Origin of the sequence: Kitasatospora purpeofusca (assembly GCF_000718025.1) — a bacterium.
Classification (GTDB): Bacteria; Actinomycetota; Actinomycetes; order Streptomycetales; family Streptomycetaceae; genus Kitasatospora; species Kitasatospora purpeofusca.
On record NZ_JODS01000004.1, the window covers coordinates 284,974 to 342,644 of the forward strand.

Here is a 57,671-nt window from a genome sequence, read left to right on the forward strand (position 1 = left end):
TCGTGCACGCCGCCGCCGAGCCCCACCTGCCGCAGGCCGGCGCCCTGCGCGAGACCGTCCGCCGCCGCCGCGCCGCCGGCGGGCCCGCCGAGCAGACCTTCGCCACCCTGGTCGGCCTCGAACTGCGCCCCCGCCGGCTGCGCGACGCCGCCCGCCTCTGGGCGCTGCTCGCCGACGCCCGCGGCACCGAGGGCCGGGACGACCTCTGGCAGCACCCCGACATGCTCCCCACCGCCGCCGACCTCGACGACCCGGACGCCTTCGTGCACCGCGGCAGCGCCGACGACCTGGAGGGCGGCATCGACTTCGACGCCCTCGACAAGCTGCTCGGCGAGGCCGCCGCGGGCGGGGCCGCCGGGTCCGCCAAGCCCGACCTGACGAAGAACGACGGCGGCGACGGCAGCAACGGCAGCGACGGCAGCGACGGCGACCAGGGAAAGGGCGAGCCCACCGCATGACGGCTACCGAGACGGACCTCGCCGACGCCCGGCAGGACGACGCCCCCAGGGGTGGCGCCCTGCACGCCGACGCGGTCCGCGCCCTGACCGACTGGCGGCCCGCCGAGCCCGAACAGGACCGGCTCCGCCTCGACTACCTGCGCCACCTCGCCGAGCAGCCCGGGGGCATGTACCGCTCCTGCCTGCCCGCCCACATCACCGCCAGCGCCGCCGTCGTCGACCCCGCCGCCGGGCGCGTCCTGCTCACCCTGCACCCCAAGGTGGGCCGCTGGCTGCAGATGGGCGGCCACTGCGAGCCCGGCGACGGCGACCTCGCCGCGGCCGCCCTGCGCGAGGCCACCGAGGAGTCCGGCATCCCCGACCTCGCGCTGCTCACCCGCGACGGCGCGCCCGTCCCGGTCAAGCTCGACCGCCACCAGGTCCGCTGCACCGGCAAGGACCGGCCGGAGAACACCCACCTCGACGTCCAGTACATCGCGGTGGCACCGCCCGGCGCCCAGGCGCTGATCAGCGAGGAGTCGCTCGACCTGCGCTGGTTCGACTACGACCGCCTGCCGGAGCTCACCGACCACTCGGTGCGCGACCTCGTCGCCCGCGCGCGCGAACTCACCGGCTGAGGCGTTCGGGGGCGCGAGTACGACGAGAGGGGCGCGGGCCGCATTGGCCCGCGCCCCTCCGTCCGTCCTCCTCCGCCTGTCTTCCTCCGTCTGTCCTCCTCCACCGGATCCACCGGGACCCGGTGGCAGGGCCGGCGAAGGGACCGAGCCGCAGGACTCAGCCGCAGGACTCGGCCGGACCGGGCTCCGCCGGATCCTCGTGCCGGGCCCCCGGGATGTGCGGCAGCCGGGCCGCCGACACCACGCCCTCCAGATAGCCCCGCGCCCGCTCCGTCCGCGGATACGCCTCCAGCAGCGCCCAGAAGTCCGGACCGTGGTCCGGCACCAGCAGGTGCGCCAGCTCGTGCAGCAGCACGTAGTCGACCACGTACTCCGGCATCCCCTGCAGGCGGTGCGAGAGCCGGATCGTCCGCTCACTGGGGGTGCACGAACCCCAGCGCGAGTTCTGATTGGTCACCCATCGGACCTGGGCGGGCTGCGCCCGACCGCCCAGATACGCCGCCGAGAGCTCCCGCGCCCGGGCCACCAGCGCATCGTCGCCGAGCACCCGGCGGCTCTCCTGCGCCGCCAGCTTCTCCAGCATCTGCGCGACCCAGCGCTGCTCCTCCGCGTGCGACATCCGGGCCGGAATCAGCACGATGGTGCGATCGCCCTCGCGGTACGCGGACACCGTCCGGCTGCGGCGGGCACTGCGCCGCACCTCCACCCGGGAGCGGTCGAAGGGCTCCCGCGCGGGCGACGGCTGCTGCTCCGGACACTGCTGCTCCGGACGCCCACGCGTACTCGGCGCCGCCACTTGCGACCCGGACGCTGCACGGGCACGCCGAGGCGACGCCGGGGGATGGGAGTCCCGTTCGGCTGCCATGGCACACGACGTTACCCGTTACCCCTGACAGAAGTCCGCTGCCGTGGCCGAAATCTTTCGTGGAGCGATCGGGAACGAAAGGCCGACGGAAGGTGTCCGGAATCCGACATCAGTCCGCACGACAAGTTATCCACAGGGCATGCGAACGGATCATCCGATCATCGATCCGTGCCTGTGGACAACCCGCCGCACCCGACCGCCCCGATCGGGCATGCTGCCGTCGGCCGTCCGGAAACGATCGGGAGGAAGACCACCGTGCGCCTCGCCCTCAAGCCCGCCCTCTCCCGCAGCTGGCGGGACTCGGACACCCTGCAGTTCGGCACCGTCCCCCAGCACGCGGGCGTGCTCGCCCACGCCTCCGGCAAGGTGCTGCGCGAGTTCCTCGACCTGGTCGACGGGACTCGCGACCGGCCCGCCCTGCTGGCCGAGAGCGAGCGGATCGGCTTCGGGCGCGACCCGGCCGACTCCCTCCTCGACCTCCTGGAGGAGGCCGGGGTGCTCGACGACGCCGAGGCCGCGGCCGGCGCCCTCGCGCTCTTCCCGCAGCCGCACCGCGAGCTGCTCGGCCCGGACCTCGCCTCGCTGTCGCTGATCCACCCGGGCCCCGGCGCCGCGCCCGCCGTCCTGGCCCGGCGGCCCGGGCACGCCGTCGAGGTCCGCGGCGCCGGCCGGATCGGGGCGGCCGTGGGCGCCGTCCTCTCGGCGGGCGGCATCGGCAGGGTCACCGTGGTCGACTCCGGCCGGGTCGCGCCGGGCGACTGCTCCCCCGCCGGGCTCCCGCCGACCGACGTCGGCCGGATCCGTGCCACCGCCGCCCGCGAGGCCGTCGACCGGGCCGCGGCCCGGAGCCCGGCCCGGCGCAACCGGCGCCCCAGACCCGGGCCGCCCGACCTGGTGGTGCTCGCGCCCCGCGACGGCAGCGCGGCCTTCGCCGGCGGCACACCCCTGGCCCGGGAGCTGCTGCGGGCCGGCGTCCCGCACCTGTACGTCGGCGTGGTCGAGGAGTACGGGGTGGTCGGCCCCCTGGTCGCGCCGGGGGTCTCGGCCTGCGGCCACTGCCTGGTCCTGGCCCGGGAGGACCAGGACGCCGCCTGGCCGAGGATCCTGGCCCAACTCGCCGACGGCGGCCCGGGGCGGGCCCCGACACCGGCCTGCGACACCGCCCTCGCCACCGCGGTCGCCGGGCTGGCCGCACTGCACGTCCAGGTGTTCCTGGACGGGGGCCGCCCGCCCAGCCTGGACGGCTGGTGCGAACTCTCGGCCGTCGACGGGACGTCCCGCCGGCTGCGCCTCAAGGGCCACCCGGAGTGCGGCTGCCTCTGGCAGCCGACCGCACCGCACTGAGACCCGGGGCACTCTCTTCAGGATCACCAACCGGACTGGAGGGGAAGAGTCTTGATCATTCGTCAGTCGCGCGGGAAAAGGGGGCACCGCAGGGCCCTGGAGCTACTACTGTGGCGTCGGCCGCCCGGCCGATGCCGAGGGTGGCACGCGCAACGATCGCAACGCTCGTGCACGACCTCACCGAGAGGTATCGACATGATCACTCGCAGATCGCTCATCGGCGCCGGGGCCCTGGCCGTCCCGCTGGCCGCCGTCCCGGCCCTGCCCGCCGTCGCCACCGCGACCGAGGCCGGGCGACGACGATGGTCCCGGCTCTCCGACCGTCTGCACGGCACGCTCGTCCTCCCCGGCGACCCGACCTACGACGTCGCCAAGCAGATCGGCCAGGCCCGCTTCGACTCGGTCGAACCGGCCGCCGTCGCCTACTGCGTCGACGAGGCGGACGTCTCGCTCTGCCTCCGCTACGCCCAGGACCACGACCTGCCGATCGCCGTCCGCGCCGGCGGCCACAGCGGCGGCGGCTGGTCCACCGGCACCGGTCTGGTGGTCGACGTCTCCCGGCTGAACAGCGCCGCGGTGACACCCGGGTCCGCCACCTTCGGCGGCGGCACCCAGCTCGTCGACGTGACCAACGCCGTCGCCCCGCACGGCCTGGCCGTCTCCGGCGGCTTCTGCCCCACCGTGTCCCTCGGCGGCTTCCTCCAGGGCGGCGGCATCGGCCTGCTGACCCGCCATGTCGGCATCTCCAGCGACAAGGTGACCTCGGCCCGGGTGGTGCTGGCGAACGGCCGGACCGTCACCGCCTCGGCCCAGGAGCACGACGACCTGTACTGGGCGCTGCGCGGCGGCGGTGGCGGCAACTTCGGTGTCGTCACCTCCTACACGGTGACCCCGGTGCCGGTGACGACCCTGAGCATGGCCAGCCTCACCTGGTCCTTCGACCGCGCGGTGGATGTGCTGGACGCCTGGGCGCACTGGCTCCCCGACGCCCCGCGGACCCTGGGCGGCGGCGCGGTGGTCGGTCTGCGGGACGCCGCGCCCGGCGCCACCCCGTTCGTCTCGGTACTGGTCGGTTCGGTCGGCACCGAGGCCGAACTCAACACCCAGATAGGCCGGTTGGTCGACCTGGTGGGCGCGGTGCCGGCCTCCCGGAGCGGCTACACCGCCCCGTACCTGTCCGTCATGATGGGCTTCTACGGCTGCGGCGCCTACACCCAGGACCAGTGCCACCGGACGGGTACCGGGCCGGCGGCCCTGCTGCCCCGGCCGACCGCCGCGGTGGACCGGGGCCGCCTGTTCGACGCCCCGCCGCCGCGCGCGGTCTGGGACGCCGCGGTCGGCCTGCTGGACCGGGACCGGCTGGCCGGGCAGCAGCGGATGGTGCAGTTGAGCGCGCTCGGCGGCGCCGCCAACGATCCGGCGCGCACGGCCACCGCCTACGTCCACCGGAACGCGCTGTTCAACGCGAGCCTCGGCGCGGTGATCGCCTCCGGGCCGGTGGACCCGACGGCGATCGCGGCGGCCCGGAGCTGGGCGGACGCCGGTTTCGCGGTACTCGACCCGCACTCCTCCGGCGAGACGTACCAGAACTTCGTCGATCCCGGACTGCCGGACTGGCGGGGCGCCTACTACGGGGAGAACTATCCCCGGCTGGTCGCGGTGAAGCGCCGGTACGACCCGCACCGGCTGTTCTCCTTCGCCCAGGCCGTCGGGGGCTGACCCGGCCCGGCCTCCGGGCCCGACCGTCGGGCCCGGAGGTCCGAACCCGGAGCTCCGGGCCCGACGGCGACCGGCACCACCCCGGCGGGGCGGCCGATTCCGGCCGGGGCCGCACCGTCGAGCGGGCACAATGGCGTATGACGGTCGGCCCCCGCCGCGGGGGCCTGGGGCATGTCGACTTGGAGGCCCGGGTGAGCGATCTTCCGCGCAAGGCAATGACCCGCACGGCAAGACTCGCCGCCCTGCCGCTGGGGATAGCCGGCCGGGCCACCCTGGGGTTGGGGAAGCGGATCGGCGGCCGGTCGGCCGAGGTGGTGACCGCCGAGCTGCAACAGGCGACCGCCGACCAGCTGTTCAAGGTCCTGGGCGAGCTCAAGGGCGGGGCGATGAAGTTCGGACAGGTGCTGTCCGTCTTCGAGGCCGCGCTGCCCGAGGAGGTGGCCGGACCCTACCGGGCGGCGTTGACCAAGCTGCAGGACGCCGCGCCGCCGATGCCGGCCGCGAAGGTGCACGCGGCTCTGGCGGAGCGGCTGGGCGCGGACTGGCGGAGCCTGTTCCTGGAGTTCGAGGACCGGCCGTCGGCGGCCGCGTCGATCGGCCAGGTGCACCGGGCGGTGTGGCACGACGGCCGCACCGTCGCGGTCAAGGTCCAGTACCCGGGAGCCGGTGACGCGCTGCTGGCGGACCTGACGCAGCTGAGCCGGGTGGCGTGGCTGCTGGGTCCGCTGATTCCGGGCCTGGACATCAAGCCCTTGATCACGGAGCTGCGGGAGCGGGTCGCCGAGGAGCTCGACTACGAGCTGGAGGCCCAGGCCCAGCGCCGTCATGCCGAGGAGTTCGCGGACGATCCGGAGATCGCGGTGCCCGGGGTGGTCGCCCAGGCGGACCAGGTCCTGGTGTCGGAGTGGATGGACGGCACACCCCTGGCCGAGGTGATCGCCTCGGGGACGCAGGAGGAGCGGGACCGGGCGGGGAAGCTGCTGGCGCGGTTCCTGTTCGCCGGTCCGTCGCGGACGGGGCTGCTGCACGCGGATCCGCACCCGGGCAACTTCCGGCTGCTGAAGGACGACGGCCCGGTGGAGGGCTGGCGGCTGGGGGTGCTGGACTTCGGGACGGTGGACCGGCTGCCGGGCGGGCTGCCGGCGCCGATCGGGGCGTCCCTGCGGATGGCGCTGGCCGGGGACGCGGCGGGCGTGCTGGCGATGCTGCGCGAGGAGGGCTTCGTGAAGCCCTCGATCGAGCTGGACCCGGACGCGGTGCTGGACTACCTGGTGCCGATCATCGAGCCGGCGGCGGTGGAGTCGTTCCACTTCACCCGGGCGTGGATGCGGGCCCAGGCGGCGCGGATCGCGGATCCGCGCTCCCCCGCGTACAACCTCGGCAAGCAGTTGAACCTGCCGCCGTCGTACCTGCTGATCCACCGGGTGACGCTGAGCACCATCGGGGTGCTGTGCCAGTTGGGTGCGAAGGCGCCGTTCCGGGTCGAGATGCTGGAGTGGCTGCCGGAGTTCGCGGGGCCGGGCTCGGCGGGCAGCCGCCCGACGGCGCGGACGGCGGCTCCCGAGGGCACGACCGAGCAGGACACGACGGAGCAGGACACGACGGAACAGGGCACGACCGGGAAGGCCGCCGCCCGGAAGACCGCGTCGCAGAAGGCCGCGGCTCCGAAGGCCACGACCCAGAAGGGCGCGGCCACGAAGCGGTCGGCGCCCGCGCGGCGCCGGGGCCCGTCGACCGGGGACTGACCGCCCAACCGTCCACCGTTGCCCGCCGCCCGCCGCGGCGGGCAACGGCCGCAGGCCGCCCCCCGGAGTCGGGGGGCGGCCTGCGGCGCGACGGGGGTCCGGCGGGGCCGGGCGGGTGCCGGCGTCCCGGTCACCCGGCGGCACTGCCCGGGCATGGCGATGTCGCCTCGGGTCGGCGCCACCTCTCGGTGGTCCGACCTCGGGGCGACATCACATCAGGGCGACGGCGATGGCCTTGCGGGCCCGCAGCGAGGCACGCTCGGCCTTCTGCTTGAGCCGGTGGGCCCGGGCGACCCGGCCGACGAGCCGTTGGTGCTCGGCCTCCTGGAGGCGCTCTTGCATATGGGCCCGGGCCAGGGATTCGTGGAGGAGTTGCATTTCGAGGGTCCTGTTCTGGATCTGAAGTTCGGTGGTCTGCTCAGCGCGGACGGTCGGATCGATGGCGGCGGCGGTCATGTGGTGGTCCTGCTCGGAGTGCGTCGTCGGAAAGGGGTGGATGCGGGCGGCGTCGGCCTTGGCGGCCGCGAGGCGTACGGATCGGCGGAGGGAGTCGTCCGGCAGGGGCTGCTCTCCCCGGCGGACGGCCTCGGCCCTGGACGCGGGGTTCACGCCGCGACCTCGGTCTTGCGCGGGCGGCCGCGCGGCCGCTTGCGGGCCACGACGACACCCTGGACGAAGAGCTCGCCACCCCAGACGCCCCACGGCTCGCGGCGCTCGACCGCACCGGTGAGACAGGCGTCCTTGACCGGGCAGGTGCCGCAGAGGGACTTCGCGTACTCGACGTCGGCGGGCGTCTCGGCGAAGAAGACCTCGGGGTCGAAGGCGCGGCACGGGATGGGGAGACCGAGCTGCTCGGCCTGGTCGATCGAGGTGAACTGCATGGGGAGAACCTCCGGGGGGTCGGCCTGGTCGGCCTTGATCTGGCTTGTCGGCGGTACGGACGGGGTGGGCGGTGTGATGACCGTGGACACTGTGTGCGTCTTCCTCGTCTTCTCAGTGGGTCCGGCTCAGCTGACTGGTGGGGCTGGGCCGGAGGCCCCGGAGGGCCTGGGTGGTCTTGCGTACCGGACAAAACAGAAGGGCCGCGGATCCCGGTGTGACGGGGTTCCGCGGCCCTGGAGGCGCCGACCTGAGGTTGCTCAGGTTCGTTCTCTCCAGGGTTCAGGCCCGCGGAAGGCCCGCATCCGGACGGCCGTGGCGTCCGCGAGGACGACCATGGCCAGGTCGATCTGCTGCTGGTTCTGCTTCTGGGCGTTTCCGGCACCGATGAGCTGCGCATAGCCGCCATGCATGGCGACGGCTACGGCCGTCTTCGGTGCCTGGGTCGGTCGCTCGTCACGCGGGGAGCGGGACTCGTCGACCGACGCCCAGTCGCCGGACAGACCAATCTCGACACGGGTGGCACCAAAGTTGCCGCCCTCATCGCCATTGCTGCCGAAGCCAGTGTGTCCAAGACCACTGACAACGGAGGCGGCGAACGCGGGAGCAACCGAGACACCGGTGGTGTCGAAACCCAGACCGGTTCCGCACAGCTCGGCGGTGATCCGCAGGCTGGCGGCGGCACGCACGGAGGCAGCGTCGACGGTCTGGCCAGTCATTTTCGTGATCATGGTTCCCACTGTCTTCGCCTCCTCTCGGCGTCTCGCGGAGCCTGGTTTCCCGGGCTCCGAACTGTTCGGATGTCTGTCTCGGTGAAGCTGGTGGGGCAGGGGGGCACAGCGACAGGTTTCACCCCGTGCGTTCGCGTCCCCTTGACCGCTCCGGCAGGCTATTGCGCTCCCGGTACGGCGCGCAAACTATTTTTCCGGCGAGTTTCCCGACGGTCTCCTCGGCGCTCTCCGGCGCCGGCTGTGATCGCCCCGGACCGGCTCAGGCCGGTTCGTCCGACTGACCGTCCATGACGTCCGCCGGATCCCCCTCGGGCTTCTCCCCCGCACACAACGAGAGCACGGCCGCCCCGTATTTGTCCAGCTTCATGGCCCCGACCCCGGAGATCGCGGCCAGCTCCTGGCGGTTGGCGGGGACGTCCTCGGCGATGGCCATCAGGGTGGCGTCGGTGAAGACCACGTAGGCGGGCGCGCCCTGCTCCCGGGCCTGGGCCGCGCGCCATTCCCGCAGCCGCTCGTAGAGCGCCTCGTCCATGGTGGAGGGGCAGGTCTCGCAGCGACGGAGCTTGCGCTCGACGGCCTCGGTGAGGACGCGCTCGCAGACCCGGCAGGTGACCGGGCCGCGGACCCGGCGCCCGGCGGAGCGCTCGCCGCCCTCGACCCCGCCGCGTCCGCCGCGCCCGGCGGGGCGGCTGCCGGGGGCGCTGGAGCCGGGCCGCAGCCCGTCCAGGAAGCGGGTGGGCTTGCGGGAGGCCCGGCCGCCCGGGGAGCGGGAGAGCGCCCAGGAGAGGGTGAGGTGCTTGCGGGCACGGGTGACGCCCACATAGAGGAGACGGCGCTCCTCCTCGACCTGCTCGTCCGTCTTGGCGTAGATGATCGGCAGGGTGCCCTCGGTCAGGCCGACGAGGAACACGGCGTCCCACTCGAGGCCCTTGGCGGCGTGCAGGGAGGCCAGGGTGACGCCCTCGACGGCGGGGGCGTGCTGGGCGGCGGCGCGGGCGTCGAGTTCGGCGACGTAGGCGGCGAGGTCGGTGGTCAGCCCCTCGGCGGCGCGGCCGCGCTCGAACTCCTCGGCCAGCCGGACCAGGGCGGCGAGGGACTCCCAGCGGTCCCGGACCGCGCCGGAGCCGGCGGGGGGCTCGGGGGTGAAACCGCGGGCGGCGAGGACGGCGCGGACCTGTCCCGCGAGGTCGGGGGCGCCGTCGGTGACGGGGTCGGAGCCGGCCCGGGCCGCGCCGCGGAGCAGCACCCCGGCGTCCCGGACCTCGGGGCGCTCGAAGAACCGCTCGGCGCCCTTGAGCTGGTAGGGGACGGCGAGGTCGGAGAGGGCCTGCTCGTAGACCTCGGACTGGCCGTTGGTGCGGAAGAGGACGGCGATCTCGCTGGCGCGCACACCGGCGGCGATGAGGCCCTTGATCCGCCGGGCGGTGGTCTCGGCCTCGGTGGGCTCGTCCTCGTACTCGGTGTAGAGGGGCTCGGGGCCGGCCTCGCGCTGGGAGACGAGTTCGAGGCGGTGGCGGGCGGCCTCGCCCCGGGCCTGCGCGAGCAGCCCGTTGGCGAGGTGGACCACCTGGGGGGTGGAGCGGTAGTCGCGGACCAGCTTGACCACGGTGGCCTCGGAGTGGCGGGTCCGGAAGCCGAGCAGGTAGTCCGGGGTGGCGCCGGTGAAGGAGTAGATGGTCTGGCTGGCGTCGCCGACGACGCAGAGGCTGGCGCCGCCGCCGGGGCCGGTCCACTGGTCGAGGAGGCGCTGCTGGAGCGGGGAGACGTCCTGGTACTCGTCGACGGTGAAGTGCCGGTACTGGGCGCGGACCTGGTCGGCGATGTCCGGGCGGTCCTCCAGGATGGCCGCGGTGAGCAGCAGGACGTCCTCGAAGTCGATGTTCCCGCGGCGGCTCTTGGTCTCCTCGTAGACGCGGTAGACCTGGGCGGTCTCGGCCGGGTCGCGGGGGGCCTCGCGGCCGGACTTGGCGACGGCCGCGGGGTAGTCGTCGGGGCCGGTCTGGGTGACCTTGGCCCACTCGATCTCGGCGGTGAGGTCGCGCAGCTCGGTGCGCTGGACGCGCAGGCCGCAGCGGCCGGCGGCCTCGGCGACGAGCTGGACCTTGCGCTCGAGCAGCTGCGGGACGGGGCCGCCGATGGCGCGGGGCCAGAAGTAGTGGAGCTGGCGCAGCGCCGCGGCGTGGAAGGTGCGGGCCTGGACGCCCTCGGCGCCGAGCTGGCGCAGGCGGCCGCGCATCTCGCCGGCGGCGCGGGCGGTGAAGGTGACGGCGAGGACCTGCTGCGGCTGGTAGACACCGCTGCGCACGCCGTAGGCGATGCGGTGGGTGATGGCCCGGGTCTTGCCGGTCCCGGCGCCGGCGAGGACGCAGACGGGGCCGTGCAGGGCGGTGGCGACGGCCCGCTGCTCGGGGTCGAGTCCGGCGAGGACGGCGTCGGGGCCGCCGGCGGCGGAGTGGCCGGTCCGGTGCGCGTCCTGGTGTCCGTCGAACGGGCTGCCGCTCAAGAGGTCTTCCTGCATGCGTTCCATCCTCTCAGCCCGGGCGGACATCCCGGGCAGGGTTGTCCACAAGCCCGGTGCGATCGCCGGATGATCGCGGCGCGGACGGCGGGTGGTGGCACACCCGGGGCGCGTGCCTCGGGATGCGCGCCGGTACGCCGGGACCGCCGTGGACCGACGCGGTGGAATGACCGCCGGGCGGTGGACGTTCTCCCCCCGGAGCCGTGAACGCACGCGGTACCGGTACGCGCGCGCATTCGCGTCCGCACGCCCCTCTCCACCCGATTCGCCATCCGAAGGAGTCCCCTCGATGTCCGGCAGCGTGACGATGTACAGCACGACCTGGTGCGGCTACTGCAACCGGCTCAAGAGCCAGCTGGAGCGCGAGGGCATCGGCTACACCGAGATCAACATCGAGGAGGACCCGGCGTCGGCGTCCTTCGTCGAGTCGGTGAACAACGGCAACCAGACCGTGCCGACCGTGCTGGTGACGCCGACCGCCGGCGGCGAGCGGGTCGTGATGACCAACCCGAGCCTGCTCCAGGTGAAGAAGGCCCTGGCGTCCTGACGCCCGGCGGTCCGACGCCCGTCGGTCCGACCCCCGGCACCCCTGTGCCCGGCCGTCCCGGCCGGCGCGCGCCCGCCCCGCGGGTCACTGCGCGTCGGCCCGGGCCGGGTCGACGGGGGCGGCGGGCGCGGGCAGCGTGGTCCGGGCGGCGAGGTCGCCGACCCCGTACACCAGCCGGCTGCGGTCGGCCGAGTAGCGGGTCTCGATGACCCGGACCGGCCCGCGCCGGTCGTAGGTGACCCGGGTCTGGACCACCAGCGGCACCCCGGGGCCGCCCTGGAACCACTGGGCCTCCTCGGGCCCCGGCATCCGGGCGACCAGGTGGTCGACGGCGCCCACCTCGGTGCGGCCGAGGACGGCGAGCACGGCCTCGTCGCCGCCGTCGATCTGGTCGGGTTCCATCAGCGGGGTGCCGGCGGCGAGGCCGGCCCGGTAGTGGCTCTCCTCGATGGAGTACGGCTCGCGGTCGAGCAGGCGCAGCTGGCGGCGGACCACGATGGCCTCGCCGGGGCGCAGTCCGAGGCGCTCGGCGATGTCGACGCGGGCCCGGACGATCATCATCTCGAAGTCGACGGTGAGTTCGCGTCCGCTGTCGTCGGCCTCGCCCCGGTAGACGGCGCTGGGGGTGGCCAGGCAGTCCAGCGGGGCGGGGCCCTGCGGTTCGAGCCGGGGGGCGGGCCCGTAGGCGCGGTGGTCGAGCACGGGGTGCTCGCGCAGATAGGTGCCCTTGCCCTGGAGCCGGACGAGCCGGCCCTCGTTGACGAGGACGTCGACGGCGAGGCGGACGGTGTTGCGGGCGACGCCGTACTGGCGCTCCAGCTCGCTCTCGACCGGGAGCGCGGCCGCGGTGGTGAACTCGCCCTCGGCGATGCGGCGGCGCAGGTCCGCGGCGAGGCGCTGGTATTTGGGGGATTGGGCGGTGCCCCGGGGGATTGTCACCCGAGTGAATGTAGCGAGACGGGTGAGCGGCTTTCAGGCGTTTGCGGCAAAGTCGCCCGGGATCGGTGACAGTGTCCGACCGGTGCCCCGGGGCCCTTCCGGGCAGGGCCGCTCCGGTTACGAACATCCTGGGGAGACGGGTTCGGAATGGAAATTGGGGGCGCGCGAATCAACTCCGCGCGCCCCCAATCCGTGGAACGCTCCGACCCCCGAGTTCCGACCCGAGTTCCTACCCGAGACCCGGCCCGAGACCCGGCCCGAGTTCCGACCCGAGTTCCGGCCCCCGGCGCCGGACCCCCGGCCCCGCGGGGCCGCCGCCGGAACTACCAGCGGGCCGCCGTCGGCAGCGGCTCGCCGTACCAGAGCTCGACCAGGTGCCGGGCGATCGAGATCCCGGACGGCGGCAGGATCTCCCCCGCCTCCATGCCGGCCCGCAGCTCCTCCCGGGAGAACCAGCGCGCCTCCGCCAGCTCCTCCCCGTCCACGGTGATCGCGGTGCCGTCCGGGTGCGCCTTGCCCAGGAAGCCCAGCATCAGGCTGGACGGGAACGGCCACGGCTGGCTGGCCACGTAGGAGACCTCGGCGACCTTCACCCCGGCCTCCTCGAACACCTCGCGCACGACCGCCTGCTCGATCGACTCCCCCGGCTCGACGAAGCCGGCCAGCGTCGACCAGCGGCCCTCGGGCCAGAGCGCCTGCCGGCCGAGCAGGCAGCGGTCCTGCTCGTCGGTGATCATCATGATCACGGCCGGGTCGGTGCGCGGGTAGTGCTCGGCCGCGCAGGAGGTGCAGCGCCGCACGTGCCCGGCGCCGGCCTTCTCGGTCGGGTGGCCGCAGCGCGAGCAGAAGCTGTGCAGCCGGTGCCAGTGCTCCAGGGCGACGGCGTGCACCAGCAGCCCGGCGTCCCGGTCGGAGAGCAGCGCGCCGACCTCGCGCAGCCCGGCCGGACGGGCGTCGCCGTCCAGCCGGCCCGGCAGGCTCTCGCCCGCCAGCGCGAAGTAGGAGACGCCCTCCTCGTCGGTGCCGAGGAAGTACCGGTCGCCGGTCTGCGGCGCCTCGAAGGAGGGCAGCAGGACCAGCTCGGTCCCCTGCCCGCTGTCCACCACGAACGCCTCGCCGCCGGCGATCGGCAGCACCTTGGTGGACGGGTGGCTCCACGCGGCCGCCAGCCAGGGCTCGTCGACCCGGTGCTGGGCCGCCCGGTCCACCCCGGCCCGGGCCAGCGCCAGGTGCAACGGGTGTTCGGTCTCAGGCACGGTGCTCAACTGTTCTATCCCCACGTGATGAGTCTTCCGGACGGGTCGGGTGCGCGGCGCGGGCGGGACGGCGGGCGTCTGCCGCCGCCCCGGCCGCGCGCTGCCGATTCACTCCTGCCCGCCGCCGGGCCGCCAGTTCTCGGCGAGGTCGGCCCACAGGTAGGCGGCGGTCTCGACGCCCTTGGCCAGCAGGTCCAGCTCCACCTTCTCGTCCACCGAGTGCCAGCCGTCCGAGGGCACCGAGATGCCGAGGAACAGCACCGGCGCGCCGAGCACGTCCTGCAGGTCCGCGGCGGGGCCGGAACCGCCCTCGCGGGTGAACAGGATCCGCTGCTCGAAGGCCCGGCCCATCGCCCGGACGGTGGACTGCAGGGCCGGGTGGTCGAGCGGGGTCAGGCAGGGCCTGGTCGCGCCCGGGAAGACCAGCTCGTACCTGATGCCCTCGGGCACCCGGTCGGCCACCCAGGTGCGGACGGCCTCGCGGACCTTCTCCACCTCCTGCCCGGCGACCAGCCGGAAGGACAGCTTCAGATGGGCCGAGGCGGGCACGATGGTCTTGCCGCCGGGGCCGGTGTAGCCGCCCCAGATGCCGTTGACCTCGGCGGTCGGGCGGGCCCAGATCCGCTCCAGGGTGGAGTAGCCGGCCTCGCCGCGGGTGCCGTAGGACTTGGCGACCTTCAGCCAGGCGGCCTCGTCGAAGGGCAGCTCGGCGAACAGCTCGCGCTCGCGGTCGGTCAGCTCGACCACGCCGTCGTAGAAGCCGGGGACGGCGACCCGGTGGTCGGCGTCGTGCAGGCCGGCGGCCAGCTCGGCGGCGACGGCGGCCGGGTTGGGCACGGCGCCGCCGAAGGAGCCGGAGTGGATGTCGGTGTCCGGCCCGTACAGGTCGATCTGGGCGTCCGCGAGGCCGCGCATGCCGGTGCAGACGGTCGGCGTGGTCTCGGACCACATGCCGGTGTCCGAGATGATGACGACGTCGGCGGCCAGCCGGTCGGCCTCGCGGCGGACCAGCTCGGCGAAGTGCGGCGAGCCGGACTCCTCCTCGCCCTCGACGAGCAGCTTGAGGTTGACGGCCGGCGCGGTGCGGCCGGTGGCGGCCAGGTGGGCCCGCACCCCGAGGGTGTGGAAGAAGACCTGGCCCTTGTCGTCAGCGGCGCCCCGGGCGTACAGCCGGTTGCCGACCACGGTCGGCTCGAACGGGTCGGTCGCCCAGCCGTCCTCGCGGGCGGCGGGCTGCACGTCGTGGTGCCCGTAGACGAGCACGGTCGGCGCGGACGGGTCCCCGGAGGGCCACTCGGCGAAGACCGCCGGCAGGCCGTCCGTCTCCCACACCTCGGCCACCGGGAAGCCGGTGTCGCGCAGCTTGGCGGCCAGCCACTCGGCGGAGCGCCGCACGTCCGCGGCCCGGCCGGGGTCGGCGGACACCGAGGGGATGCGCAGCCAGTCGGCGAGGTCCGCGAGGAAGGCGGCCTGGTGCTGGTCGATGAAGGAGCGGACGACGCTGTCCGGGGTTCTCGTCATACCGACGACTTTAGTTCGCCCGGGCACCCCGCAGCGGCCCCGGTCCCGCTGGGTGGGCACCCAGGGGCCTGTAACGTCCGTCACCCCCGGACGCGCGCGGGGAGCGGCGCCGGGGGCGACGGGTCGACAGAACGGTCGACGGAACAGCGGGAACAGCGGGAAGGACGGCGCGGGATCAGCCGGAGCGGCGCAGCAGCGAGATCCGCGAGCGGGTGAGCAGCGCGGCCAGCGCCACCGCGAGCAGCGGCAGCACGACCACCGTCACCCCGATGTTGAGCCAGGGGAACACCACGATGCCCTTCGCCGCTTCCTCCTGGAGGCTCATCCCGGGGTAGACCGACGCGGCGGCCTCGACCTTGCGCAGGGCGACGGCGGGCACGATGCCCGCGACGGCTCCGAGCAGGGCGCCCATGGCGGCGATGACCCCGCACTGGAACCCGGAGAGGGTGCGCCGGATCCGGGGCGCGGCGCCGACGGCGGCCAGGGTGGTGAGGTCGCGCTGGGAGTCGGCGGCGGCGAGGCCGGTGGCGATGCCGGCGGCGCCGAGGGCGACGAGACCGGCGAACGCGGTGAGCCCGAGGCTGATCAGGTCGCCCGGGGAGCGGTAGCCGCGCTCGATGTCGAACTCGATGCCGTCGGACAGCTTGGCGAGGGCCGCGCGGGCCCGCTGCTCGGCGGCGTCGGCGGGCGCGGTGTCGGGCAGCCAGACGGAGCCCGCGTCACTGCTGGTGAGGCCGAGCCGGCGCACGGTCTCGGCACTGACCACGGCGGTTCCGCCGACGTTGGCCTGGCCGCCGACGAGCACGGCGTCGAGGGTGACGGTGCGCGAGGCGGGCTCGAAGTCCGCGTCCATCGGGCCGTCCGGGTAGGGCTCGGTGAGCTCGAGGGCGACCTTGCCGTCCTTGAGGTAGCGCTCGTCGAAGACGACGGCCTTGCCCTCGGCGATCGCCTGCCCGGCGGCCGGGTCGGTGACGTTGTAGAGGTTGCGCAGCAGGGCGGCGTCGCCGGACTGGACGGAGCCGAAGCTGTTGCCCCGGGTGATCGTGCGCTCCTTGCAGCGCTGGTCCTCACGGCCGAGCCGGGCGATCTCCTCCTCGCTGAGGCTGCGGCGGCCCTTGCCCCAGATCGGGCACTGCCGCTCCTCGGGCAGGGCCACCGCGACGCGGCCGCAGCTCTGGCCGTTGGCCCGGCAGTCGCCCAGGTAGTTGACCCGCTGGACGTCGGCGCGGACGCCGAGGCCGGGGACGGAGTTCTGCACGGCGCCGCGCTGCTGGGCCAGCATCGAGCCGTCGGAGGCGGCGCCCCAGCCGCTGGACAGGATGACGGCGTTGGCGGGACCGGCGGCCACGTACTCGCGGCGGTGCTCCTCGTCGCTGCTGGCGACGTAGACGCCGACGGCGACACTGCCGGCCACGGCGGCCATGACGGCGGCGACGGCGGGGGCGGTGCGGCCGCGGTGGCGGACGGAGTCGCGCAGGGCGAGGCGGGGGCCGAGCGGCAGCCAGCGGCCGATCCGGCCGAAGAGGCCGACCAGGTAGGGGGTGAGGGCGACCATGCCGAGCTCGGCGATCGCGGAGCCGCCGAGGACGGCGAGCGAGCGGCTGCCGAAGCCGCCGGTGGCGCCGAGCAGGGCGAGGGCGGAGCCGCCGCCGAGCATCAGCAGACCGAGCAGGGCGAGCTTGCGGCTCGGCGGCTTGAGGTTGTCGCGCCCGGTGAGGGCGGCGACGACGTCCTGCCGGGAGGCCTGGACGGCGGGCACGACGGCGGCGAGCAGACCGGTCACGAGGCCGATGAGCAGGATGCCCAGCAGGTCGAGCGGCTGCAGGTCGAAGTGGCCGAAGCGCTGGCCGGCGGACTCCTCGGCGCGGGTGCGGAGCAGGGCGACCAGGCCGATGCCGCCGGCCAGGCCGACGACGGCGCCGGTCAGGCCGAGCACGACACCGCCGCCGAGGACGACGGCCCGCACCTGGGCGCGGTCGCCGCCGCCGGCGGCGAGCAGGCCGAGCTGGCGGCGGGAGCGGCGGGCACCGACCGCGAAAGCGGGGCCGGCCAGCAGGACGATCTCCAGCAGGGCCATGCCGACCACGGTGCCGAGGACGACGACGGCGGTGCGGTCGAAGAAGGGGGTGCGGCCGCTGCTGCCGCCCTGGCTGTCCTGGTAGGCGTAGAACGGCACCTCGGAGCGGGCCGGCGGGTCGAGCAGCACGGCGCGCGAGGAGGCGACGAAGCCGTACTTGTTGAGCTCCACCACCTTGGGCCAGTCGACGCCGGCCCCGGCGGGGAGCTTGACCAGCCAGCGGCTGACACCCTCGCTCACCGAGCTCGCGCCGGCGCGGGGACCGTTGCTCGGCAGCTTGTCGAGCACGGCGCCCGGGCGGGCGTACAGGACGGCGGTGCGCAGGTCGCCGGGGTACTCGGCGACACCGGTGATGGTGAAGGGGGTGGATTCCAGACCGCGGGGCGCGGTGCGGTCGCCGATCCGCAGCCCGGAGGTGTTCAGGAACTCCTGGCTGGCGGCCACCTCGTGGTCGGCGCTGGGAGCACGGCCCTTGACGATGTCGTAGCGGCCGCGCCAGACCGGGTCGGCGAGGTCCGCCTCGGTGATCCGGACGTTGGTGAGGCCCTCGGCGGTGGTGGTGGCGGTGTAGGGGCCCTCGCGGAACGGCACCAGGGTGGCGCCGGGCAGGAGCCGGCGGGCGAGCTCGGCGGGGTCGGTGTCGAGGCTGAGCCGCTGCTCGGGGGTGTAGGCGGGCTGCCCGTTCTCCTTCTTGGTCTCCGAGGCGTCGGTGACGTGGAAGTCCTCCTCCGGGTTCGGGGCCTGGAGCACGACGGCGCCGCGGTCGAGGATCCGCAGCTCGGCCGCGGACTGGCCCATGGCGCGGACGACCTTCTCGGCCGGGTCGAGGTCGGCGCTGCGGAAGACCACGTCGGCGCCGGCGACGCCGAGCACGGGCAGCGCGACCATGGCGACGACGAGGGCGCTGCGGCCCTTGGCGCGCAGGGCGTCGCGGCGGGCGATGCGCAGGGCGACCCGCCAGGAACTGAGCTTCACTCCGCCACCGGGCCCTTCGCGTTGGTGGCGGCGGCGAGGAGGAGGCTGCCGGCGTCCTGGCTGGCGCTCTCGTCGACCATCCGGCCGTCGCGCAGGAAGACGACCCGGTCGGCCCAGGCGGCGTGCCGGGGTTCGTGGGTGACCATCATGGCGGCGGCGCCGGCGTCGCAGCGGGCGCGCAGGACGGCGAGCACGGACTCGCCGGTGGTGGAGTCGAGGGCGCCGGTGGGCTCGTCGGCGAGGACGAGGCGGCGGTCGCCGATCAGGGCGCGGGCGATGGCGACGCGCTGCTGCTGGCCGCCGGACATGTCGTCGGGGAAGCGGTCGGCGAGCTCGGGGATGCCGAGCTCCTCCAGGGCGACGAGGGCCTCGCGGCGGGCGGCGCGGGCGGACAGGCCGTCGAGCTCGCGCGGCAGGGAGATGTTCTCGGCGGCGGTGAGGGCCGGTATCAGGTTGTAGTCCTGGAAGACGTAGCCGACGGAGCGGCGGCGGACCTCGGCGAGCCGCTTGCGGTCGAGGCCGCCGAGGGCGACGCCCTCGACCAGCACCTGGCCGGTGCTGGGGGTGTCGAGGCCGCCGGCGAGGGTCAGCAGGGTGGACTTGCCGGAGCCGGACGGGCCCATGACGGCGACGAACTCGCCGGGGCGGACCTTGAGGTCGACGCCGCGCAGCGCCTGGACCTCGCCGGCGCCCTGGCCGTGGACGCGGGTGACGTTGTCCAGGTGCAGGACGGCGTCGCCGCTCCTGGTCGGATCGGTGTGGGACACGGTTCCCCCTGCTGTGGTGGGGCCCGTCGCGCGGTGGCGGCGGTCGGGCCGGTGGTTCGGGTTCAAGCCGGTTCGGTGCGGGCCCAGTGGTACGGGCAGGTGTCAGGCCTTGCTGCGGCGGCGGCCGAAACGGGCGGGCGCGGCCGCCGCGCCGTCACCCGCCCCGGCGGCGCGCTTCTCGGCCGCGCGGGCCTGCTCCGCCTCCGCGTGCTGGGCGAGCCGGGTCTCGCAGTGGTCGAGCCAGCGGACCTCGGCCTCGGTCTGGAAGATCAGCTGTTCGAGGACGAGCAGCCAGGCCAGGTCGGCCCCGGGCTGCTCGGGCCCGCCGGGCCGGCTCTCGCCGGCCAGGGCGCGGGCCTTGAGCCGGGTGTAGTCCTGGAGCGCCTTGATGCTGTGCCGGCGCTGGCCCTGGACGACCGCGGGCACGTCGACGCCGGGGACGGTGACGGCCATGGCGAGCTTGATGGCGAGTTCGTCCCGGGGCGGGTTGGTGCGCGGCACCGGGGTGTCGAACCAGGTCCGCAGTTCGGCGCGGCCGGCTTCGGTGGCCTCGTAGAACTGGTGGCCCTCCTCGTCCTCCCCGGCGGGGACGACCAGGCCGTCGCGTTCCAGTCGGGCCAGGGTGGTGTAGACCTGGCCGACGTTCAGCGGCCAGGTGGCGCCGGTGCGCGCCTCGAACTCGGTTCTCAGCTGGTAGCCGTAGCGCGGCCCCTGGTCGAGCAGGGCGAGCAGGCCGTGGCGGATGGACATACCGAGTATGTATACCCGGTATGCTCGACGGGTCAAGCCGGGACCCCGAGGGGCGCCCGGCGACAAAGCCCTGCGCGGAAGCCCTGCCAGGAGCCCTGCCAGGAGCCCCCGACGGAAGCCCTGCCAGGAGCCCCCGCGAAGGACCCCGGACGGGAGCCGACGCGGGCGGGCCGACGGCGACCGGTAACGTCGTACCGCGTGAGCCAGTTGCGCATCGCCACCTTCAACCTGCTGCACGGCCGACCGCTGGCCCCCGACGGCGCCCCGCGCCCCTTCCCGCCCGACCCCGGGGCACCGCTCGCGGAGGCGGTGGCCGCACTGGACGCCGACGTGCTGGCGCTCCAGGAGGTGGACCGGCACCAGGCCCGCTCCGGCGGCACCGACCAGGCCGCCGTCGCCGCCGCCGCGATGGGCGCCGCCGACTGGCGCTTCGCCGCGGCCCTGCACGGCCGCCCCGCGCCGGTGGCCGGCTGGCTGCCGGAGCCCTCGGCGCCCGCCGGGATCCAGGTGTACGGGCCGGCCGACCTCGGCGCGCAGGCACCGCCCGCCTACGGCACCGCGCTGCTGACCCGGCTGCCGGTGCTGCACTGGCGGGCCCGCCGGTTCGCTCCGGCGCCGTTCGGACTCCCGCTGCGGGTGGCCGGACGGCGCGGGCTGACGCCCGTTCCGGACGAGCCGCGCGCCGCGCTGGCGGCGGTGCTGGAGGGCGAGCGGGGGCCGTTCACCGTGGTCGCGGCGCACCTGTCGTTCGTCCCCGGCTGGAACATGGCGCAGCTGGCGGCGATCCGCCGGTGGATCGCCGACCTGCCGCAGCCGTACCTGGTGCTGGGGGACTTCAACCTGGTGGGCGCGGTGCCGCGCACGGTGCTGGGCGGGGCGAGCGCGCTGGAGCGGTCGGTGCCCCGGGCGCGGGTGCGGGAGCTGCGGGCGGCCCGGCGGGCCCGGCCGGCGCTGGTGGAGCCGCGCCGGCGGCGGGTGCGGGAGCCCCGGCCGCGGCTCTCGGGCTGGTACGACCTGGCGCGCACCCCCACCTACCCCTCGCACCGGCCGGCGGTGCAGTTCGACCACGTGCTGGCGGTGGGGGTGCCGCGGACGGCGGTGGGCCCGGCGACGGCGCCCCGCACGGCGGTGTCGGACCACCGCCCGCTGGTGGTCCGGGTCTCGTTGTAGGCCCTCTCCTTCGGATCACGCCAGGCTGTCGCCGCCGGGATCCGAAGGAGAGGCCCTGGCCAGCCTCACTGCCGGGAGAGATGGGCGTTCTGCTGCGGGACGTGCGGGACGGACGGCGCGCGCGGGGCCGGCGGGGCGGGCTGCCCGCCGGAGTCGGCCGGGGCCGGGGCGGCCGCGGCGGCGATGGCGACGGCGGGCCGGTCGGTGACCGGCGGCGGGTCGTACTGGAGGAGCAGCATGGCCGCGTCGTCGCCGAGCTGGCGTCCGACGTGGCGCACGACGTCCTCGTGCAGGCGGTGCAGCACCTCGACGGGTCCGCCGTCGGCGTGCCGGGGGAAGCGTTCGGCGAGCGGGTAGAAGACGCCGGCCCGGTCGCGGGCCTCGATGACGCCGTCGGTGAAGAGCAGGACCCGGTCGCCGGGGCGGAGCGGGACCCGGTGCACCGGGGGCCGGACATCGGCGGGGTCGAGCACGCCGAGCGGGGGCACCGTCTCGGCGAGTTCGAGCGGACGGACGGCCTCGCCGCCGCGCAGCAGCAGCGGGGCGGGGTGGCCGCAGTTGACGATCTCGGCGGTGCCGTCGGGGCCGACGCCGATCAGGACGAGGGTGACGAACTCCTCCTCGACGCCGGGGTGGTCGTTCTCGTGCAGGGCGCGGTCGAGGCTGTCGGCGAGCCAGCCGGCGACCTTGTCGAGGGCGGCCTCCTGGTGGGCGGCCTCACGGAAGGCGCCGAGCACGGCGGCGGCGGTCTCGACGGCGCCGAGGCCCTTGCCGCGCACGTCGCCGACGACGGCGCGCACGCCGTGCCGGGTGTTGACGACTTCGTAGAGGTCGCCGCCGATGCGGGCGTGGGCGGCGGCGGCCGCGTAGTGGACGGCGGCGCGGACGGTGCCGACCCGGTCGGGGACCGGGCGCAGCAGGACGCGCCGGGCGATGGAGGCGACCAGCTGGGCGTCGGCGAGGAGGCGCTCCTGGCGCAGCCTCAGGGTGGCGCTGACCCAGCTGATCACGGCGACGAGGACGATGGCGAAGACGGTGGCGCTGTGCACGGACTCGGCGAGCACGTCGTTGCGCACGGCCATGACGAAGGCGGCGACCTCGGTGCAGGCGCCGATGGCGAGGGGGTACCAGGTGCGTCGGCTGACCACGGCGGCCAGCGCGGGGACGGCGGTGAGCGCCGGTTCGACGGTCACCGCGGCGTCGGTGAAGTAGTCGAGGACGACGACCAGCGCCATACCGATGAACGGCAGCGACAGCGCCGTCCTCGGCCAGGTGCCGGTCGCGCCGGGTGCGGTTCCCGGGGTCGGCCCGGCGAACCGTTCTCTGATCCATCCGGTCGCGCTCAACTTCGGTTCTCCAGCAGAAGACGCGGATGCCCGGGGGCACCTGCGGTGATGACTGAGGGTTAGGGAATACGGGCCTCGCTGGCGGCCGGAGCACGGGGGTTGACCGGTTACCGACCCCACAATAGGCGCGAAACGTGCACTACGCACAGGTTTCGCCCGATGCCGTGATGACTTGAATGCTCTCTGTGACTCATTCTTCACTGTTCCCGATCAGGAGCCGTTCCAACTCTTTTCGGTCGGGAAGTCCTGCGGGTTGTTCGATCCGACCGCTCCGGACGTACAGGAACGAGGCCGTGACCTGCTCCAGTGGAACGCCGGCCTGTTCGGCCCACGCCAGTCGGTACACGGCGAGTTGGAGCGGGTCGGCGGTCTCCTCGCGGTGCGTCTTCCAGTCCACCACCTCGTAGCGTGACGCGCCGCCGATTTCTGACCCGTCGTCACCGTCACGGTAGACCGCGTCGATCCGGCCGCGCACCACCCGGCCCGCCAGCACCAGTTGGAACGGCGCCTCGACCCGCAGCGGCGCCCGGTCGGCGTACGGGGTGCGCAGGAACGCCTCCTTCAGCCGCTCCAGGTCCTGCTCGTCCTCGATGCCGTCGTCGTCGGCGCCGGGCAGCGCGCCCGGGCCGATCAGCATCAGCGGTTCGATCCGCGACTGCACCCAGGCGTGGAAGCGGGTGCCGCGCCGGGCGGCGGGCTGCGGCGGGCGGGGCATCGGCCGGGCGAGGTCGTGCGCGAAGCCGTCCGGGTCGGCGGCCAGCCGCAGCAGCTGGGTGGCGGAGAGCGAGGCCGGCAGCGGCACCTCCCGCACCCGGCCGCGGGAGCGCTCCAACTCGCCTATCAGCGCGGTGAGGTCGCGGTCCCAGGACTCGACCAGCCGGCGGTCCTCGGGCGCCATCGGCCCGGGGTCGGGGGCGGGCCGCCCGGCCAGGCGCTGGTGCACGACCTCGGCGACCCGGCGGCGGGCGTGCTGGGCGGCCGGGTCCAGCGGCAGCGGCCAGGGGCGTTCGACGGGCGCGGCGAGCGCCGGGTTCTCGGCGCCCTCCGCGGGCGGCTCGGCCCAGCGGTCGATCTCGCCGTTGCCGGGGAGTCCGGCGTGCTCGCGCAGCTGCTCCAGGAAGGCGGAGGGGCCGCGCGGGGTCTTCTGGCTGGGCCCCCACCAGTGGCCGGAGGCGAGCAGCAGGGCCCGGGGGCGGGTGAAGGCGACATAGCCGAGGCGCAGTTCCTCGGTGGCGGAGTGCTCGGCCAGCGCCGCCCTGAACTCCTTCATGGCCTTGGCGTTCCAGCCGCCCCGCACATCGGGCAGGGTGGCGGCGTCGCCGCGCAGGGCGTGCGGCAGCACCCGCTTGGCGCTGGTCCAGCGCTCGCGCGGGGACGAGGACGGGAAGGCGCCCTTGACCAGGCCGGGCACCGCGACGACGTCCCACTCCAGGCCCTTGGACTTGTGCGCGGTGAGGACCTTGACGGTGTCCTCGCCGCCGGGCAGGCCGGCGTCCAGGCCCCGGTCGTGCTCCTGGGCGGCGCGCAGGAAGCCGAGGAAGGCGGCCAGGCCCGGGTCGCCGTCGAGGTCGGAGAAGGAGGCGGCGACGTCGAGGAAGGCGTGCAGGGTCTCCCGGCGGCGGGCGGCGAGCGCGTGCGGGGAGGCGGCGAGTTCCACCTCCAGGCCCGTGACGGCGAGCACCCGGTGCAGCACGTCCATCAGCGGTTCGGCGAGCGAGCGGCGCAGCTCCCGCAGCTCGCGGGCGAGCCGGGCGAAGCGGATCCGGGCCTCGGCGGAGAACGCCGGGGCGTCCGGGTCCTCGGGCTCCTCGCCGTCGAGGAAGCTCTCCAGGGCGTCGGCGAGCGAGACCACCTCGGTGGGGTCGGTCTCGGCGACGGCGGCGGCGAGCGGCTCCACCCCCTCGGGACGGGCGGTGCGGACGAGTTCGGCGGCGCGCCGGCCGAGCAGCGCGAGGTCGCGCGGGCCGATCCGCCAGCGCGGGCCGATCAGCAGCCGGACCAGCGCGGCGTTGGCGGTCGGGTCCTGGAGCACCTCGCACACCGCGACCAGGTCGGCCACCTCGGGCAGGTGGAGCAGCCCGCCGAGGCCGACCACCTCGACCGGCACCTCGCGGGCGACCAGCGCGGCGTGCACGTCGGGGAAGGCCGCGCCGCCCCGGCACAGCACGGCGATCCGGCCGGGGGCGGTGCCTGTGCGCACCAGGTGGGCGATCTCGTCGGCGAGCCAGTCGATCTCCTCGGCGTGGGTGGGCAGCAGCGCGGCCCGCACCCGGCCGTCGAGTTCGGCCCCGGGGGCGGGGCGCAGCGCCTCGACGCCCTCGTGCATGGCGCGCAGCGGCGCGGCCAGCCCGTTGGCGAGGGCGAGCAGCCGGCCGCCGCTGCGGCGGTTCTCGCTGAGCGCGTACCGGTCGGCGGGGGTGCCGTCGGCGGCGGGGAAGTGGCGCGGGAAGTCGTCGAGGTTGGCGACGGAGGCGCCGCGCCAGCCGTAGATGGCCTGGCAGGGGTCGCCGACCGCGGTGACGGGGTGGCCTGGGGCGGTGCCGTCCGGGCCGGCGCCGAACAGGCCGGCCAGCATCAGCCGCTGGGCGACGGAGGTGTCCTGGTACTCGTCGAGCAGCACCACCCGGTACTGGTCCCGCAGCAGGGCGCCGACCTCCGGGCGCTGCTGGGCGAGCCGGGCGGCGGCGGCGATCTGGTCGCCGAAGTCCATCAGCCCGGCGGCGCTCTTGCGGCGCCGGTAGTCCTCGACCAGGCGCAGCAGTTCCAGCCGGGCCCGGGCGGTGGCGGGCACCGCCCGCAGGTCCTCGTTGCCGAGCCGGACGCCGACCAGGGCGTCGAGCAGGTCCTCGTCGTGGGCGCGCAGCCGCTCCGGCGTGACGAGGTGCTCGGCGAGTTCGCCGTCCAGCGCGGTGAGGTCGGCGACCAGGCCGGTGAAGGTGCCGGTGAGGGCGGGGAACGGGCCCCGGGCGGTGCGCAGCACCTTGGCGGCGAGCTGGAAGCGGGTGGCGTCGGCGAGCAGCCGGACGTCGGGCTCGATGCCGATGCGCAGGCCGTGCTCCTTGAGGAGGCGGCCGGCGAAGGCGTGGTAGGTGGAGATCTCGGGTTCGCCGAGGTCCTCGTCGGCGGGGCCGGCGAAGCGGCCGTCGTCCGCCGGGGGCTGCCCGACCCCGGCCTGGCGCAGGGCGGAGCGGACGCGCTCGGCGAGCTCGCCGGCGGCCTTGTTGGTGAAGGTGAGGCCGAGGACCTGCTCGGGGCGGACGGCACCGGAGCCGACCAGCCAGACGACCCGGGCGGCCATCACGGTGGTCTTGCCGGAGCCGGCGCCGGCCACGATGACGGCGGGCCGCAGCGGGGCGCCGATTGCCGCGATCTGCTCCCGGTTGAAGGGGATGCCCAGCAGCTCCTTGAGCTGTTCGGGATGGCTGAGCACGGCGGTCACCACGCAACGGTAACGGGGGCCGCCGACAGCCCGGGCCCCGCTGTGGCGACGGCCACGTGTTGCGAGGGCCACGCCGCGCGGCCGCCGCGCGGGTCGCGGGGGCGGAAGGACGGGCCTACTCGACCACCTGGACGCCCTCGCGCTGAGCGGAGCAGCTGCGCCGGAAGGTGCAGCGGTCGCAGCCTCCGCCGGTCTGCGGGACGAAGCGTTCGGCGAGGATCCGCCCGGCGGCGTCGGCGAGCAGGTTCTCGATCCACGGCTCGCCGTCGGGCGGGTCCTGCCGCTGCACCTTGGGCGCCTCGGGGACGGTCTTGTCGGGCTTGCGGAGCTGGACGAGTTCGGCGCCGCCGGACTCGGCGGCGCCGGCCGCGTCGAAGCCGGGCAGCCCGTTGAGCGCGCCGGAGCGGACGGCGAGCTGGTAGACGGCGAGCTGCTTGTGGTCGGGCAGGGACTTGTCGGTGGGCGTCTGCTTGCCGGTCTTGAAGTCGACCACGTAGGCGCGGCCGGCCTCGTCCTGCTCGACCCGGTCCATCGAGCCGCGGATCCGCACCTGGACGCCGCCGGCGTCGAGGGTGACGTCGAAGCCGTGCTCGGTGGCGACCACGTCGCGGCCGCGGGCCATCACGTGCCAGGTGAGGAAGCGCTCCAGGGCGTCGCGGGCCTCGGACTTCTCCTGCTGGGACTTCCACGGCGCGTCGAAGGCGAGCGCGTCCCACACGGTGTCCAGGCGTTCCATCAGGACGGCGAGGTCGGCGGGGGTGCGGCCGGAGCCGACCTCGTCGGCGAGGGCGTGCACCACGTTCCCGAAGCCCTGCGCGGCGGAGGAGGTGCCGCGGGCCTTGACCTCCTTGTCGAGGAACCACTGGAGCGAGCAGCTCTCCAGCTGTTCCAGGCCGCTGCCGGACAGCCGCACCGGCAGCGCGGCGTCGCGCAGCGGGGCGGGGGCGGCGGTGGCGTCGTCCAGGCCCCACCAGGCCTCGGGGCGGGCGGCCGGGACGAGCGGGCGGCCCTCCTCGTCGGTGGCGAGGGCGAGGGTGGCGAGCCGTTCGGCGGCGGCGCGGCGCAGCTCGGGCGAGCGGGTGGGGTCGACGGTGACCGCGCGCAGCTCGGCGACCAGCGCGGGCACGGCGAGCGGGCGGCGCGGGCGGTGGGTGACGTCCTCGACGGTGACGGCCGGGGTGCGGCGCAGCACCCGGCCGGTCCTGGGGTCGACGTCCTCGCGGTACAGCTCGCGCAGGAAGCGGGACGGCTGGTCGCCGTCGTCGGCGGGGGCCTTGACGGCGGTGACGACCAGCCGGTCCTTGGCCCGGGTGGCGGCGACGTAGAAGAGGCGGCGTTCCTCGGCGAGCAGGGCGGCGGGGGTGAGCGGCTCGGCGAGGCCGTCGCGGCCGATCCGGTCGGCCTCCAGCAGGGAGCCGCGGCGGCGCAGGTCGGGCCAGAGGCCGTCCTGGACGCCGGCCACGACGACGAGCCGCCACTCCAGGCCCTTGGCGCGGTGGGCGGTCATCAGCCGGACCGCCTCGGGGCGCACGGCCCGCACGGTGAGGGTGTCGGCCGCGATGTCCTGGGCCTCCAGCTCGGCGAGCAGGTCGAGGGCGCCGCGGTGGCCGGTGACCTGCTCCTCGGCGCGGGCGGCGGTCTCGAACAGGGCGCAGACGGCGTCGAGGTCCCGGTCGGCGTTGCGGCCGGCGGCGCCGCCGCGCAGGGCGGCGCGTTCCAGGCGTTCGCGCCAGCGGCGGGAGCCCTCCCAGAGCTGCCAGAGGGCGTCCTCGGCGGTGCAGCCGCCGGCGAGGGCCTCGCGGACCTTGCGCAGCAGACTGCCGAGGGCGTGGGCACGGCGGGCGTAGGGGGTGTCCAGCACGGCGAGGCGCTCGGGTTCGGCGAGGGCCTCGCGGAGCAGCTCGCCGGCCGGGCGGGGGACGGCGGCGGCCGGGACGGCGGCAGCAGGGGCGGCCGGGGCGTCCTCGCCGTCCTCCTCGGCGGCGGCGCGGGCCCGCTCGGCGTCCCGGGCCCGCTCGGCGGCCTCGGCGCGCAGCACGGCCCGCTCCTCCTCGCGCAGGGTGCGGCCCAGCCGGCGCAGGTCGGCGCCGTCCAGGCCGCCGAGCGGACCGGTGAGCAGGGCGTGCGCGAGTTCGGTGGTGAGCGGGTCGGGCGTGCCGGGGCCGGCCCCGCCGTCCTCGGCGTCCCGGTCGTCCTCGGCGTCGTCCCGGCGGTCGCGGACGGCCTGCTCGGCGCAGACCCGCAGCGCCAGCAGCAGCTGGGCGACGGCCGGCTCCTCGCGCAGCGGCAGGTCGTCGCCGTCGATCTCCAGCGGCACCCCGGCCGCGCCGAGCGCCCGCCGCACCCCGGGGATGGACCGGGCGCCGGCCCGGACCAGCACCGCCATCTCGCCCCACGGCACGCCGTCCTCCAGATGGGCCCGGCGCAGCAGGTCGGCGACCGAGTCCAGTTCGGCGCCGGGGGTCGGGTAGGTGCGGACCTCGACCCGGCCGCCCTCCCGGGCGGGCAGCGGGGACCGGTGCTGGGCGAGCTTGTCGCTGGGCAGCCGGCCCATCGGCATCCGCCGGGTGAGTTCGCGGGCGGCGGCGAGCAGCACGGCGCCCGAGCGGCGGGACACCCGCAGCACCTTGACCTCGGCGGGGCGGCCGTCGGCGTGCCGGAAGGTCTGCGGGAACTCCAGGATGCCGTTGATGTCGGCGCCGCGGAACGCGTAGATGGACTGGTCCGGGTCGCCGACGGCGACCAGCTCCCGCCCGCCGCCGGCCAGCCGCCGCAGCAGCCGGACCTGGGCCGGGTCGGTGTCCTGGTACTCGTCGACGAAGACCGCGTCGTAGCGCTCGCGCAGGCTCCGCTCGACCTCGGGGCGCTCGGCGAGCAGCACGGCGCGGTGCACCAGCTCGGCGTAGTCGAGGACGCCGCGCAGGTCGAGGACGTCGAGGTAGTCGGCGAGGAAGTGCGCGGCGGCGGCCCAGTCGGGGCGCCGCACGCCCTCGGCGAAACGGGCCAGCTCGTCCTCGCCCAGCCCGAGCTCACGGCTGCGGGCGAGGACGGCGCGGACCTCGTCGGCGAAACCGCGGGTGGTCAGGCAGGCCCGCAGGTCGAGCGGCCAGGCGATCCGGGAGCGGCCGCGCCGGGCGTCCTCGGCGCCGCCGGCGAGCAGCTCGCGGACCATGACGTCCTGCTCGGGGCCGGAGAGCAGCCGCAGCGGCTCGGCGTAGTCGGCCGGGTCCTGGTGGGCGCGGAGCAGGGCGTAGCAGAAGGAGTGGAAGGTGGTGGCCTGCGGGGCGGCGGCGCGGGCACCGGCGGCGGTGGCGGAGAGCCGTCCGGCCATCCGGTCGCGCAGCTCCACGGCGGCCTTGCGGCTGAAGGTGAGGACGAGGATCCGCTCGGGGTCGGTGCCGTTCTCGATCCGCCGGGCGACGGCCTCGACCAGGGTCGTGGTCTTGCCCGTGCCCGGTCCGGCGAGCACCAGCAGCGGACCGCCCGTGTGCTCGACCACGGCGCGCTGGTAGGCGTCGAGTTCGGGCGGTACGGGCGGTACGAGGGGGCTGCGCACCAGACGGTAGGGGGAGCTCACGGACGTCCTGGGGGTCGTGCTCGGCAACTGCGGGCGGGCCCCGTCGAGGGGCCCGTCGTACATCGAGCCTACGATCCTGCCCCGTCATTCCCGTCCGCGCACATGATTCCGGCCGATCCGGACCGTAGGCGCTACCTGTCGCCCAGTCCCTGGGCGCCGCCGTCCCAGCGGGCGCGCCGCAGGTCGACCCGGGGCGGGTCGGCGAGCTCGCGCAGCGGGGTGCCCTCGTCGCCGTAGTGGCCCAGGGCGCGGTGCTCGTGGCCGGGCAGCAGGCGGCCGTCGGCGCGGACCACCCGCCACCAGGGGACGGCGCCGCCGTACAGGGCCATCACCCGGCCGACCTGCCGGGGCCCGCCCTGGCCGAGGTACTCGGCGATGTCTCCGTAGGTCATCACCCGGCCGGGTGGAATCCGCTCGGTCAGGTCGAGCACGAGTTCGGCGAAGGGAGGCAGCTCACCGTGGCCGGCCTCGTCGGGGGCGTCCGTCACCTGCGGCATTCTTCCGCATCCGGCCGGACGGCGGGGGCCGTGCGAACGATCCGCCGCGCCCGATCCGGCCCCTGTCCAGCGCGGGGCGCCGAGGCATGCCACCATCTTCGGGGCGGTGAGTGGTGATACGAGGACAAGACCAGATGACCGGGACGGCTGACGTGGGTGTGGACGAGGGCTCCGACGAGTCCTCCGCCAGCATGCCCGCAGGTCGCGGCGGACAGCCCGCCGCCGCGCCGTCACCGGAAGTCTCCCTGATCAAGGAACGGACGATCAAGAGCCCCCAGCCGGCCGGCCCCGCGACCGGGGCGCCCGCCGCCGTACCCAGCCAACCGCCCGCGGCCGACCCCGGACCGGGCGCCGTGACCGACGGCACGGAAGCCCCGCAGCCCGGGCACGATCCGCTGGACGACACCCCGCACCTGGATGTCGACGAACCGCTGCTCGCCGCCCGCGCGCACCGCCCCTCGGACCTCATCCGCTTCCTGGCCGGCGTCTTCGGCATCGTCGCGGTGTTCGTGCTCGCCGGTGTGGCGACCTCGACCACCACCGGCATCGAGATCGACATCGCCGAGAACGCGCCCCGCTTCTCCCCGGTGCTGTCCACCATCACCGGCCTGGTCTCCAACGTCGCGGTGCTGGCCGTGCCGCTCGCCTTCGCGGTCGAGCGGCTGATCAAACGCGACGGGCTGCGGGTCGCCGACGGCGTGCTCGCCTCGGTCCTGGCCTACGGCGTCTCGCTGGGCATCGACTGGTGGGTGGCCGAGGGCGCCTCCGACCACATCCGGGACGCGCTGACCCGCTTCCCGCTGGACTCCGTCGGCACCCTCACCGACCCGGTGCACGGCTACCTCGCCCCGGTGATCGCCTATATGACCGCGGTCGGCATGTCGAGCAGACCGCGCTGGCGGGTCGCCCTGTGGGTGGTGGTCGTCTTCAGCGGCATCACCGAGCTGCTCGGCGGCTACACCACCCCGCTGTCCCTGCTGCTCACCGTGCTGATCGGCTGGTCCGTCGCCTACGGCACCCTCTACGCGATCGGCTCGCCGAACATCCGGCCCACCGGGCAGCACCTGATGATCGGCCTGCGCAAGGTCGGCTTCACCCCGGCCAGCGCCCACCGCGCCCCCGACGCCCCCGGCGGCACCCGCCGCTACCTGGTCGCCCAGCAGAGCGGCCCGCCGCTGGACGTCCACATCGTCGACCGCGAGCAGCAGGCCTCCGGCTTCTTCTACCGGGCCTGGCGCCGGCTGCGGCTGCGTTCGGTGGCCGTGCGGCGCAGCCCGCAGTCGCTGCGCCAGGCGCTGGAGCAGGAGGCGCTGATCGCGTACGCGGCCGCCGCCTCCGGGGCCCGCGCCCCGCAGCTGGTCGCCACCTCCGAGCTGGGCCCGGACGCCGCGATCCTGGTCTACGAGAACGTCGAGGGCCGCACCCTGGACGACCTCGCCGACGAGGAGGTGACCGACCGGGTGATGGCCTCGCTGTGGGAGTCGGTGGCCGCCCTGCACGAGCGCCGGATCGCCCACCGCCGGCTGACCGGCGAGTCGCTGCTGGTCGTCGACGGGAAGACGGCCTGCCTGGTCAACCTCTCCGGCGGCGACATCGCGGCCACCGACCTCACCCTGCGCATCGACGTCGCCCAGCTGCTCACCACCTTCGCGCTGCGGATCGGCCCGGAGCGCACGGTCGCCACCGCCAACGCGGTGCTCGGCGCCGAGCGGGTCGCCCAGGCGCTGCCGCTGCTCCAGCCGGTCGGGATGAGCCGCTCGACCAGGGTCGACCTGAAGAAGCTCGGCAAGGAGCGCAAGGCCGCCGCCCAGGCCAAGGCACTGGAGCAGGTCGCCGCCGGCGAGCGCACCCAGGAGCAGGCCGAGGAGGACATCGCGGTCGCCGGCGAGGACCTGCTCAGCCGGATCCGCGGCCAGATCCTGCAGATCGCGCCCGAGGCGCCGATGGAGCCGGCCAGGCTGGAGCGGCTCAAGCCGAAGACCCTGATCATGGTGATCGCGTTCGCGTTCGCCGCCTATCTGACGCTGACCACCGTCAAGCCGGCCCAGCTCAAGCTCTCCCAGATGGACTGGGCCTGGGCCGCGGTGGCGCTCGCCGCGGCGGGCTTCTCCTACGTGGCCGCGGCGATGAGCCTGACCGGCTTCGTCCCGGAGAAGCTGCCGTTCCGCCGGACCGTGGCCGCCCAGATCGCCGGCTCCTTCGTGAAGCTGGTCGCCCCGGCCGCGATCGGCGGCATCGCGCTGAACACCCGCTACCTGCAGAAGGCGGGCATCCGCTCCGGCCAGGCGGTCGCCTCGGTCGGCGCCTCCCAGCTGGCCGGCCTGACCGGGCACCTGCTGCTGCTGTTCAGCTTCGGTCTGATCACCGGCAGCCAGACCAACGGCGACCTCTCCGCCTCCCGCGCGGTGATCATCGGCGTGCTGAGCGCGGCCGTGCTGGCGCTGGTGGTGGCGGCGGTCGCCCCGCTGCGGCGGTTCGTGCTGAACCGGTTGCGCTCGCTGTTCTTCGGCGTGGTGCCGCGGATGCTCGACCTCATGCAGACGCCCAGCAAGCTGGTCACCGGCTTCGGCGGCATCCTGCTGCTGACCCTGTCGTTCACCGCCTGCCTGGACGCCTCGGTGCAGGCCTTCGGCGGCTCGATCTCCTTCTCGGCGGTCGCCGTGGTCTTCCTGACCGCCAACGCGGCCGGCTCCGCCATCCCCACCCCCGGCGGCATCGGCCCGGTCGAGGTCGCCCTGATCGGCGCGCTCACCGTCGCCGACGTGCCGGCCGCCGTCGCCACCCCGGCGGTCTTCCTCTACCGGGCGCTCACCTTCTGGCTGCCGGTGGTGCCCGGCTGGATCTCCTACAACGTGCTCCAGCGCAAGGGCGCGCTCTAGCGACCCGTTCCGGGCTCCTCGGGGAAGAGGCCCGGGAACACGGAAAGGGCCCGCCGGAGCGGGCCCTTCACGGTGGTCGGTGCGACGCGGTGCGATCAGTAGACCGGCTTGTGCGGCTCGATCTGGTTCACCCAGCCGAGCACGCCGCCGCCCAGGTGGACGGCGTTGGAGAAGCCCGCCGACTTCACCACGGCCAGCACCTCGGCCGAGCGGACGCCCGACTTGCAGTGCAGCACGATCTTCCTGTCCTGCGGCAGCTGCTCCAGCGCGTTGCCCATCAGGAACTCGTTCTTCGGGATCAGCACCGCGCCGGGGATGCTGACGATCTCGTACTCGCCGGGCTCGCGGACGTCGATCAGGAAGATGTCCTCCTTGTCGTCCTGCCACTGCTTGAGCTGCTTCGAGGTGATCGTCGAACCGGCGGCCGCGGCCTGCGCCTCCTCCGACACGACGCCGCAGAAGGCCTCGTAGTCGATGAGCTCGGTGACGGTCGGGTTCTCGCCGCAGAGCGCGCAGTTCGGGTCCTTGCGGACCTTCACCTGGCGGTAGTTCATCTCCAGGGCGTCGTAGATCATCAGTCGGCCGACCAGCGGGTCGCCGACCCCGGCCAGCAGCTTGATCGCCTCGGTGACCTGGATCGAGCCGATCGACGCGCACAGCACGCCCAGCACGCCGCCCTCGGCGCAGGAGGGGACCATGCCCGGCGGCGGCGCCTCCGGGTAGAGGCAGCGGTAGCAGGGGCCGTGCTCGGCCCAGAACACGCTCGCCTGGCCGTCGAAGCGGTAGATCGAGCCCCACACGTACGGCTTGCCGAGCAGCACCGCGGCGTCGTTCACCAGGTAGCGGGTGGCGAAGTTGTCGGTGCCGTCCACGATCAGGTCGTAGCCGGAGAAGATCTCCATGACATTGGAGTTGTCGAGGCGCTCGTCGTGCAGGATCACCTCGACGTACGGGTTGATCTCCTTGACCGAGTCCCGCGCCGACTCGCCCTTCGAGCGGCCGATGTCCGACTGGCCGTGGATGATCTGCCGCTGCAGGTTCGACTCGTCGACGACGTCGAACTCGACGATCCCCAGCGTTCCGACGCCGGCCGCGGCCAGGTACATCAGCGCGGGCGAGCCCAGACCGCCGGCGCCGACACACAGCACCTTGGCGTTCTTCAGCCGCTTCTGCCCGGCCATGCCCACGTCGGGGATGATCAGGTGGCGGGAGTACCTGCGGACCTCGTCGACGGTGAGCTCGTCGGCCGGCTCGACCAGGGGTGGCAGCGACACGGGTTCTCCGTTGCTCGTCGGTTCGGGTGGCCGGGGCCAACCTCTTGGGGCTTGTTGCGACGCCACCGCGGTGGCTCTGCTAGGCCAACAGTGTCACGCCGCCCCGGTATTCCGAGACAGCCCGTCCGAAGGACGAGACGGGCCGCACCGGATGGTGGGACCACGCAGCGGGCCCCGGAACGGTCGCCGCGGACCGTCCCGGGGCCCGGAAGCAGCGGGTTCCCGGTGCTGTCGCGGCCCGGACCGGTCCAGGCCGGTCCGGGCCGCGACGGAGGCGCCGGCTCAGACCCGGCAGGCCGTCTCCAGCCAGACGTCCCCCAGCGACTCCTCCAGCGGCACCTGTGTCCGCCAGCCGAGACGGTCCCTGGCGGTCCGCACATCGGCCTGCCGCCACGGCACCGGCTCCCCCGCGGGCGCCCGCCCCTCGCCCGGACGGGGCTCCGCCGGCCGGTGGCCGGGCAGGTGGTGCGCGGGCACGTGCCCCGGCACGTGCTCGACCGGACCGCCCGCCTGCGCGGGCAGGACGACCTGCCGGTTCTCCTCCACCACCGAGCCCTCGAAGCCGGACGCCCGGACCAGCAGCTGGGCCGCCTCCCGGGCCCGGACGGCATGCCCGCTGCCGATGTTGATCACCCCGGTCGCGGCCGAGACCGCGGCCGCCTGGATCGCCCGCGCGACATCCCTGACATCCACGAAATCCCGGTATCCGGACAGGTCCGGCATCCGCACCTGGGACTCCTCGCGCTCCAGCGCCCGCCGCAGCCCCTCCGCCAGCCGCCCGAACAGCGAGGCCGTCGGCGCCCCCGGCCCGACCACGTCGAACACCCGCAGCACCGCGGCGTCCAGCCCGGAGGCCAGCACCAGCTCCGTCCCGGCCAGCTTCGACACCCCGTACGGGCCCACCGGCCGGGGCTCGGCGCTCTCCGACACCGGCACCCCGCCCGGGACCGGCCCGTACTCGGCCGCCGAACCCACGTGCACCAGCCTGGCCGGCTCCCGGCTGCGCCGGATCCCCTCGCAGACGGTCGCCACGGCGAGCGTGTTGGCCCGGATCAGCGTGCGCGAGCTGCCGTAGGTGGCACCCGCGCAGTTGATCACCACCTGCGGCGCGACCGCGTCCAGGAACCGGGCCAGCGCCCCCGGACTGCCGGTGGTCAGGTCGAAACGGATGTCGGCGGAGTCACGCCGGCCGAGTACCGTCACCTGCAGTTCCGGATCCACGAGCAGGCGATCGGTGACCCGACGGCCGATGAAGCCGTCGGCGCCCAGCAGCAGCACCCTCATCGGGGGGCGTCCTTCCACGAAGCCAGACCGGGCACGGTCTGGCGGGTCCGAGTGAACAACGGGAAAGCGGGAGTTCGAGGGGTGGTCCGACCACCCCTGGGCGCCGTCCGGGCCGGCCGGCGGTCAGCGGTGCGCATCGGGACGGCCCAGCACCGGCCACGCGTACAGCAGCAGGGCCAGTGCCACCGCGCCGCCGCCGAGCAGCCCGGCGGACGGCGCGGGCGGCGCCGCCGTGCCCGCCGCCCCGGCCAGCGCGCCCAGCGCGGCCGCACCGGGACGGCCGCAGCGCGCCAGCAGCACGGGCAGCACCAGCAGCAGGCCGAGCAGGCCCTGCGCCGCCCACTGCCAGGGCTCGGCGCGCTCGGCCGCCAGGTGCAGCAGCCCGCCGCCGTGCGCCGGGCCCGGGCGCGGCGCGAGCGCGGTCAGCACGGCCAGCGCCGCGAAACTCAGCACGGCCAGCACCGCCAGGTGCAGCGCCAGCGCCACCGGGAGCACCGGCCGCATCCGGGACCTGAACTCGGCCAGCGTCGCCGCCGCCCCCAGGTGCCCCCGGCCGACATGCCGGTACCACCGGGCCGCCCACTCCGCGGACCCGGTGGACAGCGCCGCCGCCAGCACCAGCGCGGCCGTCACCCGCCGCTCCTCCGGCCCGTCGGCCGCGACGGCCAGCGGCACCAGCAGCAGGGCGGCCAGTCCGGCCCCCCGCAGGGCCGGGTCCCACCAGCGGCGGGCCCCGGCGGGCGGGGTCGGCGCGCAGGGCGCGACCGGGCCCAGCTCCGCCTCCGGCCCCTCCCCGGGCCCCGGCCCGGCCCACGGCGCGGCCGCCGCACCGCCCGCTCCGGTGCTCCCGGCGGCGGCCGGGACCAGGACGAGCGGAACGGCCGCCACCAGCAGGACGGGTCGGCCCGCGCCGAGCGCGGCCGCCGCCGCGCACGGGAGCACGGCCAGCCCCGCCGTGCGCAGCGCCGCCCCGCGCCGAGCGCGGCCGCCCCCGGCGGGCCCGGCCGGCTCCGCCGAGGGCGGCCGGCGCGGCACCCGGGCGTACAGCTCCTCGGCGAGCGAGAACAGGTCGGCGTGCCGGCACCGGGCGGCGGCGGCCGGTCCCAGCCCGGCCTCCGCCAGCCCGGCGGCGATCTCCAGCGGGTCCACGGCCCGTTCGCAGAGCACCCGGTGCTCGGCCATCACCTCCCGGACCGGGTCACCGGACCCGTTCGCGAGCCCGACGGCCGCCGCTCCCCCGCCGGCCGCCATCAGACCGCCTCCGCGAAGGACCCGGCCCGGTCCGGCGCCTCGCCGGCCGCCGGCAGCCGCCCCCGCGACAGCGCCACCAGGGCACCGGCCCCGTCCGCCCGGTCGGCGGTGCCGCCGTCGTCGGTGCTGCCGCTGCCCGCATTGCCGGTACCGGTGCCGGTGCCGTCGGCCGTCACCGGGTCGCTCGGGACCGGGTCGCTCGGGACCGGGTCTCCCGGCACGGGGGCGGCAGCGGCCTCCGGCGGCTCGGTGTGCCGACGGTCGGTGATCCAGTACTCGGCGGGCCGGGCGAACGGCCGGGGCCGCGGGCCGGCACCGGCGTCGGGCGCGGCCGCCGGGAAGGCCGGCCACTGCGAGACCAGCTCCAGGTAGATCTCCCGGAAGGCGCCGGTCACCGGCTCCACGGCGAAGCGTTCCTGCGCCCGCAGGCGGCCGGCCAGCCCGAGCCGGGCCCGGCGCTCGTCGTCGCGCAGCAGGGCGAGGCAGGCTCCGGCCAGCGCCTGCGGGTCGCGCGGCGGCACCAGCAGCCCGGTCGGGCCGACCACCTCGCGGGCCACCCCGACATCGGTGCTGACCACCGCGCGGCCGCTCAGCATCGCGTCGGCCAGCAGGCGGGGGCGGCGCTGGGAGAGGGCGGAGAAGACCACGACGGTGCCGTCCGCCCAGGCGTCGGCGGCCGAACGGGGCCGCCCGGCGAACTCGACCGCGTCGGCCACCCCGAGCCGTTCGGCGACGGCCGCGCAGTGCGCCCGGTAGCCGGGGACGGCCTCCTCCCCGTGCAGGACCAGCCGCGCGGCGGGCAGTTCGGCCCGGACCCGGGCGAAGGCGTGCAGCGCGAGTTCGGGGTCGCGGCCCGGCTCCAGGGCGCCGGCCCAGACCAGGGTGGGGGCGTCCGGTTCGGGACCGGCCGCGGGCCGCTCCACGGCCGGGGTGCCCTCGTACACGACCCGGGTGCGCGCCGGATCGGCCCCGCAGTGGCGCTGCCACTGCTGGTCGTGGGCGCTGCCCGGGGTCAGTATCGCGGCCTGCCGGTAGGTCTCCTCGGTGAGCGCCCGGAAGAAGGCGAGCAGCAGGGCCCGGACCGGCCAGCGGTAGGGGGCCTCGCGGTAGCCGAGGTACTGCTCGCGCAGGTGCAGTCCGTGCTCGGTGACCACGAACGGCACGCCGTGCAGTTGCTTGGCGACCAGCGCGGGCAGCGCGGCCGGGCCGCCGCCGACGACATGGCAGAGGTCGGCGGCGCCGAGGCCGCCGGGCGCGGTGCCGTACCAGGGCGCGGAGAGCGGCCGCAGGCACTGTTCGAGCAGGTCGGCGGCGACCAGGACGTCGCAGACCAGCGGCTGCCCGGCGGAGGTGTCGGCGCCGGGCGAGCGCCAGACCCGCTCCAGGACGCGGCGGGCCCGGTCGGAGACCAGGAAGGCGGGCAGCGCGCCGTCGGCGCGGGCGAGTTCGGCGAGCCGGTAGAGGCCGGGGCCGAAGCCGGATCGCTCGCCGGGGCGCAGCAGGGCCCGGACCAGCCGGTCGTAGGCGGCGGCGTACTGGCGGCCGCGCAGGGCGCCGGGCGCGCGGCCGGCCGGGCGGCGCCCCCAGAGGGCGAGTTCGTGGACCGCGGGCCGGGCCGCGTCCTCCGCGTCCGCTCCGGCGTCCGTCGGGGAGGTCCCTCCGGTTCCGGCCGTCCCGGCCGTCCCGGCGAGGACGTACCACGCGAAGTCGTGCTCGCGCAGGCCGTCCACCAGCCGGTCGCACCAGCCGCCGGCGCCACGCGGGGAGCGCGGGCGCACACCCTCGGTGAGCAGTGCTACGCGCACGGGAGACCTCCAGGACAGAACGGGATCGACGGATGGCCGGGCCGAGCGGGCGGTGCCGGCCGCGCGGGCCGGTCGGCGCCCGGCCGCCCCACGGCGACGCGTGCGGCGCGTACGACGTGGGGGCGGCCCGGGGCGGAGGAGGCGTTCCGCCGCAGACACGGCGGCCCGGACCGGTGGCCGCCGTCGGCCGCCACCGGCCGTCGGCGTCCCTCGCGCGGCCGCCCTCCGGGTTCTCCGGCGGCCGCAGCTCCCCCACACCTGTTCGGTCCGACAGCAGAAAGGTAGGACCGGCCCGGGGCAATCCATCGGTCACATGCCTGGTTGCCACCTGAACGAGTGAACCGGAGTGACCTCTTCCCGATCATGGCGTTAACGGCGGCCCCTCACGGGGTATCCCCCGCCCCACCACGACGGGGGCGGGCGTCAGGCCCGGCCCAGCAGCTCCTTCACCGCCCTGGCGACGGCGTCGGGGTGCTCCATCATCGCGACGTGCCCGGAGTCCGGCAGCACCAGCAGCCGGGAGTCCGCGAAGGCCGCGCAGGCCCGGCGGGCGGAGCGGTAGGAGACGAGCTTGTCCCGCAGCCCGTACACCAGCAGCACCGGCACGGTCACCCGGGCCGCCTGCCGCCACAGCGCCTGCTCGCCGCGCTCGGTGTAGGCGGAGACGATCCCGCGCGCCGAGCCCACCAGCGCCCCCGCCGCCCAGGGCAGCTCGGTCCGCCGCCGGTACTGGGCCACCGCCTCGGCCCGCTCGGCCGGGCTCAGGCTGTCCGGGTCGCCGTAGACGAGCCGGAGCAGCCCGTCGGCGGCCCGCTCGGGCTCGCGCGCACCGGTCGGCAGCCGGCGCAGCAGCGCGGGGACGCCGGGGACGGCGAGCATCGCGGTCGGCCAGGCGGAGCGCTGCGGGGGCAGTTCGGGCAGGGCGGGCGAGACCAGGGTCAGGCTGCGGACCAGGTCGGGGCGGAGCGCCGCGAGCCGGACGGAGACCGCTCCGCCGAGCGAGTTGCCGAAGAGGTGGACCGGTCCCCGGCCGGCGGCCTCCAGATAGCCGACGACGGCCCGGACGTGGCCGGAGAGGCCGAGGTCGCCGTCGGCGGGCGGGGCGGATTCGCCGAAGCCGGGGAGGTCCACGGCCTCGCCGTCCAGCTCTCCGCCGAGCCGGGCCATCAGCGCGTTCCAGTTGGCGGCGGAGCCCCCGAGCCCGTGCACGAACAGCGCCGGGGCCCGTCCGCCGCCCGGTCCGGGAGCGGTCGGAACGGCGCCGGGGCCGGTCGCCGGCCGGTGCACGGCGAGCACCGCTCCGGGCACCTCGACGGTCCGGAAGGGCTCCGGGGAGACCGGTTCCGGGAGTATCTGCTGCTCAGCACCGCTCATGGTGGACGATGGTAGTGAGCCGGTGCCGTCGCGGCCCCCCGAAGGCGCGGGGCCGGAAGGTCTCCCCATTCACCGGTCCACAGCACTGCCGACGGCCGTGGTGCGCGCCGTATTGTGGGCTCCTGACAAGGGGGACGGCCGCTTTTCTCGCGCCTGGCAAGCGCGAACGCGGTTACCCGAAAGTAGAATCGGCCATCTTGCCGACCCCGTACGACCCGTGAAGTGAGGAGCGCCGTGACGGCCATCCAGGAGGCGCAGGAGCGCCCGCGCGGTGCCCGCCTGCCGCGAAGCGCCCGCCGTGAACAACTGCTCGGTGCCGCCCAGGAGGTGTTCGTCGCGCAGGGTTACCACGCGGCCGCCATGGACGACATCGCCGATCGTGCCGGGGTGAGCAAGCCGGTCCTCTACCAGCACTTCCCCGGGAAGCTGGAGCTCTACCTGGCGCTGCTGGACAAGCACTGCGACGCCCTGGTCGACTCGACCCGCGAGGCGCTGGAGACCACCACCGACAACAAGCTCCGGGTGGCGGCGACGATGGAGGCGTACTTCAACTACGTCTCCAGCGAGTCCGGCGCGTTCCGGCTGGTCTTCGAGTCGGACCTGACCAACGAGCCGGCCGTGCGCGAGCGCGTCGAGCGGGCCGCCGAGGCCAGTGCGACGCTGGTCAGCACGGTGATCCAGGAGGACACCGACCTCCCGGAGGCGGAGTCCAAGCTGCTCGCCGCGGGCGTCTGCGGCCTGGCCCAGATCACCGCCCGGTACTGGCTGTCGCAGGGGCTGGAGATCCCCCGCGACGAAGCGGTCCGACTGGTCGCCAGCCTGGCCTGGCGCGGGCTCAAGGGCTTCCCGATGCACCCGCACGCGGAGTCCGCGGACGGGTCCTCCGCCGACCGGTGATCCACTGACCTTCGTCTGGGCACCGATCCGGTGCTCTATGGTGAAGCCGTACGGCGCGGTAGACGTGAACGCTTGTCCCAGGCGGTCCGGTGCCGCGCGTGGATGGCTGCAACCCCGGAGGGACGGAAGCCGTGGAGGTCAAGATCGGCGTGCAGAACGCGCCGCGCGAGATCGTGATCGAGAGCTCGCAGACTGCCGAGGAGATCCAGAACGCGATCGCCAAGGCGCTGGAGGGCACCGAGAAGCTCTTCACCCTGGCCGACGAGCACGGGCGTCGCGTCATCGTCCCGGCGGACCGCCTGGCGTACGTGGAGATCGGCGAGCCGGCCGTGCGCAAGGTCGGCTTCGGCACGCTCTGAGCCCGACGGGCCTCGCCCGGTGCCCCGCTCCCTCGGTCGAGGGGGCGGGGCACCGTCGTTCCCGGGGCCTGTTCCCCGGGCGGACTCCCGGGCTTCGCTCCCGGGGCGGGCGGTGCGCACGGGGTGTACGGACCGGAAGCCCGGGGTACGGCGACAGTGCGGCCGACCGCGCGCCGCGCACCGGTACCCCGGGGAGGCATCCTTGCTGGTCGAGACCGTCGCCTTCGCCCTCGTCGGCCTGATCGTCGGCGCGGCCGCACTGCTGTCGCTGCCCGCGTACTTCCCGGCCGGCCGGGCCCTGACCATGGGCACCGCCCTCGGGTCTGCGCTGCTGACCGGGGTGATCGCGCACTTCACCATGGACGGCCGGTACCCGGCGGCGAGCATCGCGATCTCGGCGGTGGCCTCGGCCCTGCTCACCTCGGTCCTGGCCCGGCCGGACCTCGCCGCCGGGCGGGCCCCGGCACACCGGCACCGCCAGCACCGGACCGGCGGGCACCGGTCGGGCGGGCCCCGCGCGGGCGCGCACCGGCGCCACCGGCCCGCCTGAGCGCCCGGGGCGGGCCGGGCGGGCCGGGGCCGGGAGCCGCGGTCAGGAGGCCAGGCCCAGGGCGGCCATCCGCCGGGTGTGCGCCTCGGTGATCCGGTTGAACATCTTGCCGACCTCGACCAGGTCGAAGCCCTGCACCTGGACGCCGCCGACCAGCAGGTTGGACAGCGCGTCCCGCTCCGCGACCACCCGCTGGGCCTGGCTGAGCGCCTCGCCCATCAGCCGCCGGCCCCACAGGGCGAGCCGGCCGCCGGACCGCGGGTCGGCCTCGATGGCCTGCCGGACCTTGTCGACGGCGAACTGCGCGTGGCCGGTGTCGGACATCACGCCGAGGACGAGATCACGGGTGTCGTCGTCCAGCCGGACGGCCACCTCGCGGTAGAAGTCGGTCGCGATGGCATCGCCGACGTAGGCCTTGACCAGGCCCTCCAGCCAGTCCGAGGGCGCGGTCATCCGGTGGAACAGCTCCAGCGGCTCGACGAAGGGGCGCATCGCCTCCTCCGGCTCGGCACCGATCTCGGCGAGCCGGTCGTGCAGCCGCTGGTAGTGCTGGAACTCGGCGGAGGCCATCCGGGCCAGCTCCGCCTTGTCCGCGAGGCCGGGCGCGAGCTTGGCGTCCTCGGCGAGCCGCTCGAAGGCGCTCAGCTCGCCGTACGCGAGGGCGCCGAGCAGGTCCAGTACGGCGGCCCGGTAGGCGGGTTCGGCCGAGCAGGTCGCCCAGTCGCCGATCGAGCCGGCCGCCACGTCGTCCTGCGTCTCACCACGGTTCTCCATGACCCGCACCTTAGTCCCGGTCCGTCCCCGGGCACCTCACCCACCTCTCCGACCTGCGATGTCGCCCGCGTCACGTGTTCGAGTCGTCGGGTGACTGTATGGTGGTACGGAGGCCCGTCGTGCTCGCACGGTGTCACCGCCGTCTCGGTGTGCCGAGCGAGCCCGCTCCGAAACGCCGCCGTCCCCCTGGACGGGTCGTACGGAAGCCGGGAACTCAACGTACGCGGATGCCCGGTCGGAGAGCCGATCGGCTCCGACCAGGGCTTGGACTTCAAGCCTTGGCACCGCATCAGTGGCCGAGCGAGGGCCGCCGAGACCGCGCCAGTCGGCGCAGGTCCCGCGCAGGTCCCTCACGGGAATCCTCCCCGACGCCGCCGGCGACGCGCCCCTTCACCGGGCCGCGCGCACCGGCCGGCCGCAGGGACCGGCGCGGTTGTGCGTCCGCGCAGCTGTATTCGAGGCCGTCCAGGCCTGTACACAGCCGCGCGGGCTGCCCGCCCGCCGCTCGCTCTCGGCCCCTCCACACGGAAGAGGCAGCACCCTGTCCACCACCGCTGAACCCATGAAGACGACCTTCCGGGACCTGGGGATCCTCCCGGAGACCGCCGAGGCCCTCGAGTCCGTCGGCATCGTCCACCCCTTCCCCATCCAGGAGATGACCCTCCCGGTCGCGCTGACCGGCCACGACGTCATCGGCCAGGCCAAGACCGGCACCGGCAAGACGCTCGGTTTCGGCCTGCCGCTGATCGAGCGGGTCGTCGTGCGCGCCGACGTCGACGCCGGCCGCGCCACCGAGGAGCAGCTCACCGAGTCCCCGCAGGCACTGATCGTGGTGCCGACCCGCGAGCTGTGCACCCAGGTCACCAACGACCTGCAGACCGCCGGCAAGGTCCGCGACGTCCGCGTGCTCGCCGTCTACGGCGGCCGTGCCTACGAGCCGCAGGTCGAGGCTCTGCGCAAGGGCGTCGACATCGTCGTCGGCACCCCGGGCCGTCTGCTCGACCTGGCCGGCCAGAAGAAGCTGGACCTCTCCAGGGTCCGCTCGCTGGTCCTGGACGAGGCCGACGAGATGCTCGACCTCGGCTTCCTGCCGGACGTCGAGAAGATCATCACCATGCTGCCGGCGAAGCGGCAGACCCTGCTGTTCTCGGCGACCATGCCGGGCCAGGTCATCAGCCTCGCCCGCCGCTACATGAGCCAGCCGACCCACATCCGAGCCGCCGCGCCGGACGACACCGGCACCACCGTCGCCAACACCGAGCAGCACATCTTCCGTGCGCACTCGCTGGACAAGGTGGAGATGGTCTCGCGCATCCTGCAGGCCGACGGCCGCGGGCTGGCGATGATCTTCTGCCGGACCAAGCGGACCGCCGCCGATGTCGCCGACCAGCTCACCCAGCGCGGCTTCGCGGCCGGCGCCGTGCACGGCGACCTCGGGCAGGGCGCCCGCGAGCAGGCCCTGCGGGCGTTCCGCAACGGCAAGGTCGACGTGCTGGTCTGCACCGACGTCGCGGCCCGCGGCATCGACGTCGAGGGCGTCACGCACGTGATCAACTACCAGTGCCCGGAGGACGAGAAGACCTACCTGCACCGGATCGGCCGCACCGGCCGGGCCGGCGCCTCGGGCACCGCGGTCACCCTGGTCGACTGGGACGACATCCCGCGCTGGCAGCTGATCAACAAGGCGCTGGAGCTGTCGTTCAACGAGCCGGAGGAGACCTACTCCACCTCGCCGCACCTCTACGAGCTGCTCAAGATCGCCCCGGGCACCAAGGGCATCCTGCCCCGCTCGGAGCGGACCCGGGCCGGGCTCGGCGCGGAGGAGGTCGAGGACCTCGGCGAGACCGGCGGGCGCGGTTCGCGCTCCGGCGGACGGGGCGCCCGACGGCGGCGCCCGCCGCGCCGCAGGCCCCGGCCGTCGAGGGCACCGAGGACGGCGCCGCCCCGCGCCGCCGTCGCCGCCGCTCGCGCGGTGCGGCGTCCGGCGAGGGCACGGCCACCGAGGCCGCCGCCGTGGTCGCGGAGGCCGCCGAGGTCGCGCCGGCCACCGCCGCTCCGGTCGTCGCCGAGGCCGCCGAGGCCCCGGCCGCCGAGGAGAAGCCGAAGCGCACCCGGACCCGCTCGCGGGCCAAGGCCGCGGCTCCGGCCGAGGCCGCCACCGAGGCGGTCACCGTCGCGGCTCCCGCCGAGGGTGCCGCCGACGGCGAGGCCCCGGCCCCGCGCCGCCGTACCCGGGCCCGCCGTCCGGCCGCCGCCGAGGCGACCCCGGAGAGCTGATCCGCGTTCCCCGAAGGGGCGGTCCGGACCTCCGGACCGCCCCTTCGGCGTTCCGCGAGCGACCCGGGAACCGCACGGCGGTGGCACGACGGGCCCGGGAGCGACCGGCCGGACGCCCCTATGCTCGGGTTACCCACGAGTTCGCACCGGTCGCCGGAGGTCCGTCCATGAGCACGCCGCCGTTCCTCACCCTCCCGCCCTCGGCCCGTGCGCTGCGGGTGGTGACGGCGCGCGGGCAGTTCGCGGCGCTGCGGGCCGAGCCCGCCGGGGCGGTGCGGGGCTCGGCCCTGCTGGTGCCCGGCTTCACTGGCAGCAAGGAGGACTTCATCGCGCTGCTGGAGCCGCTGGCCGCGGCCGGCTACCGGGTGACCGCGGTCGACCAGCGCGGCCAGTACGAGACCGGCGGGCCGCACGACGATCCGGCCGCCTACGCGGTGGCCGCCCTGGGCGCGGACGTCCGGGCCCTGACCGCGGCCCTGGCGGCCGAGGGCGGCACCGGCCCGCTGCACCTGCTGGGCCACTCCTTCGGCGGCCAGGTGGTCCGCGAGGCCGTCCTGGCCGCGGCGGCCGGGGCGGCGGCTCCCGGCGGCGCGCCGCTGCCGTGGGCCTCGCTGACGCTGATGTCCACCGGCCCCGGCGCGATCGACCCGGCCGAGGCGGAGCGGACCGGGCTGCTGGTCGAGGTCCTGCCCACGATGGGCCTGGAGGAGATCTGGCAGGTGATGCAGCAGATGGAGAAGGCCGACGGGGAGCGGGCGCGCCGCCTGCCGTCCCCCGAGGTGGCCGCGTTCCTGCACCGCCGCTGGCTGGCGAACGTGCCGCAGGCGCTGATCACCACCGGCGGCCACCTGGTCGCCGCGCCGGACCGGGTGGCCGAGCTGGCCGCCGCGGTCGCCGCCGGGCTGCCCGCCCTGGTGGTCTCCGGCGTCCACGACTACGCCTGGCCCGTCCCGGAGCAGACCGCGATGGCGGAGCGGCTGGGGGCCCGCCGGGTGGTCGTCGCGGACGCCGGGCACTCCCCCAACGCCGAGCAGCCGGCGGCCACCGCCGAGGCGCTGCTGGCGCACTGGGTCTGACCCCGCCCGGCCCCGGCCGCCGCGGCTACCGCCGCCCACCGCCCCGTACCGCCGCCCGCCCGGCTCCCACCGGCTCCGGAGCACCCCTCACCGCCCCGGAGCGGGACCCCGATCAACCGGCCGCCGCGGCCCCCTGGTACAAGGGGGCGACAAAATTCGTTAGTTGCGGTAATATTTGATTCAGTCCTGGAAACATCGTCGACAGTGACGTCGGCACATGGTCGACGCGATCCATCCGAAACCAGGACGTTACGGACGGGCAATGGCCCGGTAGCAGCGCCACCGCAGTGTGGTTCACGAGGGCCATCGGCGCCCTTGGCAATCAGGGGGGAGCCCTCTTTGCCGCGACAGCAGCCGGTCGACGACTCGACCCGACAGACCCCGAAAGGGCTGATACCCACTCAGCCACGACCGCCCCGCGCCGCGGGGCCAGGAAAGGAAACGCCCATGCGCTTCGAGATCCTCCGACTGGACGACGCCCACGGCACCGCCACCGACCGCGTGATCGCCGACGCCGAGACCGTCCGCGAGCTCGTCCAGGCCGCCGCCCGCACCGGCGAACGCCTGCTCATCCGTCCGTGCCCGGCCGTCTGACCGGGCCGGCCGCCGCGGAGTCCCCGGACTCCGCCGCCGCCGGGCCCGACGCGTCCGATCCGGACGTTCCCATACCCGACTGACGCCCCGTCATCGCCGCAGCGAGCACGGGGCGTCAGCGCTTTCGGGCCCTCCCGCTCCGGACCCCTGACGCGAACACCGGTCGAACACGGCTCGAACTCCGTCGGGGCGCACCCCGGCGCACACCCCCGACGTTTGCCGCCGCCCCCCGCTGGACATTTCCCAACGGGAGCCGCCCGCACCGCGCCCACCCCGCGCCGGACGGGCACCCGCCACCGACAGGTGCCGCCGAGCCGCCCTCCGTACGGGTGATCGTCCTTGACGCGGCGGCCCGGAGGGAGGAGCGTTGTCGGCTATGAGGGGCGAGCCAAGCTGCCCGAGGTGCGCCGGTCGGGTCCGCGCTCCCGGTCTGTTCTCAGACACCTGGCAGTGCGACCGGCACGGCGCCGTGCACCCGATGCAGCCGGTACTGCCCCCGAGCATCGAGGCACTCGGCGTCGCCGTCGCCCGTTCCCAGGTCCCCGTCTGGCTGCCCTGGCCGCTCCCGGTCGGCTGGCTCTACACCGGCATCGCGCACGTCGGCGACGACATCTCGGGCGCCCGGGCCACCGCCGTCGCCTGCTCGGGACCGGCCCCGCTCGGCGGCTTCGGCGAACTCGTGCTGGTGGCCGAGGAACTCGGCGTGGGCCTCGGTGCCCGGTACGCCGGACTGTCCGGCCCCGACCCGGGCGAGTCGGTGGCCCTCTACAAGCCCGCCGACGCCAAGCTGATGGCGGCCGGCCGACCGACCCCGATGTTCCATGTGCCGGACGCCCCGGCCGACCGCGCGGTGTTCGTCGGCGAGGCCCGCGGGCTCTGGCTCTGGGCCGTCGCCTGGCCCGAGCAGTCGGCGCTGGTGATGTACGACGAACTGGTCCTGACGGACCTGCGGGAGGCCGGCGCGGAGCTGGACCTGCTGCCCTGCGGCGCCCTGTCGCCGCACCTGCTCGGCTGACGCCCCGTCCGTCGCCGGGAGGCCGGCCGCCGCCGCACTATCCTGGGCGGCACCCCGCCGGCCCGCCGCGCCGGCCCCCAGCGCCGGCCCGCGCCGCGCCGACTCCGAGGAGCACGCCCGTGCGCATCGACCTCCACGCCCACAGCAATGCCTCCGACGGCACCGACACCCCGGCCGAACTGGTCGCGGCGGCCGTCGGGGCCGGGCTGGACGTGGTGGCGCTGACCGACCACGACACGGTGGCCGGCCACACCGAGGCGGCCGACGCGGTGCACGCGCTGCCCGCCGGCACCCGGCTGACGCTCGTCCCGGGCGCGGAACTCTCCTGCGTGGCCGGCGACATCTCGATGCACCTGCTGGCCTACCTCTTCGACCCGGCCGAGCCCGCCTTCGCGGCGGAGCGCGAGCTGGTGCGCACCGACCGGTTCCGCCGGGGGCGGGCGATCGTCGAGCGGTGCCGCGAACTGGGCGCGGACATCAGCTGGGACCAGGTGCGGCGGATCGCCGGGGACGGCTCGGTGGGCCGTCCGCACATCGCCAGCGCGCTGGTCGAGGCGGGCGTGGTGGCCTCGGTGTCGGACGCGTTCACCGCGGACTGGCTGGCCAACGGCGGGCGGGCGGACGTCCGCAAGCACGAGACCGACCCGGTCACGGCGGTCCGGCTGGTCCGGGCGGCCGGCGGGGTGCCGGTCTTCGCCCACCCGGGCGCGGTGAAGCGCGGACGGACCGTCTCCGACCAGGTGATCGCCGACCTCGCGGCCGCCGGTCTGGCCGCGCTGGAGGTCGACCACATCGACCACGACGAGCCGACCCGGGCCCATCTGCGCGGCCTCGCCGCCGAGTTGGGGCTGCTCACCACCGGCTCCAGCGACTACCACGGCAGCCGCAAGACGGTCCGGCTGGGCGAGCACACCACCGACCCCCAGGTGTACGAGGCGCTCGTGGAGCAGGCGACCGGCGCCAAGCCGATCGGCGGCTGAGCCCGGGGGGCGCTCCCGGTCCGGCTGCCGCGTGCCCGGTCGCCCCGGGCCCGGCCGTCAGTCCAGGGCGACGCCCCGCCGCTCCGGGTCGCGCAGATCGGTCCCGTGCTGGAGCCAGCGCTCCTGGAGCGCCGCCGCGCCGTGCACCCGCTTCCAGCCCGCCTCGTTGGGGGTCATCGGCAGCAGCGGCAGGAAGTGCACCGGGTCGGCCGGCTCCTCCAGTTCCAGGTCCTCGACCAGCCCGCCGGGCTCGGCCGCCAGGACGGAGGTGAACGGCGCGCCGTCCCAGAGCGGGGCACCGAGGTCCAGCGAGCCACCGGGGGCCACCACCAGGCCCTCCACCTGCGGCGTGGCCGCGAAGGTGGCCAGCGGACGGAGCACGCCGTCGCGCCCGCCCCGGATCGTCAGCACGAGCTCCGCGCGCGGGCCGCGGACCTGGTCGGCGACCGCGGCGCTCGGGTCGGCCATCGGCGCGGCGGACATGCCGAGCGTGGCGTAGCGGACCAGGCCCTCGGCATCGGGGCCGAAGCGCAGCACCTCGATCCGGTCGGCACCGAGGAAGGTCACGGCGGCGCGGCCGCCCGGCTCGCCGAAGGTGGTGAGCAGCCGGGCCTCGACGGCGGCCAGGACCGCCGTCCGGGAGGGGCCGTGCGCGCTGCCGCCGGAAGGGTCGCCGAAGAGCGGGAAGTCGTGGGCCATGCCGGTGAGCGTAACCCGCGGCCCCCGGGCCGTTGGCACGGCCTTTACGTGAACGCGGGCGCGACGAGGGCCGATCGGATGTTAGTGTGAGCGACTGGCCACCGGGGAGTTTTCCCTCCTCCGGGGCAGCGGCGCGAAGGAGGTGGTTGCGGTGGATACCAGCCGACCATGCAGTACCGGCAGCTCTACCCGGCCCGGACGCCTTCCCCGTACCCCTCGCCACGCGGACTGAAACAGCGGGCCCTGGGAGTCTCGGCGACAGCCGACCGGCTTCCCCACCGGCACCCTGGTTCCGTCCCTCCGCGCGGACGGCACGGCGGTCCTCCGGTCCGGCCGGGAGAGCACCCCACCGACGTCCGGTCGTTCCGTTCCGTGTGCCCCTAGCAAGGCCCGGGAGCGACCGCAGGCGCCGGATTCCATCGGTGTTCCTCCGCCGTCGCCCCGCGGCCGTTCGTCACCACGCCGTCGTGCGGCGGTTCCTGCCCCAGGGAGCCTGCCATGTCGATGATCAACAGCCTGCGCGCAGCCGTCCGTACCAACCGCCGCCGCACCGCGGCGGGCCTGTTCGACTCCATCCACCCGGGTGAGACCCCGTCGGCCGTGGTGGACTGCGCGGTCTACCAGCACGGCCGGCGGCACGGCGAGACCTGCAGCCCGCGCGACGCCGCCCGGCTGGTCAAGGCCTCGAAGCAACTGCCCGAGGGCGAGGGCTCGTTCAGCTGGATCGGCCTGCACGAGCCGACCGAGGCGGAGTTCGAGGGCATCGCCCAGCGCTTCGGGCTGCACCCGCTGGCGGTCGAGGACGCGGTGCACGCGCACCAGCGGCCGAAGGTCGAGCGGTACGACGACGTGCTGTTCGCCGTCTTCAAGACGATCCGGTACGTCGACCACGACCAGCTGACCCCGACCAGCGAGGTGGTCGAGACCGGCGAGCTGATGGTGTTCGCCGGCCGGGACTTCGTCATCACCGTGCGGCACGGCGGGCACAGCTCGCTCAAGGAGCTGCGGCACCGGCTGGAGGCCGACGCGGACGGCACCGGGCTGCTGGCCAAGGGCCCGTCGGCGGTGCTGCACGCGATCGCCGACCACGTGGTGGACAACTACATGCTGGTCGCGGACCAGCTGCAGACCGACGTGGACGAGATCGAGTTCGAGGTGTTCTCCAACCGGGGCGGCCGGGGCGCGGACGTCGGGCGGGTCTACCAGCTCAAGCGCGAGGTGCTGGAGTTCAAGCGGGCCGTGGCGCCGCTGCTGCGGCCGATGCAGCAGCTGTCGGAGCCGCTGCAGCGGCTGGTCGACCCGGAGATCCAGAAGTACTTCCGGGACGTCGCGGACCACCTGGCCCGGGTCACCGAGCAGGTGCACGGCTTCGACGAACTGCTGAACTCGCTGCTCCAGGCCAATCTGGCGCAGGTGTCGGTGGCGCAGAACGAGGACATGCGCAAGATCACCGCCTGGGCGGCGATCTTCGCGGTGCCCACCATGATCACCGGCGTGTACGGGATGAACTTCGACTACATGCCCGAGCTGCACCACCGCTACGGCTACCCGATGGTGCTCGGCAGCGTGGTGCTGATCTGCATCGGCATGTACCGGGGCTTCCGCCGCAACGGCTGGCTGTAGCCGGGGCCCGCGGCTACAGCTCCGGCCGGTCGGCGGACCGCTTCCGGTCGGCGGACCGCTTCCGGTCGGCTCGGGCGACCACGACCAGGCCGAGCAGGATCAGCACCACCGCCGGGTAGGCGGCGGCCGGCGGCCACTGGCCCAGCCAGAGCGCGGCGATCAACGCGGCCCCCGGGGTCTCCAGCAGGATCGCGGTGGAGGTCACCGAGGGGCCGAGGGTGCGCAGCACCCGGTTGCTGAGCGAGTGGCCGAGCAGCTGGGCGGTGACCATCAGCAGCACGATCTGCCACCACGCGCCGGCGCGCCAGCCGGACAGCGGCGTCCCGGCGACCAGGCAGACCGCGAGCAGGACAACCGCCGTGGTGGCGTAGCAGACCAGGGTGTACGCGGTGGTGCTGACGGTCCGCCGGACCTCGGCCCCGAGCAGCATGTAGCCGGCCGCGGCGAGACCCGCGCCGAGCGCGAGCGCGTCACCGGCCAGGGCCCGCGGCGAGAGCGAGAGGTCGACGCCGGTGAGCACCAGGACGCCGGCGAAGGCGGTCACCGTGCCGAGCCACACCATCCGGGGCGCCCGCACCCCGAGCAGCCGCATCAGCACGATCGTCCACAGCGGGGTGGTGGTGACCAGCGCGGTCGCGGAGGCCACCGAGGTCATCCGCAGGCTGGGCATCCACAGTCCGAAGTGGACGGCGAGCAGCACCCCGGCCGCCATCGCCAGCAGCAGCGCGCGCCGGGGGACGGCCCGCAGTTCGGCCCGGTGGCGCAGCAGGGCGTAGGGGCCGAGCACGCCGACCGACATGAGGTTGCGCCAGAAGGCGATGGCCAGGGCGGGTGCGGCGGTGGCGCTGATCAGCGGGGCGGAGAGCGAGATGGCGCCGACGGAGACGGCCAGCAGCAGCAGGTCGGTCCTGGGGAGCGGGCCCGCGGTGGCGGCGGGGGCCGTGACGGTGGCGGGGGCGGTGGTGATGGCGATGGGGAGGGCGGCGGCGTCGCTCTCGGGCCGGGCGGCGGGCACGGCGCTCCTCTGGATCCGGTCGGCGGTACGGGCGGCTCCTACCGTAAGGCCCGTGCGGCGCCCATGGAACTGTCGCCCGAACCGCGAGACACCGCCCCCGGCGCAGGCCGTACGCTGTGCGCCATGGACCGTACGCCTGCCGCAGCCGCGACCGCCGACGACTTCCTCGACCGGGCCCTGCTGGAGGAGGCCGCGAAGAAGTCCGGCCTGCTCTGGGTCCGGGCGGACGGCCAGGAGCACGGGCGGGCGCTCTGGCACGCCTGGCACGACGGCGCGGTGGTGGTGGTCGGCGACGGCGCCGAGCAGCCGCTGCACGGGCTCACCGGCGGGGCGGGCGCGACCGTCACCGTCCGCAGCAAGGACAAGGGCGGCCGGCTGACCGGCTGGCCGGCCCGGGTGGTCGAGCTGGCCCCGCGGAGCGAGGCCTGGCAGGGCGCCGTCGAGGAGCTGAAGGGCAAGCGGCTGAACGCGCCGGACACCGACGCCATCGCCGACCGCTGGGCCCGCGAGTGCCGGGTGCTGCGGCTGGAGCCGGCCGGGACGTCGGGCGCCGAGCTCACCGAACGGCCCGGGTCGATGCCGGAGGACTCGCACGTGGCGGCGCCGATGCCCACCCCGGCCACAACCCGTCGGCCGATCCCCGCCGGGCTGCCGAAGCTGCTGCTGAAGCGCCGCAAGGGCTGACGCGCCGCCACACCCGGCCCCCTCCCGGTCGGGCCGCCTCCCCCGGTCGCCCGATTCGCCCGTTTTCACCGAGCCCGGGCGGAGATGCCCGAGTAGCCTTGGCCGCGGGGCGTGGCCGCGCCCGGCCGGGCGTCCGCGAGACGCGTCGAGCGAGGCGAGGGAGACCGGAGTCCATGGCAGGACCAGGCAGCCGCGTCTTCATCTCGCACCTGTCCGGCATCGCCGTCTTCGACCCGAACGGCGACCAGGTCGGCCGGGTCCGGGACGTCGTGGTCGCCCTGCGGATCGGCGGCCGGCTGCCCCGGGTGCTCGGCCTGCTGGTCGAGGTGGTCGCCCGGCGCCGGATCTTCCTGCCGATGACCCGGGTGACCAGTCTGGAGTCCGGCCAGGTCATCACCACCGGCGTGATCAACATGCGCCGCTTCGAGCAGCGCCCCGCCGAGACCCTCGTCCTCGCCGAGCTGCTCGACCGCACCGTCACCTGGACCAAGACCGGCCAGGAGGTCACCGTCCTGGACGTCGCGATGAGCCAGACCCGGCTGCGCGAATGGGAGATCGGCAAGGTCTTCGTCCAGGTGGGCCGGGTCGGCCGGCTGCGCAAGGCCCGCGGCGAGACCGTCACCCTGGACTGGCAGGACGTCACCGGCTTCACCCTGCCCGAGGAGGACCAGGGCGCCGCCAACCTGCTCGCCACCTTCGACCAGCTGCGCGCCGCCGACCTCGCCAGCGTGATGCACCACCTCTCCGCCAAGCGCCGCGCCGAGGTCGCCGCCGCACTCGACGACGAACGGCTCGCCGACGTCCTGGAGGAGCTGCCCGAGGACGACCAGGTCGAGATCATCGGCAAGCTGAAGGACGAACGGGCCGCCGACGTCCTGGAGGCGATGGACCCGGACGACGCCGCCGACCTGCTCTCCGAACTGCCCGGCGACGAGGCCGAGCGCCTGCTCCAGCTGATGGAGCCGGACGAGGCCGAGCCGGTCCGCCGGCTGCTGAGCTACGAGGAGAACACCGCCGGCGGCCTGATGACCACCGAGCCGATCGTGCTGGAGCCGGACGCCACCGTCGCCGAGGCACTGGCCCGGGTCCGGATCTCCGACCACAAGCCGGCGCTGGCCGCGCAGGTCTTCGTCTGCCGCCCGCCGAACGAGACCCCGACCGGCAAGTACCTGGGCACCGTGCACTTCCAGCGGCTGCTGCGCGAGCCCCCGTACACCCTGGTCGGCTCGCTGGTCGACGACGACCTCGACCCGCTGCCGCCGGACACCCCGCTGTCGCTGATCACCAGCTACCTGGCCACCTACAACATGGTCGCCGCGCCGGTCGTCGACGAGGCGGACCACCTGGTCGGCGCCGTCACCGTGGACGACGTGCTCGACCACCTGCTGCCGGAGGACTGGCGGGAGGCCGCGCTGCACGGCGGTCCGGGCGAGGAGCACGCCGACGGACGGGACGAGAGGGAGGTGACCGGTGGACGCTGACCGCAAGGGCCGGCGCGAGGAGACCCCGCGCCAGCGGCTCCAGGGCGAGCTGCGGGAACTGCGCCAGCTGCGCGAGCTGCGCGCCCGCGAGGGCGCCAGGGACCGCCGGGCCGAGCCCGCCCCCACGGGGTCGTCCACCCGCAGCCGGCTGGACCAGCCGCGCACCGCCCGCACCGGCCTGATCAACCTGCCGGCCTACGACCCGGAAGCCTTCGGCAAGCTCTCCGAGCGGATCGCCCGCTTCCTCGGCACCGGACGGTTCATCGTCTGGATGACCGTGGTGATCATCCTCTGGGTCGCCTGGAACACCCTGCTGCCCGACGTGGTCCGGTTCGACGACTACCCCTTCATCTTCCTGACCCTGATGCTCTCCCTCCAGGCCTCATACGCGGCGCCGCTGATCCTGCTCGCGCAGAACCGCCAGGACAACCGGGACCGCGTCAACATGGAGCAGGACCGGGCCCGCAGCGACCGCAACATCGCCGACACCGAGTACCTCACCCGCGAGGTCGCCGCCCTGCGCCAGGGCCTCGGCGAGGTCGCCACCAGGGCCTTCATCGCCTCCGAGCTGGGCAGCGTGCGCTCCGAGATCCAGTCGCTGCTCAGAGAGATCGACGAGCGCCGGGAGGCCTCCGGGACGCTGTGACCCGCGGCACGCCACCGACCGGACGAGGCCCCCGCGCGGCGCCGTACCATCAAGTCATGGCCAACGAGACAGAGGTCGCGGCCGGCGTCACGGAAGAGTCCGTACGCCAGGCGCTGTCGACCGTCAACGACCCGGAGATCAACCGCCCGATCACCGAGATCGGCATGGTGAAATCGGTCGGGATCGGCGAGGGCGGCGCCGTACGGGTCGAGGTCTGGCTGACCGTCTCCGGCTGTCCGATGCGCGACACCATCGTCACCCGGGTCCGCGAGGCCGTCGGCCGCGTCCCCGGCGTGACCGAGGTCGAGGTCGAGCTCGACGTGATGAGCGACGAGCAGCGCAAGGAGCTCTCCCAGCTGCTGCGCGGCGGCGCCCCCGAGCGCGAGATCCCGTTCGCCAAGCCCGGCACCCTGACCCGCGTCTACGCCGTCGCCTCCGGCAAGGGCGGCGTCGGCAAGTCCTCGGTGACCGTCAACCTCGCGGCCGCGATGGCCGCCGACGGCCTGAAGGTCGCCGTGGTGGACGCCGACATCTACGGCCACAGCGTGCCCCGGATGCTGGGCGTCGAGGGCCGGCCCACCCAGGTCCAGGACATGATCATGCCGCCGCAGGCGAACGGCGTGAAGGTCATCTCGATCGGCATGTTCACCCCGGGCAACGCCCCGGTGGTCTGGCGCGGCCCGATGCTGCACCGCGCGCTCCAGCAGTTCCTGGCCGACGTCTACTGGGGCGACCTCGACGTCCTGCTGCTGGACCTGCCGCCCGGCACCGGTGACATCGCCATCTCGGTGGCCCAGCTGGTCCCCAACGCGGAGATCCTGATCGTCACCACCCCGCAGATGGCCGCCGCCGAGGTCGCCGAGCGGGCCGGCACCATCGCGGTGCAGACCCACCAGAAGATCGTCGGCGTGATCGAGAACATGTCCGGCATGCCCTGCCCGCACTGCGACGAGATGATCGACGTCTTCGGCACCGGCGGCGGCCAGACCGTCGCCGACGCGCTCACCCGCACCGTCGGCGCCACCGTCCCGGTGCTCGGCTCGATCCCGATCGACGTCCGCCTGCGCGAGGGCGGCGACGACGGCCGCCCGGTCGTCCTGGCCGCGCCCGACTCCCCCGCCGCCACCGCCCTGCGCGCCGTCGCCGGCAAGCTCGGCGGCCGCCAGCGCGGCCTCTCCGGCCTCTCCCTCGGCCTCACCCCGAAGAACAAGTTCTGATCAAGCACCGGGCTGGTCAGCGGCTGGGCATCCGCCCACCCCGCTGACCAGCCCGTTTGCTGTCATCACCTGTCAACGTTGGCCAACCCTGGTAGACCTCGCACGGCCCGCAGACGGCCCGGCGCTCTCGGCTGACCTCTTGCAGTTCCCCGCGCGGAAGCAACGAAGGCCAGCAAGCCGCCTCAAGCATGGGCCGACTTCCCAAATGGGAGCCTTCCGCTCCCAAAGTGGAATCCAAGGAAACGCGCGATGCTCCCCTTAGACCGGGTATGCTGACGCTCGTTCAAGTCTCGTCGCCCCAATACTCCTCGACACAGTTCGAGGTTCACCTAGTACGGAAACTAGACGACGGGAGAAGAACACCATGGGAAAGCAGCGGCCTCGCCCCAGGAGCCGGGCATCCTCGCACCCTATCCGGTGGGAGGTTGTCCTGGCAGCTCTGACGGCTGTGACCGCAGTAGCAAGCTGCGTAGAGCAGCTGGTGCGCTAATTCGCACCACTGATCGAGTGCCGGACGGACAGCTGGGCAAAAAGTAAGCCCGGCCGGTTCTTACTCGGCCGGACTCACTCGATCCCTCTACAGGAGCCCGAGTCTGGTTGCCGCCAGCTCGGGCTCTCTTATTTGAGAGATTAGTTGCCGGACAGGTGACTAAGTCAATCAAACTCAGTTACTCGTGCCACCTATCATTTATCGTTCACTCCGCATTAAATGTGGAACGAACTTAGTTGCCCGCATGCAAGCAACTATTGCTCGCAAGCAAGCAACACCAACTATAGCTTCAGTTTCCAACTTCTTCCCAGAGCTTCTCGTAGCTCATGACAGGTTCTTGTAGCTGCACCAGAACCTTGAGGGCGAAGTCCTCCCCGAAGGAACCGCGTGTCACGGCAACAGGCAGAACGCCACAGCGGCGTCGTCTCCAGCCTTGAAGCGCGGCCACCGAAGCCCATCAGGGTCCGTGGCCTCGGCCTTCCGTACCGCCGCGATCAGCCCGTCAGCACCGGCGGACCTCAGCACCGAAAACGCCTCTGCCCATGTGGCAGCCTGGTACTCGGTGACGAGTCGCGACGCACCGTCTGACAGGACAGCCACCGCTTGGACGCCAGCCACCGACACGGCGCCGGTCAGCGCATGGTGGGCGGCCTCGCTATGCGAAGCGGCCACCCAGTAGCCGCCCGCCGTGTTCCGGGTGAGGCGCTGAGCCGTGACCATGCGGCGGACGCTCTCGGTGTGCTCCGGCGTGCCAGTGGCGAAGCGCTCGGTCTCGGCCCGGAGCTCCGGGACGACGGTGTCCACCCGCAGGTCGGTCTTCACCAGGTACTCGCCGTCCCGCTCGAAGACGATGGGCGAGTCGGCGAGCACCAGGTAGTCGAACTGCTCGGCGCCGGCGCGGAGGATCGAGACCGTTGCCGACGGCGTCCCGGGGTTGGCCAGGTCGCAGCCCGGGTGCAACGCCGCCACCTGCTCCAGCGCCTGAGCCAGCCCATCGGCCAGCGGCCGGCCGGGGTCGGCCAGCGCGGCGACCAGGTGGCCACCAAGCTGGGCGACGTACCAGGGAACGCCGTGCTGGCAACCGGTGTCGAGGCCAGCCGTGCTCAGCCCGTCCAGCACGACGGCGAGCGACGAAGTGGCGCCCACCCAGTCTTCGTTGGGGTTCGGTCCGCCGGGTGCGGTGGCGATAGAGACGCGCATGTCAGGCCTCGTGTCGGTAGATCGGGGTAGCCCTGCTGCTCTCCAAGACCTCCAGGGTCTTCGGGTCGTAGCGGCAGGAGATGAGCGTGGAGAAGCGCTTCGTCCGCACCTCGCGGTACAGCTCGCCCAGGTGGTTCTCCAGGTAGTGGACAACGCCGTTCGCCCCGATCGCGTGGATGCCCGCGATGTACAGGAACGTCCCCTTGCCGTCGAGCCGGGGCAGCCGCGCCAGGTAGCCGACATCGCCGGCCGTGCCGTCTTCGTCGAGCGGTGAGCGGTACTCGGTCCCGGTCCGCAGATCTGCCAGGTGCCAGGCGTGATCCTTGCGGAAGCGCAGGTTGTCGTCGCCTTCGAGCACCTGGGCCACGATCGGGGACAGCCGCGGCCCGCAGACGACCACCAGGTGGTCGCGGTTCAGGTTCACGATGCCGGACGGCGGGATCACCTCGGAGTCGGAGTCGAGCTTCAGGCCCGCGAACAGCTTGCGCAG

Annotated in this window: 45 protein-coding genes and 1 pseudogene (2 of these 46 only partly in view); 21 read left to right on the plus strand and 25 right to left on the minus strand. The window is 74.7% G+C overall.

Annotation, left to right across the window (positions count from 1 at the left end):
- Together IF01_RS0109750 and IF01_RS0109755 are read left to right on the plus strand one after the other, a co-directional pair.
- Positions 1-458, plus strand: partial view of a zinc-dependent metalloprotease gene (locus tag IF01_RS0109750; protein WP_030392911.1) — the end only. 1,120 nt of this gene lie to the left of the window's left edge; 458 of the gene's 1,578 nt are visible here — the last part of the coding sequence; its start codon lies beyond the left edge, outside the window; its stop codon occupies positions 456-458.
- Positions 455-1,075, plus strand: coding sequence for an NUDIX hydrolase (locus IF01_RS0109755; protein WP_030392912.1), 621 nt, complete (start codon positions 455-457; stop codon positions 1,073-1,075). The genes IF01_RS0109750 and IF01_RS0109755 overlap by 4 nt, the downstream gene beginning before the upstream one ends.
- 157 nt (positions 1,076-1,232) lie before the next feature.
- Here the strand turns inward: IF01_RS0109755 and IF01_RS0109760 are convergent, their stop codons facing one another.
- Complete coding sequence (locus IF01_RS0109760; protein ID WP_078879839.1) at positions 1,233-1,940, minus strand: M48 family metallopeptidase; 708 nt, start codon at positions 1,938-1,940, stop codon at positions 1,233-1,235.
- A 255-nt stretch (positions 1,941-2,195) separates the two neighbouring features.
- Between IF01_RS0109760 and IF01_RS0109765 the strand changes: the two genes are divergently transcribed.
- From IF01_RS0109765 to IF01_RS0109775, 3 genes are all read left to right on the plus strand, one after another.
- The gene (locus IF01_RS0109765; protein WP_157855188.1) at positions 2,196-3,284 is read left to right on the plus strand and encodes a ThiF family adenylyltransferase; all 1,089 of its coding nucleotides are present in this window, start codon (positions 2,196-2,198) and stop codon (positions 3,282-3,284) included.
- Between the two features lie 195 nt (positions 3,285-3,479).
- Positions 3,480-5,003, plus strand: coding sequence for an FAD-binding oxidoreductase (locus IF01_RS0109770; protein WP_030392915.1), 1,524 nt, complete (start codon positions 3,480-3,482; stop codon positions 5,001-5,003).
- 191 nt (positions 5,004-5,194) lie between these two features.
- The gene (locus IF01_RS0109775) at positions 5,195-6,748 is read left to right on the plus strand and encodes an ABC1 kinase family protein (protein ID WP_078879823.1); all 1,554 of its coding nucleotides are present in this window, start codon (positions 5,195-5,197) and stop codon (positions 6,746-6,748) included.
- Between the two features lie 210 nt (positions 6,749-6,958).
- Here the strand turns inward: IF01_RS0109775 and IF01_RS46735 are convergent, their stop codons facing one another.
- The 4 genes from IF01_RS46735 to IF01_RS0109795 all read right to left on the minus strand — a co-directional run bounded on the left by IF01_RS46735 (position 6,959) and on the right by IF01_RS0109795 (position 10,885).
- Positions 6,959-7,357, minus strand: coding sequence for a putative WhiB-interacting protein (locus IF01_RS46735; RefSeq protein ID WP_051755055.1), 399 nt, complete (start codon positions 7,355-7,357; stop codon positions 6,959-6,961).
- Positions 7,354-7,719 carry a WhiB family transcriptional regulator gene (locus IF01_RS0109785; RefSeq protein WP_369826142.1) on the minus strand — a complete coding sequence of 122 codons (366 nt, stop codon included), beginning with the start codon at positions 7,717-7,719 and terminating at the stop codon, positions 7,354-7,356. Before IF01_RS0109785 ends, IF01_RS46735 begins: the two co-directional genes overlap by 4 nt.
- Before the next feature lie 168 nt (positions 7,720-7,887).
- Entirely contained in the window at positions 7,888-8,358 is a 471-nt protein-coding gene (locus tag IF01_RS0109790) for a hypothetical protein (RefSeq protein WP_030392919.1), read from the minus strand.
- A 259-nt stretch (positions 8,359-8,617) separates the two neighbouring features.
- Entirely contained in the window at positions 8,618-10,885 is a 2,268-nt protein-coding gene (locus IF01_RS0109795; RefSeq protein WP_030392920.1) for an ATP-dependent DNA helicase UvrD2, read from the minus strand.
- 280 nt (positions 10,886-11,165) lie between these two features.
- On the opposite strand from IF01_RS0109795, the gene IF01_RS0109800 reads away from it, so the two are divergent.
- Complete coding sequence (locus tag IF01_RS0109800) at positions 11,166-11,423, plus strand: mycoredoxin (RefSeq protein ID WP_030392921.1); 258 nt, start codon at positions 11,166-11,168, stop codon at positions 11,421-11,423.
- Between the two features lie 84 nt (positions 11,424-11,507).
- On the opposite strand, the gene IF01_RS0109805 is transcribed toward IF01_RS0109800, so the two are convergent.
- The 6 genes from IF01_RS0109805 to IF01_RS0109830 all read right to left on the minus strand — a co-directional run bounded on the left by IF01_RS0109805 (position 11,508) and on the right by IF01_RS0109830 (position 19,708).
- Entirely contained in the window at positions 11,508-12,362 is an 855-nt protein-coding gene (locus tag IF01_RS0109805) for a GntR family transcriptional regulator (RefSeq protein WP_030392922.1), read from the minus strand.
- Positions 12,363-12,685: 323 nt separating this feature from the next.
- Positions 12,686-13,618 carry an NAD(+) diphosphatase gene (gene nudC / locus IF01_RS0109810; protein ID WP_030392923.1) on the minus strand — a complete coding sequence of 311 codons (933 nt, stop codon included), beginning with the start codon at positions 13,616-13,618 and terminating at the stop codon, positions 12,686-12,688.
- Between the two features lie 108 nt (positions 13,619-13,726).
- The gene (locus IF01_RS0109815; RefSeq protein WP_030392924.1) at positions 13,727-15,139 is read right to left on the minus strand and encodes a dipeptidase; all 1,413 of its coding nucleotides are present in this window, start codon (positions 15,137-15,139) and stop codon (positions 13,727-13,729) included.
- 175 nt (positions 15,140-15,314) lie between these two features.
- Complete coding sequence (locus tag IF01_RS0109820) at positions 15,315-18,191, minus strand: FtsX-like permease family protein (RefSeq protein WP_030392925.1); 2,877 nt, start codon at positions 18,189-18,191, stop codon at positions 15,315-15,317.
- Positions 18,188-18,958 (minus strand): ABC transporter ATP-binding protein, encoded by a 771-nt coding sequence (locus IF01_RS0109825; RefSeq protein WP_030392926.1) that lies wholly within the window; start codon positions 18,956-18,958, stop codon positions 18,188-18,190. Before IF01_RS0109825 ends, IF01_RS0109820 begins: the two co-directional genes overlap by 4 nt.
- A gap of 102 nt (positions 18,959-19,060) precedes the next feature.
- On the minus strand, positions 19,061-19,708 hold the full coding sequence (locus tag IF01_RS0109830) for a PadR family transcriptional regulator (protein WP_030392927.1): 648 nt from the start codon (positions 19,706-19,708) through the stop codon (positions 19,061-19,063).
- A gap of 198 nt (positions 19,709-19,906) precedes the next feature.
- Here IF01_RS0109830 and IF01_RS41490 point away from each other — a divergent pair, with 198 nt between their 5' ends.
- Positions 19,907-20,878 carry an endonuclease/exonuclease/phosphatase family protein gene (locus tag IF01_RS41490; RefSeq protein ID WP_063764178.1) on the plus strand — a complete coding sequence of 324 codons (972 nt, stop codon included), beginning with the start codon at positions 19,907-19,909 and terminating at the stop codon, positions 20,876-20,878.
- Positions 20,879-20,943: 65 nt separating this feature from the next.
- On the opposite strand, the gene IF01_RS0109840 is transcribed toward IF01_RS41490, so the two are convergent.
- From IF01_RS0109840 to IF01_RS0109855, 4 genes are all read right to left on the minus strand, one after another.
- Complete coding sequence (locus IF01_RS0109840) at positions 20,944-22,224, minus strand: PP2C family protein-serine/threonine phosphatase (protein WP_051741214.1); 1,281 nt, start codon at positions 22,222-22,224, stop codon at positions 20,944-20,946.
- A gap of 190 nt (positions 22,225-22,414) precedes the next feature.
- Positions 22,415-25,663, minus strand: a complete 3,249-nt coding sequence (locus IF01_RS0109845) for an ATP-dependent helicase (protein WP_030392930.1) — start codon at positions 25,661-25,663, stop codon at positions 22,415-22,417.
- A gap of 115 nt (positions 25,664-25,778) precedes the next feature.
- Positions 25,779-29,303: an ATP-dependent helicase gene (locus IF01_RS0109850; protein ID WP_078879824.1), complete on the minus strand. Its 3,525-nt coding sequence runs from the start codon at positions 29,301-29,303 to the stop codon at positions 25,779-25,781.
- A gap of 68 nt (positions 29,304-29,371) precedes the next feature.
- Positions 29,372-29,737, minus strand: a complete 366-nt coding sequence (locus IF01_RS0109855; protein WP_030392932.1) for an MGMT family protein — start codon at positions 29,735-29,737, stop codon at positions 29,372-29,374.
- A 134-nt stretch (positions 29,738-29,871) separates the two neighbouring features.
- On the opposite strand from IF01_RS0109855, the gene IF01_RS0109860 reads away from it, so the two are divergent.
- Positions 29,872-32,616 carry a lysylphosphatidylglycerol synthase transmembrane domain-containing protein gene (locus IF01_RS0109860; RefSeq protein WP_244215475.1) on the plus strand — a complete coding sequence of 915 codons (2,745 nt, stop codon included), beginning with the start codon at positions 29,872-29,874 and terminating at the stop codon, positions 32,614-32,616.
- Positions 32,617-32,711: 95 nt separating this feature from the next.
- Here IF01_RS0109860 and moeZ read toward each other — a convergent pair whose 3' ends face one another.
- The 5 genes from moeZ to IF01_RS0109885 form a co-directional block, all read right to left on the minus strand.
- The gene (moeZ, locus tag IF01_RS0109865; RefSeq protein ID WP_030392934.1) at positions 32,712-33,890 is read right to left on the minus strand and encodes an adenylyltransferase/sulfurtransferase MoeZ; all 1,179 of its coding nucleotides are present in this window, start codon (positions 33,888-33,890) and stop codon (positions 32,712-32,714) included.
- A 282-nt stretch (positions 33,891-34,172) separates the two neighbouring features.
- Positions 34,173-35,174 (minus strand): NAD-dependent epimerase/dehydratase family protein, encoded by a 1,002-nt coding sequence (locus IF01_RS0109870; RefSeq protein ID WP_030392935.1) that lies wholly within the window; start codon positions 35,172-35,174, stop codon positions 34,173-34,175.
- 123 nt (positions 35,175-35,297) lie between these two features.
- Positions 35,298-36,425 (minus strand): hypothetical protein, encoded by a 1,128-nt coding sequence (locus tag IF01_RS48150; RefSeq protein WP_051755058.1) that lies wholly within the window; start codon positions 36,423-36,425, stop codon positions 35,298-35,300.
- Positions 36,425-38,230, minus strand: coding sequence for a DUF3492 domain-containing protein (locus IF01_RS0109880; RefSeq protein ID WP_051755061.1), 1,806 nt, complete (start codon positions 38,228-38,230; stop codon positions 36,425-36,427). Before IF01_RS0109880 ends, IF01_RS48150 begins: the two co-directional genes overlap by 1 nt.
- Before the next feature lie 423 nt (positions 38,231-38,653).
- Positions 38,654-39,604 carry an alpha/beta fold hydrolase gene (locus tag IF01_RS0109885; RefSeq protein WP_030392938.1) on the minus strand — a complete coding sequence of 317 codons (951 nt, stop codon included), beginning with the start codon at positions 39,602-39,604 and terminating at the stop codon, positions 38,654-38,656.
- A gap of 234 nt (positions 39,605-39,838) precedes the next feature.
- Here IF01_RS0109885 and IF01_RS0109890 point away from each other — a divergent pair, with 234 nt between their 5' ends.
- The 3 genes from IF01_RS0109890 to IF01_RS0109900 all read left to right on the plus strand — a co-directional run bounded on the left by IF01_RS0109890 (position 39,839) and on the right by IF01_RS0109900 (position 41,410).
- Positions 39,839-40,501: a TetR/AcrR family transcriptional regulator gene (locus tag IF01_RS0109890; protein ID WP_030392939.1), complete on the plus strand. Its 663-nt coding sequence runs from the start codon at positions 39,839-39,841 to the stop codon at positions 40,499-40,501.
- Between the two features lie 131 nt (positions 40,502-40,632).
- On the plus strand, positions 40,633-40,860 hold the full coding sequence (locus tag IF01_RS0109895; protein ID WP_030392940.1) for a DUF3107 domain-containing protein: 228 nt from the start codon (positions 40,633-40,635) through the stop codon (positions 40,858-40,860).
- A 202-nt stretch (positions 40,861-41,062) separates the two neighbouring features.
- Complete coding sequence (locus IF01_RS0109900) at positions 41,063-41,410, plus strand: hypothetical protein (protein WP_030392941.1); 348 nt, start codon at positions 41,063-41,065, stop codon at positions 41,408-41,410.
- A 42-nt stretch (positions 41,411-41,452) separates the two neighbouring features.
- On the opposite strand, the gene IF01_RS0109905 is transcribed toward IF01_RS0109900, so the two are convergent.
- Positions 41,453-42,184, minus strand: coding sequence for a ferritin-like fold-containing protein (locus IF01_RS0109905; protein ID WP_030392942.1), 732 nt, complete (start codon positions 42,182-42,184; stop codon positions 41,453-41,455).
- Positions 42,185-42,839: 655 nt separating this feature from the next.
- Here IF01_RS0109905 and IF01_RS45365 point away from each other — a divergent pair.
- The 5 genes and pseudogenes from IF01_RS45365 to IF01_RS0109935 form a co-directional block, all read left to right on the plus strand.
- Positions 42,840-44,446 (plus strand): annotated as a pseudogene (locus tag IF01_RS45365) (DEAD/DEAH box helicase); the annotation flags it as partial.
- A 182-nt stretch (positions 44,447-44,628) separates the two neighbouring features.
- On the plus strand, positions 44,629-45,537 hold the full coding sequence (locus IF01_RS0109920; RefSeq protein ID WP_030392945.1) for an alpha/beta fold hydrolase: 909 nt from the start codon (positions 44,629-44,631) through the stop codon (positions 45,535-45,537).
- 447 nt (positions 45,538-45,984) lie between these two features.
- Positions 45,985-46,131: a DUF8834 family protein gene (locus IF01_RS48915; RefSeq protein ID WP_094745504.1), complete on the plus strand. Its 147-nt coding sequence runs from the start codon at positions 45,985-45,987 to the stop codon at positions 46,129-46,131.
- A 376-nt stretch (positions 46,132-46,507) separates the two neighbouring features.
- Complete coding sequence (locus tag IF01_RS0109930; protein WP_063764179.1) at positions 46,508-47,146, plus strand: DUF6758 family protein; 639 nt, start codon at positions 46,508-46,510, stop codon at positions 47,144-47,146.
- A 119-nt stretch (positions 47,147-47,265) separates the two neighbouring features.
- The gene (locus IF01_RS0109935) at positions 47,266-48,126 is read left to right on the plus strand and encodes a PHP domain-containing protein (protein WP_030392947.1); all 861 of its coding nucleotides are present in this window, start codon (positions 47,266-47,268) and stop codon (positions 48,124-48,126) included.
- Between the two features lie 57 nt (positions 48,127-48,183).
- Here IF01_RS0109935 and IF01_RS0109940 read toward each other — a convergent pair whose 3' ends face one another.
- Positions 48,184-48,825: a suppressor of fused domain protein gene (locus tag IF01_RS0109940; RefSeq protein ID WP_078879826.1), complete on the minus strand. Its 642-nt coding sequence runs from the start codon at positions 48,823-48,825 to the stop codon at positions 48,184-48,186.
- Between the two features lie 498 nt (positions 48,826-49,323).
- On the opposite strand from IF01_RS0109940, the gene corA reads away from it, so the two are divergent.
- Complete coding sequence (corA, locus tag IF01_RS0109945) at positions 49,324-50,448, plus strand: magnesium/cobalt transporter CorA (protein ID WP_030392949.1); 1,125 nt, start codon at positions 49,324-49,326, stop codon at positions 50,446-50,448.
- Between the two features lie 13 nt (positions 50,449-50,461).
- Here the strand turns inward: corA and IF01_RS0109950 are convergent, their stop codons facing one another.
- Complete coding sequence (locus IF01_RS0109950) at positions 50,462-51,463, minus strand: DMT family transporter (RefSeq protein WP_375340976.1); 1,002 nt, start codon at positions 51,461-51,463, stop codon at positions 50,462-50,464.
- A gap of 123 nt (positions 51,464-51,586) precedes the next feature.
- On the opposite strand from IF01_RS0109950, the gene IF01_RS0109955 reads away from it, so the two are divergent.
- The 4 genes from IF01_RS0109955 (at position 51,587) to IF01_RS0109970 (ending at position 55,491) form a co-directional block, all read left to right on the plus strand.
- Positions 51,587-52,147, plus strand: coding sequence for a hypothetical protein (locus IF01_RS0109955; RefSeq protein ID WP_051741220.1), 561 nt, complete (start codon positions 51,587-51,589; stop codon positions 52,145-52,147).
- Positions 52,148-52,320: 173 nt separating this feature from the next.
- The gene (locus IF01_RS0109960; protein WP_030392952.1) at positions 52,321-53,628 is read left to right on the plus strand and encodes a magnesium transporter MgtE N-terminal domain-containing protein; all 1,308 of its coding nucleotides are present in this window, start codon (positions 52,321-52,323) and stop codon (positions 53,626-53,628) included.
- The gene (locus tag IF01_RS0109965; protein WP_030392953.1) at positions 53,618-54,274 is read left to right on the plus strand and encodes a DUF1003 domain-containing protein; all 657 of its coding nucleotides are present in this window, start codon (positions 53,618-53,620) and stop codon (positions 54,272-54,274) included. Before IF01_RS0109960 ends, IF01_RS0109965 begins: the two co-directional genes overlap by 11 nt.
- Positions 54,275-54,330: 56 nt before the next feature.
- Positions 54,331-55,491: an Mrp/NBP35 family ATP-binding protein gene (locus IF01_RS0109970; protein WP_030392954.1), complete on the plus strand. Its 1,161-nt coding sequence runs from the start codon at positions 54,331-54,333 to the stop codon at positions 55,489-55,491.
- 880 nt (positions 55,492-56,371) lie between these two features.
- Here the strand turns inward: IF01_RS0109970 and IF01_RS0109975 are convergent.
- Together IF01_RS0109975 and IF01_RS0109980 are read right to left on the minus strand one after the other, a co-directional pair.
- A complete protein-coding gene (locus tag IF01_RS0109975) occupies positions 56,372-57,181 on the minus strand; it encodes a protein phosphatase 2C domain-containing protein (protein WP_030392955.1) in 810 nt (269 codons plus the stop codon).
- A gap of 1 nt (position 57,182) precedes the next feature.
- A protein-coding gene (locus tag IF01_RS0109980; RefSeq protein WP_030392956.1) for an RNA polymerase sigma factor sigma-70 region 4 domain-containing protein crosses the window boundary here: on the minus strand, positions 57,183-57,671 show its 3' portion. 357 nt of this gene lie beyond the right edge of the window; the window shows 489 of its 846 coding nt (coding positions 358-846); the start codon falls outside the window, past its right edge; it ends in the stop codon at positions 57,183-57,185.

Coding starts and splice junctions, on each gene's coding strand:
- IF01_RS0109755 (WP_030392912.1), top strand. CDS start 455: ATGACGGCTACCGAGACGGACCTCGCCGACGCCCGGCAGGACGACGCC.
- IF01_RS0109760 (WP_078879839.1), bottom strand. CDS start 1,940: ATGGCAGCCGAACGGGACTCCCATCCCCCGGCGTCGCCTCGGCGTGCC.
- IF01_RS0109770 (WP_030392915.1), top strand. CDS start 3,480: ATGATCACTCGCAGATCGCTCATCGGCGCCGGGGCCCTGGCCGTCCCG.
- IF01_RS0109790 (WP_030392919.1), bottom strand. CDS start 8,358: ATGATCACGAAAATGACTGGCCAGACCGTCGACGCTGCCTCCGTGCGT.
- IF01_RS0109795 (WP_030392920.1), bottom strand. CDS start 10,885: ATGGAACGCATGCAGGAAGACCTCTTGAGCGGCAGCCCGTTCGACGGA.
- IF01_RS0109800 (WP_030392921.1), top strand. CDS start 11,166: ATGTCCGGCAGCGTGACGATGTACAGCACGACCTGGTGCGGCTACTGC.
- IF01_RS0109815 (WP_030392924.1), bottom strand. CDS start 15,139: ATGACGAGAACCCCGGACAGCGTCGTCCGCTCCTTCATCGACCAGCAC.
- IF01_RS0109830 (WP_030392927.1), bottom strand. CDS start 19,708: ATGTCCATCCGCCACGGCCTGCTCGCCCTGCTCGACCAGGGGCCGCGC.
- IF01_RS0109850 (WP_078879824.1), bottom strand. CDS start 29,303: ATGTACGACGGGCCCCTCGACGGGGCCCGCCCGCAGTTGCCGAGCACG.
- IF01_RS0109855 (WP_030392932.1), bottom strand. CDS start 29,737: ATGCCGCAGGTGACGGACGCCCCCGACGAGGCCGGCCACGGTGAGCTG.
- IF01_RS0109860 (WP_244215475.1), top strand. CDS start 29,872: ATGACCGGGACGGCTGACGTGGGTGTGGACGAGGGCTCCGACGAGTCC.
- IF01_RS0109870 (WP_030392935.1), bottom strand. CDS start 35,174: ATGAGGGTGCTGCTGCTGGGCGCCGACGGCTTCATCGGCCGTCGGGTC.
- IF01_RS48150 (WP_051755058.1), bottom strand. CDS start 36,425: ATGGCGGCCGGCGGGGGAGCGGCGGCCGTCGGGCTCGCGAACGGGTCC.
- IF01_RS0109885 (WP_030392938.1), bottom strand. CDS start 39,604: ATGAGCGGTGCTGAGCAGCAGATACTCCCGGAACCGGTCTCCCCGGAG.
- IF01_RS0109905 (WP_030392942.1), bottom strand. CDS start 42,184: ATGGAGAACCGTGGTGAGACGCAGGACGACGTGGCGGCCGGCTCGATC.
- IF01_RS0109920 (WP_030392945.1), top strand. CDS start 44,629: ATGAGCACGCCGCCGTTCCTCACCCTCCCGCCCTCGGCCCGTGCGCTG.
- IF01_RS48915 (WP_094745504.1), top strand. CDS start 45,985: ATGCGCTTCGAGATCCTCCGACTGGACGACGCCCACGGCACCGCCACC.
- IF01_RS0109930 (WP_063764179.1), top strand. CDS start 46,508: ATGAGGGGCGAGCCAAGCTGCCCGAGGTGCGCCGGTCGGGTCCGCGCT.
- IF01_RS0109940 (WP_078879826.1), bottom strand. CDS start 48,825: ATGGCCCACGACTTCCCGCTCTTCGGCGACCCTTCCGGCGGCAGCGCG.
- corA (WP_030392949.1), top strand. CDS start 49,324: ATGTCGATGATCAACAGCCTGCGCGCAGCCGTCCGTACCAACCGCCGC.
- IF01_RS0109955 (WP_051741220.1), top strand. CDS start 51,587: ATGGACCGTACGCCTGCCGCAGCCGCGACCGCCGACGACTTCCTCGAC.
- IF01_RS0109960 (WP_030392952.1), top strand. CDS start 52,321: ATGGCAGGACCAGGCAGCCGCGTCTTCATCTCGCACCTGTCCGGCATC.
- IF01_RS0109970 (WP_030392954.1), top strand. CDS start 54,331: ATGGCCAACGAGACAGAGGTCGCGGCCGGCGTCACGGAAGAGTCCGTA.
- IF01_RS0109975 (WP_030392955.1), bottom strand. CDS start 57,181: ATGCGCGTCTCTATCGCCACCGCACCCGGCGGACCGAACCCCAACGAA.